Consider the following 55,880-nt stretch of genomic DNA (forward strand, 5'->3'; position numbering starts at 1 on the left):
CGCGGACTTGGCTGGGCGCTCTGCACAGGCCTCAACGCGTACACGACGTATGCGGCTGCGCACCCCCGCGTGGCCGCCCAGACCACCCGCCAGATTCGTCAGGCCCTGGCCGAGCACCACCGCTGAGTCAGGACGTTCGCTGAGCCCCCCTGAGTCAGGACGTTCGCCGAGCACCACGCTGAGTCAGGACGTTCGCTGAGCCCCCCTGAGTCAGGACGTTCGCCGAGCACCACGCTGAGTCAGGACGTTCGGGGGGCGGGGTTGCCCCCCTGTAGCCTGAGGAGACTCAGCCGTATGCGGACAGCTGATCTCCCTCGAAAATTCCCAGTCGCCGACGACTGTCGGGATTGGTTCGCCAGGACCCCCGCTTCGAAGAGATCCAGAGCGGGGGTTCCGCCGTTTTCCGTGTTCCGATGCCTGGTATCCGTGTGTTCCTCCCTCTCCGCGTTCCCGTCGGTCCGTGTTTTCGGCGGGCGGGCGGGGTACGGACAGGCGGGTGAGGAGGAGCGGCGGCAGCGGGTGTCCGCGGGCGGTGATCCACCGGGTGTGGGCATGGTTTCCGGACAGACCGATGGCCGGTGCAACGGCGCACTTGCATACGCTGGCCGCAGAGGTTGGATCGACGGCGACTCGGCGGTGAAGGGCTGAGCGCACAGAACGTCCCGGAGGCAGGAAATGGCGAAGCAGGCTCGCGCAGTCCAGACGTGGCGGTCGATCGTGGATGCCGCGGCGAGTGTCTTCGACGACTACGGCTACGAGCGTGCGGCCATCTCGGAGATTCTCCGCCGCGCCAAGGTCACCAAGGGGGCCTTGTACTTCCATTTCGCCTCCAAGGAGGCCATCGCGCAGGCGATCATGGACGAGCAGACCTCCACGGTCGAGTTCGAGCAGGACGGGTCGCCGCTTCAGTCCCTGGTGGACGGTGGCCAGCAGTTCGCCTTCGCCCTGCGCCACAACTCGATGGCCCGGGCCGGCACCAGGCTCTCCATCGAGGGCGTCTTCCTCGGCGGGCCGCATCCGTGGGGCGACTGGATCGACGCGACGGCCCGGATGCTGGAGCTGGGCCAGGAGCGCGGCGAGGTGTTCCCCCAGATCGACCCGATGGTGTCAGCCAAAATCATCGTCGCTTCGTTCACCGGTATTCAGCTGGTCTCGGAGGCCGACTCGGGCCGGGCCGACCTGCGCGAGCAGGTGGCGGAGATGTGGCGCCACATCCTGCCGTCGATCGCTCACCCCGGCGTCATCGCCCACATCAAGCCGGAGGGCCGGGTGGACCTGGCGGCCCAGGCGCGCGAGAAGGCGGAGCGTGAGGAGCAGGAGGCCAGGATCGCCGCGGAGGGCAAGGGCGCGGGCTCCGGTGCCGCGGCCGACGCGGGCTCCCGGTCGGGCGGTTCAGGTCTGCGGGGCGGTGGATCCGGCCGCGGTCCGCGGGCCGGGGGGGCCGGCGACGAGGGCGACGAGGAGCCCGCAGGTGCGGGAGTCGCGGCCGGAGGCGTCGTCGCCTGATCCGCTCGGGGCGTGCCGTGTCGCTCGGAGCGTGCTGTGTCTCTCGGTGCGTCCTGTGTCTTTCGGTGCGTGCTGTGTTTCACGTGAAACGTCCGATTGGTCATGATCATCATATGGCAGGGTCGCGGTGCTCCTGGAGCCTCCGCGGCCCTGTCGGCGTTCACCGCCTGGCTACTCACTCTTGGTGAGCAGCCAACAGTGGCCCAGTAGTCTGAGGAAATGGCGGATCACGGCGAGCAGCCCTGTCGGCGGGTCGATGGGGGGATCAGTCGCGTCTTCGCGTTGTTCGGCAAGCGCTGGACCGGTCAGATCGTCTCGGTGCTGCTCCAGCGGCCGGTGCACTTCGCCGAGCTGAGACGGGCGATTCCCGGAATCAGCGAGCGCATGCTCTCGGACCGGCTGACCGAACTCGGCGCCGCGGGCCTGGTGATCCGCGAGGTGGACGAGGGACCGCCGCTGCGCGTCGCGTACCGGCTCACCGAGGCGGGCGCCGCGATGGAGCCCGCGCTCAAGGAGCTGGGCCGGTGGGCGGACGTCCATCTGACGCGGGACGACGCGGCCGGCTCCGGGACGGGCTGCTGACCCTCGTCCGGTCGGCCCGGGGCGCACCACAGTGGCCCGCAGGGCCCGTTCCCGCGCCCGGCCACAGGGCCCGGCGGGTGCCGGACATCGGCGGTACCGTCGTGCTCGGTCGCTGGTGGACAGGGCCGCTGACCGGTTCGACGGCCGGGCAGCCGGAAGCGGTACGAGGGTGGGGGAGGCGACGCTCCATGAGCGGAACCGAGGCGGCGACGCCTGAGCGGCGGACTGCTGGAACGACGGAAACCGAGGCGACTGCGGGAGCTGCGGCGGCTGGGGGAGCTGCGGGAGCTGCGGCGGCCGGGGGCGAGGATCCGCGCATTCCGGTCGTGCCCGGGTTCGCCCGGCGAGGGGCCGCCAGTTCACCGAAGGCGGCGGGCAAGGCGCTCCGCGACCGGGTGCCGCGGTCCTCGCACGCCTCGCTGGTCCTGCCGCCGGGACGGCCCGACGCCGTGCGGGCGGTCGAGGAGTCGAACCGGGGCCGCGTGCCGGGCCTGACGCCGATACGGGTGGGCCGGATGGCGGCGACGCCGTTCGCCTTCCTGCGGGGTGCGGCCGGGCTGATGGCCCATGACCTCACCGGCAGCCCGGTCACCGGGGTGGGCGCCCAGCTCTGCGGTGACGCGCACGCGGCCAACTTCGGCCTCTACGGCGATGCCCGCGGCAGCCTGGTCATCGATCTGAACGACTTCGACGAGACCGTCTTCGGGCCGTGGGAGTGGGACCTCAAGCGGCTCGCCACCTCACTGGTGCTGGCTGGCCGGGCCGCCGGGGCCGACGAGGACACCTGCCGCCGGGGCGCGCACGACGCCGTCGGCGCCTACCGGCGCACGATGCGGCTGCTGGCCCGGCTGCCCGCCCTCGACGCCTGGAACGCGATCGCGGACGAGGAGCTCGTCTCGCACACGGACGCGCGTGACCTGGTCGGCACCCTGGAGCGGGTCTCGGAGAAGGCCCGTAACAACACCAGCGCCCGCTTCGCCGCCCGCTCCACCGAGGAGTGCCCCGACGGCGGCCGGCGCTTCGTCGACGCCCGGCCGGTACTGCGCCGGGTACCGGACGCCGAGGCGGCGGTCGTGGCCGCCGGGCTGGGCGGCTACCTCTCCACCGTCTCCGAGGACCGGGTGCCGCTGCTGGCCCGGTACACGATTCACGACGTGGCCTTCCGGGTGGTCGGCACCGGCAGTGTGGGGACCCGGTCGTACGTGGTGCTGCTGCTCGACCACCGCGGCGAGCCGCTGGTCCTCCAGGTGAAGGAGGCGCGCCCCTCGGTGCTCGCCCCCTATCTGCCCGCGGTCGGTTTCGACGTGCCGGAGGTCGCGCACGAGGGTCGCCGGGTGGTGCTCGGGCAGAAGCGGATGCAGGTCGTCAGCGACATCCTGCTCGGCTGGGCGGACGTCGACGGCAGGCAGTTCCAGGTCCGGCAGTTCCGGAACCGCAAGGGCAGCGTGGACCCCGCCGCGCTCGCAGCCGACCAGGTGGACGACTACGGGCGGATGACCGGCGCGCTGCTCGCGCGGGCGCACGCGCACAGCGCCGACCCCCGCCTGCTGGCGGGCTACTGCGGCAAGAACGACGAGCTCGACGAGGCGGTGGCAGCCTTCGCGGTGACGTACGCCGACCGTACGGAAGCGGATCATGCCGAGCTGGTGCGGGCGATCAAGGCGGGCAGGCTGGCCGCCGAGTTCGGCATATGACGGCTCCCTGAGGCGGTGGGGCGGGGTCCGCGAGGCGCCCGGGCCCTGTTCGTCGGGCGATGGCGCCCTGTTCGGGACGGGGTGGGCCCCGGGCCGGGGCCCACCGTGTGTGCCGTGCCGCCGGGCCGTGGCCATACGCTGGACGGGTGACCCACGAAGCCGCCGGGGTGCCGACCACCCGGAACGATGAAGACCGGCAGGACAACGACCGGCCGGACGCGCCCCGATCCGTCCCCGAAGCGGGGGACGCCCCGGGGGCGCAGGACGCTCCGGGGGCGCCGGATGCCTCCGGCCCCGCGGACTCCGCTGCCGGGGAGCCCACCGACCCCCAGGACGCCGCGCCGCGCCCCGAGGCACGGCTGGCCAGGGCGGTGCAGGTCGCCGAACAGGCGTTGATCGAGTTCGAGATCGCGGTGGAGACCTTCCGGGTGGAGGTCGAGAACTTCTCCCGGCTGCACCACCAGAGGCTCGGCCCGATGTACACCCGCCTCGACGAGCTGGACGCGCTGATCGCGGAGGCGCGGGCCGCCCGGACCGGGGATCCGGAGGACGAGCGCAAGGCGCGGGAGGCCCGGGCGGTCGTCATGCCGATGCCCGGGGTCGACGAGCTGTTCCACGACTGGATGGACACCGACGGGCTGTCCCCCGAGGCCGCGGCGATGCTCACCGAACAGCCGGTCCGGCCGCCGAAGCGGGTCAGGCCGAGCGAGGAGGCACGCAAGCTCTACCGGGAGCTGGCCCGCAAGGCGCACCCGGACCTCGCCCAGGACGAGTCGGAACGGCAGCGCCGGGACGAGTTCATCGCCCGGGTGAACGCCGCCTACGGGCGGGGCGACGTCGACCTCCTCAAGGAGCTCGTGGCGGAGTGGGCGGCCGGCCCGGCGCAGCCCCTGGCCCCGCTGAGCGAGAGCGAGGAGCTCTACGCCCGGCTGGAGTGGCTCAGCCGGCGCAAGGAGCTGCTGACGGTGCTTGCCAAGGAGCTGGAGGACGGTGCCATCGGCTCGATGCTCCGGATGGCCCCGGACGACCCGGACCAGCTGCTGGAGGACATCGCGGAGCAACTGCTGGGCGAGGTGTCCCGGCGCGAGGCCGAGCTCGCGCAGATGGTGCAGTAGCGTTCCTGGTGACTCTGCCGCGTAGGTGTGAGGCCTCTGTGCACGAGGCCCCATGTACGAGGCCCGCGACCGCACGAGAGAAGGCATGACCCATGAATTTCGCCCCGCTGCCCTCGGTGGACGCCGCGGCGGTGCCGTCGGACGGCTTCGTCCTGGACGTCCGTGAGAACGACGAGTGGGCGGCCGGTCATGTCGAGGGTGCGCTGCACATCCCGATGAGCGACTTCGTCGGTCGGTTCGGCGAGCTGACCGAGTCCGCCGAGGACGGTCGGCGCGTGCATGTGATGTGCCGGGTCGGCGGCCGGTCGGCCCAGGTCACCCAGTACCTGGTCCAGCAGGGCATCGACGCGGTGAACATCGACGGCGGCATGCAGGCCTGGGACGGCGCCGGGCGCCCGATGGTCACGGACAACGGGACACCCGCCTTCGTCCTCTGAGCCCTCGGCGCCACCGGGCGGGCCGGGTTCGGCGCCGCCGGCGCCGCGGTGTCGGCGGTCAGCCGAGCGGGTGGGCGGCCAGCAGGTCGCCCAGGGCCTCCTCATGGGCCGCTGCCGGGCCGAGGGAGAGCTCGATCTGCTTCGCCCAGGCGTGGAAGCGGTGCAGCGGGTAGTCGGTGTCCGCGCCGAAGCCGCCGTGCAGGTGCTGTGCTGTCTGCACGACGCGGCGGACGCCGTCGGAGGCCCAGATCTTCGCCACGGCGATATCGCCCGCCGTGGGCAGCGGTCCCCCGGCGTCGGACGAGATCCGCCAGGCGGCCTGCCAGAGCGTCGCCTCCATCGCCCGCAGATCGATGTACCGGTCGGCCGCCTGGACGGCCACCGCCTGGAACGTGGCGACCGGGAATCCGAACTGCTCACGCTTTCCGGTGTATTCGGCGGTCATCGCGAGCACCCGCTCGCCCAGCCCGAGCGCCAGCGCGCAGGTACCCGTGGTGAGCAGGGACCGCAGCCACTCCCAGCAGCCCGGCGCGTCGATCAGCTCGTGGGCCGTCACCCGCACGCCGTCGAGCCGGACCTCGGCCAGGCGTTCGCCACTGGTGGAGACCTGGTCCGCCAGGGTGACGCCGTCGCGGGTGCGGGGGACGAGGGCCAGGACCGGCCGGTCCTCGGCGGTGTGTGCGGGGACGGCGATCCAGTCGGCCGCCTGGGCCCAGGGAACCGCGGACTGCACCCCGTCGAGCACCCAGCCGGACCTCTCTGCCGACGCGCCGATCTCCCCGCTCTCCCCGTGCGGCCGTGCGGCGACGGCGAGTTCGGCGGGATCGTGACCGCTGCGCCCGTTGGCGCCGACGGTCAGGATCAGTTCGCCCCGGCCGGCCCGGGGAAGCAGCTCCGCGGCGAGGGCACTCCCGCCGTACCGCTGTACCGCCATCGCGACCGCACAGCTCTCCAGCAACGGGACCCTGGCCAGCACCTTCGCCGACTCCCGCAGGACCAGGCAGAGCGCGATCGGGTCGAGGCCCGCGCCTCCGTGGTCCGGCGACAGCGTGAGACCGAGCAGGTCCGTGCGCGCCAGCTCGTTCCACAGCTGTCGGTCGATGTCCTCCGCCACGGCGCCCGGGGTCAGGGCGGGGCTGGGCGCGCGGTCGGGTGCGACGTCCGAGAAGACCGCCCTGGCCGCCTCGACGGCTGCCCGCTGTTCCTCGCTGAAGGTGAAGTCCACTGTCCCGGCCTCCCGCTAACCGTTCACGCCCTGACGGGTCGTCAAGATAGAACAGGTTCTACAGGAAGGGAACAGCGCGGAGGCGCGGGCCTCTGCCGGTACCTCCGCGCTGTTCATGGCTGCGGCGGCCTCGGCGGCCTCTGCGGCGTCGGTGGCCGCGGCGGTCTCAGCGGTCTCAGCGGTCGAAGTCCAGCTCGACCTCCGGCGTGAGCGGATGCGACTGGCAGGCCAGCACGAAGCCCGCGCCGGTCTCCTCCGGTTCCAGCGCGAAGTTGCGGTCCATCCGGACCTCGCCCGAGACGAGGAACGCCCGGCAGGTCCCGCACACCCCTCCCTTGCAGGCGTACGGAGCGTCCGAGCGGCTTCGCAGCACCGTCTCCAGCAGGGATTCGGTGTCCTGCACGGGCCAGCTGCCCGAGCGGCCGTGGAGCGTGGCCGTCAGCACGGCGTCGGACGGGGCGGCGACCTTGACGACCGTTGCGTCGGTGGGGCCCTCGTCGACGTGGAAGATCTCCTGGTGGACCCGGGAGCGGTCGACGCCGAGCGCCTTCAAGGCCTCCTCCGTGCCCCGTACGAGGCCGAGCGGCCCGCACAGGAACCAGCCGTCCACCTCGGCCACCGGAAGCACGGCGGGCAGCAGCCCGGTGAGCCGTTCGGCGTCCAGCCGCCCGGAGGGGAGCCCGGCCGACTGCTCCTCCCGGGAGAGTGCGGTGACCAGGTGGAAGCGGTCCGGATACCGGTCCTTGAGGTCGGCCACCTCGTCGAGGAACATCGTCGAGGCCGCCGTGCGGTCACTGCGGATCAGGCAGAACCGGGCCGTCGGCTCCCGGTCGAGCAGGGTGGCCGCCATGGACAGCACCGGGGTGATGCCGCTGCCGCCGACCACCGCCGCGAACAGACCGGGACGCGGCTTCAGGACGAAGCGGCCCATCGGAGGCATGGCCTCCACCAGGTCCCCGACGGCCAGCTCCTTCAGGGCGTACGTGGAGAACGCCCCGCCGTCGACCATGCGGATGCCCACCCGCAGGAGCGGTTCGCCGGGCTGTTCGGTGGCCGGTGCGCAGATCGAGTACGAACGGCGGATCTCCTGGCCGTCCACGGTGTAGCGCACGTTCAGATGCTGGCCGGGGGTGTGGCGGAAGGTCTCGCGCAGCTCGGTCGGCACGGCGAGCGTCACGGCCACCGCGTCGTCCGTGATCCGTTCGATCGCGCTGACCCGGAGCGGATGGAACATCTACAACTCCTTGAAGTGGTCGAACGGTTCGCGGCAGGCGACGCAGCGGCGCAGGGCCTTGCACGCCGTGGAGGAGAACCGGCTGAGCAGCTCCGTGTCCGTGGAGCCGCAGTGCGGGCAGCGCACCGAGAGCGTCAGCGGCACGGGGCCGCCTTCGGCGCTGTGGGCGCGCGGCGGGGCGATACCGAACTCGGCGAGCTTGCGGCGCCCTTCGGCGCTGATGTCGTCCGTCGACCAGGCCGGCGCCAGGACCGTGACCACGGAGACCTCCGGGATGCCGTGGTCGTGCAGCACCCGCTCGATGTCGGCGGACATCGCCTCGATCGCCGGGCAGCCGGTGTAGGTCGGAGTGAGCCGCACGGTCACCCGGCCCGGCCCGTCCACCCGCACGTCCCGCAGGACGCCGAGCTCCGCCAGGGACAGCACCGGCAGTTCGGGGTCGGGCACGGAGCCGGCGAGGTCGCGCAGCTCCGCCTCCAGCCGGGTGTCGGTCACCATGACGCCCCCGGGTGGCTGCGGTGCAGGTGCTGCATCTCGGCGATCATGCGGCCGAACGGCTCGGTGTGCAGGCCCTGCCGCCCCGCGCCGGCCGCCCAGCCCCCGGACCGCGGGCCCGCCGGAAGGGCCAGCCCGGCCCGCCCGACGACATCGGTGACGGCGGCGAGCCAACCGGCCTCCAGGGCCTGCCAGTCGACACCGGAGTCCGGGGAGTCGAGCCCTTCGACCGGCTGGAACATCTCCCCGGTGAACCGCCACAGCGCGTCCAGGCCGCTCCGCATCCGGTCGCGGCTCTCCTCGGTGCCGTCGCCGAGCCTCAGGACCCACTGCTCGGCGTGGTCGCGGTGGTAGGCCACTTCCTTGACGGCCTTGGCCGCGAGGCCCGTGAACTCGCTCTCCCCGGCCGCCAGTCGTTCGTACAGCAGGTGCTGGTAGACCGAGAAGTAGAGCTGCCGGGCGATGGTGTGCGCGAAGTCCCCGTTCGGCTGCTCGACCAGCTGGAGGTTGCGGAAGGCCCGCTCCTCGCGGAGGTAGGCGAGCTCGTCCTCGTCGCCGACGAGCGAGAGCAGCACCCGGGCCTGTCCCAGCAGGTCCAGGGCGATGTTGGCGAGGGCCACCTCCTCCTCCAGGACGGGGGCGTGGCCGGCCCACTCCCCCAGCCGGTGCGAGAGCACCAGCGCGTCGTCGCCGAGGGCGAGTGCGGCGCTCACAGGTGCTTCACCCCGTCCGGGATCTCGTAGAAGGTCGGGTGGCGGTAGGGCTTGTCGCCGGCCGGCTCGAAGAAGGAGTCCTTCTCGTCGGGGGAGGAGGCGGTGATCCCGGTGGACGGGACCACCCAGATCGAGACGCCTTCCGAGCGGCGGGTGTAGAGATCACGGGCGTTGCGCAGGGCCATCTCGGCGTCCGGCGCGTGCAGGCTGCCCGCATGGGTGTGGGACAGCCCGCGGCGCGAGCGCACGAACACCTCCCACAGGGGCCAGTCGGTCGAGCTGCTCATGCCGTCTCCTCCACGTGGTGCGCCGGCGCGCTGTGCTGTGCCGGAGCCGATGCCTGTGCCTGTGCCGATGTCCGGGGCGACGGCTGCGCCGGGGCGTGCTTGGCGGCGTACGCGGCCGCCGCGTCCCGGACCCAGGCGCCCTCCTCATGGGCCCTGCGCCGCTGGGTGATCCGCTGTTCGTTGCAGGGGCCGTTGCCCTTGAGGACCGCCTGGAACTCCGCCCAGTCGATCGCGCCGAAGTCGTGCCGACCGAGCTCCTCGTTCCACCGGATGCCGGGGTCGGGGAGTTCCAGGCCCAGCGCTTCGGCCTGGGGCACGCAGATGTCCACGAAGCGCCGCCGCAGCTCGTCGTTGGAGTGCCGCTTGATCTTCCAGGCCATCGACTGCTCGGAGTGCGACGAGGCGTCGTCGGGCGGGCCGAACATCATCAAGGAGGGCCACCACCAGCGATTCACCGCGTCCTGGGCCATGGCGTGCTGGGCCTCGGTGCCGCGGCTGAGGGCGAGCAGCAGCTCGTACCCCTGGCGCTGGTGGAAGGACTCCTCCTTGCAGATGCGGACCATCGCACGGGCGTAGGGGCCGTAGGAGCAACGACAGAGGGGCACCTGGTTGGTGATCGCCGCTCCGTCCACCAGCCAGCCGATCGCGCCGACGTCGGCCCAGGTCAGCGTGGGGTAGTTGAAGATCGACGAATAGCGCTGACGGCCCGCGTGGAGCTTGTCGAGCAGCTCCTCCCGGCTGGTGCCCAGGGTCTCGGCGGCGCTGTAGAGATACAGGCCGTGGCCCGCCTCGTCCTGCACCTTGGCCATGAGGATCGCCTTGCGGCGCAACGAGGGCGCCCGGGTGATCCAGTTGGCTTCGGGCTGCATGCCGATGATCTCCGAGTGGGCGTGCTGGGCCATCTGGCGGACCAGCGTCGCCCGGTAGGCGTCGGGCATCCAGTCGCGCGGCTCGATCCGCTCGTCCGCCGCCACGGCCGCGTCGAAGGCCGCGACGCGGTTCGCGTCCGCCTCGTCCGCCGCGTTCTCCGTGCCGAGCCTCTTCTGCGTCGTCTGGTCCGCAGTCACTGCCGCCATCCCGGGCTCCCTACCGACCGATCGTTCGGTTCCTTGACTTCAATGGTGAGTCGGAGGCCCGTAGGGTGTCAACCCTGTGGATAACTGAGTGGTGATCGACGGTGAGCGGGGCGGGATGGATTCGGACCACGACAGGAGCTCTGCGGGCGGGGGGAAGGATGCTTGGCCGCAGGCGTCGTACCGGCCGTCCGCAGCGCAGGACACCCCCGAAGCCATAGCGCCGACGCCCCCGCCCCCGACACCGGAACCCTCGGTCACCGGCCGGGGCATAGCCGGGCTCTCCTTTCCCTACCAGGTGGTCGCGGCTCTGGCGCTGTCCCTGATCGGGCTGCTCGCCTGCACACAGGTGGCCATGGTGTTCCTGCACGTCGCCCCGCCCAACACGCTGTCCAAACAGCACGACAAGACGATCGACAGCTGGATCTACCCGGAGTTCGAGCAGAACTGGAAGCTCTTCGCGCCCAACCCGCTCCAGCAGAACGTCGCCGTCCATGTGCGGGCCGAAGTGGTGGGGACCGAAGGCCGCCGCACGACCAGGTGGATGAACCTGACGTACGAGGACGGCAAAGGGATACGCGGCAGCCTTTTCCCCAGCCATGTCGACCAGAACGAGCTGCGCCGGGGCTGGGACTTCTACGTCAATTCCCACGACAGCGAGAACCGCCCCGTCGGTCTGCGCGGGGACCTCTCCGAGCGCTACGTTCGGCGCATCGCGATGCTGCGGCTGAGCGAGCGCGACTACGGCGGCACGATCGAACGCATCCAGCTCCGCTCCGCCACCAGCTCCATCGCCCCGCCCCCGTGGAGCAACGAGAAGATCAACACCCGGCCCGTCCACCGCGTGCTCCCCTGGTGGACGGTGACCCCGGACGATCTTCCCGAGCATGACGCGGACCAGGACCGGGACACGGCGCACGGCGTGGAGGAGAACCAGTGACCATCCCCTCGCCCACCGGCCCACAGAAAGCAGCCCCGCGGAACGCGGGTACGCAGCCCGCGGTCCTCCGCCCGGCCGCACCCGGTTCCGGCGGTCCCGGCGGCGGCCCGGCCCGTGCTCTCCAGCGCGTCACGGCCTATGCCCTCGGCCCGTACCAGAGCGCCGTCGTCCGCATCGGTTTCGCCGCCACCTACCTCTTCTTCCTGCTGCGCGAGCTGCCGAACCGCCATGAGCTGTACGGCCCGGACGGCCCGTGGCACTGGGACCTGGCCCGCCAGCTCACGAACGGCAACGAGGCCTTCTCCGTCCTGATGTGGACGGACAGCACGGTCTGGTTCGAGGCCGTGTACGCCCTCACGCTGCTCTCCGCCGCGGCCCTGCTGCTCGGGTGGCGGACCCGGACCATGTCCGTCCTCTTCATGGTCGGCGTGCTCTCGGTGCAGAACCGCAGCATCTTCATGGGCGACGGCGGCGACAACGTCGTCCACCTCATGGCGATCTACCTGGTGCTGACGCGCTGTGCCCAGGTCTGGTCGCTGGACGCCCGGCGTGCGGCGCGCGCCGCGCAGCGTGCCGCGGTCGGCCTGCCGCCCCCGCGGGACATCGTGGGCCCGGTGCTCTGGGTGCTCCTCGGCTGCGTCCTCGTGGCGGCCACGTCGATGGGCGGACTCGGCGGCACCTGGTGGCTCCCCGCTCTGCTGTGGACGATCTGGCTCTCCGCAGCCGCCTGGTGGGTCGTGAACCGCTATCTGCCGCACGGCGAGCCCCGCACCCTGCTCGATGTGCTGGCCAACCTCGCGCACAACGCCACGCTCGTCGTGATCATGGTCGAGGTCTGTCTGATCTACGCGACCGCCGGCTGGTACAAGATCCAGGGATCGCGCTGGCAGGACGGCACCGCGCTCTACTACCCCCTCAATCTCGACTACTTCACCCCGTGGCCCGCCCTGTCGGACATCCTGGGCGCCAGCGGGCTGATGGTGATGGTGCTGACGTACGGCACGGTCATCGTGCAGGTCGCCTTTCCGTTCACGCTGTTCAACCGGCGGGTCAAGAACGTCCTGCTGGTCGTGATGATCTGCGAGCACGCGGGGATCGCCCTGCTGCTGGGGCTGCCGTTCTTCTCCATGGCGATGATCGCGGCCGACGCGGTGTTCCTGCCGACGGCCTTCCTGATGTGGCTGGGAGCCCGCACCACGATCGGCGGGCGGCGGCTGCTCTCCGGGCTGCCCGGCCGGTCGCGTACGCCGGGGAAGCCCGGAACGCCCGACGTCGCGCACGAGGCCGCGGACCCGGCGGAGGCCGGGCCGGTGGAGGCCGGCCGGGGCGGTGCGGAGGAGCCCCGGCTCCAGGGCGGCGGCGGGGGCCATACGCTCGTCGGGTGAGCAGTGAGACCGGCAGAACCCAGCAGACCCCGGCGGCGGACCGCCCCTCGGACCCCGCCCGGCCGACCGCCGCCCCGGAGGGGCCCGTCCCCACGGAGCCCCACCCGGCGGAACCCCTCCAGTACGACGACGGCTACGGCCAGCCGATCGGTGTCGGGCCGCACCCGCTGCCCTGGCCCCAGGGCGAGCGCTACGACCCCGAGCTGCTGGCCCAGGGCGACCGGCGCAACGTCGGTGACGCGTACCGCTACTGGACGCGGGAGGCGATCGTCGCCGATCTCGACCTGCGGCGGCACGACTTCCACGTGGCCGTGGAGAACTGGGGCCACGACTTCAACATCGGCTCGGTGGTGCGGACCGCCAACGCCTTCCTGGCCAAGGAGATCCACATCGTGGGCCGGCGGCGCTGGAACCGGCGCGGGGCCATGGTCACCGACCGCTACCAGCATGTGCGCCACCACCCCGACACGGCGGACCTGACCGCGTGGGCGGCGGCCGAGGGGCTGCCGATCATCGGGATCGACAACCTGCCCGGAGCCGTACCGCTGGAGCGCACCGAGCTGCCGCGCCGGTGCGTCCTGCTGTTCGGGCAGGAGGGGCCGGGCCTGACCGAGGAAGCGCGTGAGCACGCCACCATGGTGTGCTCGATCGCGCAGTTCGGTTCGACCCGGTCCATCAACGCCGGCGCCGCCGCCGCCATCGCGATGCACGCGTGGGTGCAGCGGCACGCCGATGTCCCGGACCCGCGGGAGACCCTCTAGTCACGCCTGGCGGCGCACCTCCACCACGCGGAAGCGGTTGGCGACGAAGGCTCCGTCGCAGAGCGCCGCGTTGGCGGCGGGGTTGCCTCCGGAACCGTGGAAGTCGGAGAAGGCCGCGGTCTGGTTGACGTAGACCCCACCGGTCAGATTCAGCGAGAGCTGGGCGGACTCGTCCAGGCAGACGTCCTCGATGGCGCGCTCCACCTCGGGGGACGTGGTGTAGGCGCCGACCGTCATCGCCCCCTTGTCGCGGATCGTCCGGCGGAGCAGGTCCAGGGCGGCGCTCGTCGACTCGACGGCGACGGCGAAGGACACCGGCCCGAAGCACTCCGAGAGGTAGGCCGCGCCGTCGTCGGTCTTGCTGCCGTCGAGCTTCACGACGACCGGCGTACGGACGACGGCGTCGGGGAATTCGGCGTTCGCGACCGTGCGCGAGGGAAGGGCGACCTCGCCGAGCTCCCCGGCCGCCTCCACCCGGGCCCTGACGTCCGGGTTGACCAGCGCGCCGAGCAGGGCGGACGCACGGGCGTCGTCGCCGAGCAGTCCGGTGACGGCGGCCGCGATGTCGGCGACCACGTCGTCGTAGGACTTGGCGCCGTCGTCGGTGGCGATGCCGTCCCGGGGAATCAGCAGGTTCTGCGGGGTGGTGCACATCTGGCCGCTGTACAGCGAGAGCGAGAACGCCAGGTTGGCGAGCATGCCACGGTAGTCGTCGGTGGAGTCGACGACGATCGTGTTGACGCCGGCCTTCTCCGTGTAGACCTGGGCCTGGCGGGCGTTCTCCTCCAGCCAGTCGCCGAAGGCGGTGGAGCCGGTGTAGTCGATGATCCGGATCTCGGGGCGGACCGCGAGGGTCTTGGCGATGCCCTCGCCGGGCCGCTCCGCGGCCAGCGCGACCAGATTCGGGTCGAAGCCCGCCTCGCCCAGCACCTCGCGGGCGACGGACACCGTGAGGGCCAGCGGAAGCACGGCGCGCGGGTGCGGCTTGACCAGCACCGGGTTGCCGGTGGCGAGGGAGGCGAAGAGGCCGGGATAGCTGTTCCACGTGGGGAACGTGTTGCAGCCGATGAGCAGGGCGATGCCGCGGCCGGACGTGATGAACGACTTGTGCAGCTTCAGCGGATCGCGCTTGCCCTGCGGCTTGGACCAGTCGGCGGTGTGCGGGGTGCGGACCTGCTCCCGGTAGGCGTACGCGACGGCCTCCAGGCCGCGGTCCTGGGCGTGCGGGCCGCCCGCCTGGAACGCCATCATGAAGGCCTGGCCGCTCGTGTGCATCACGGCGTGGGCCAGCTCGTGGGTGCGGGCGCCGATCCGCGACAGGATCTCGAGACAGACCAGGGCCCGGATCTCCGGTCCCGCCGCCCGCCACGCGCTCGTGCCGGCCTTCATCGCCGGCAGCAGGACGTCCAGGTCGGCGTGCGGATACTCGACGCCGAGCTCCGGGCCGTACGGCGAGACCTCGCCGCCGGTCCAGCCGTCGGTGCCGGGCTGCCCCAGGTCGAGACGGGTGTTCAGGACGGCGTCGAAAGCGGCCTTGCCCTCGGCCGCGCCGAGACTGCCCGGGGCGCCGCCCTCCCCGTACGCCTTCGGGTGCTCGGGGTGCGGCGACCAGTACGCGCGGGTACTGATCACGTCGAGGGCCTGGTCGAGCGTGGGCCGGTGGGTCTCGGACAGCTGCTGGGGGGTGAGCGCGGCGGCCATGGCGGACCAACTCCTCATCGAGCCGGGCGGGGACGTACGGACGGAGTTAGAGTAACCGAACGATCGGTCGGGACAAGGGGTCCCGGGGAACCTGTGGACGACTTCGACGGTCCCCGCCTGTGCGGGGCTGATCCCTCATGGGGGAGGATCGCGGACATGACCACGGCCAAGCGGGACACGTACACACCGGAGACCCTGCTCACCGTCGCCGTCCGTGTCTTCAACGAGCGCGGCTACGACGGCACCTCCATGGAGCACCTCTCCCGGGCGGCCGGCATCTCGAAATCCTCCATCTACCACCATGTGGCGGGCAAGGAGGAGCTGCTGCGCCGGGCCGTGAGCCGGGCGCTCGACGGGCTCTTCGCCATCCTCGACGAGCCGGGGGCGCTGCGCGGGCGCGCGGTCGAGCGGGTCGAGTACGTCACGCGCCGGACGGTCGACGTGCTGATGGCCGAGGTCCCCTACGTCACCCTGCTGCTGCGCGTGCGCGGCAACACGAAGACGGAGCGCTGGGCACTGGAGCGACGTCGCGAGTTCGACCAGCGGGTGTCGGAGCTGCTCCAGGCCGCGGTCGCCGAGGGCGACCTCCGGGCGGACGTGGACATACGTCTGGCGACCCGGCTGCTGTTCGGCATGGTGAACTCGCTGGTCGAGTGGTACCGCCCGCAGCCGGGCGGTTTTCCGGGGGAGGAGCAGCTCGCGGACACGATCGTCCGGCTGGCCTTCGAGGGCATGCGGGCGAACGGCCGCTGAGCCCGCCCGCCGCGGTCAGGCGAGCTCGGCCGGCCGGTCCGGGCGCGGGCCGAGGTCCGTCTCCTCGAACACCAGCAGGGTGCGCGTCGAGAGCACCTCGGGGATGGACTGGATCCGGGTGAGGACCAGCTCCCGCAGCGCCCGGTTGTCCGGTGTGTGCACGAGGAGCAGTACGTCGAAGTCACCGCTGACCAGGGCGATGTGTGTGGCCCCGGGCAGCGCTTGGAGCTGCTCGCGCACCGTGCGCCAGGAGTTCTGCACGATCTTGAGCGTGATGTACGCGGACGCCCCCTGGCCCGCCCGCTCGTGGTCGACCCGGGCGCCGAAGCCGCGGATCACGCCGTCCTCGACGAGCCGGTTGATCCGGGCGTAGGCGTTGGCGCGCGAGACGTGGACCCGTTCGGCCACGGACCGTATCGAGGCGCGCCCGTCCGTCTGGAGGATGCGGAGGATGTCGCGGTCGATGGCGTCCAGCGGCCGCGCGGGCGGAACCGGAGGCTCCGCCGCCGGGCCCGGGGATGCGGACGCGGGTGCGGTGGGCGACGTGACGGCGGGCGCGGTCGGTGGTGCGGCCGCGGGTGCGGCCTGGCGCGACTCCTCGCCCCTGTCGGCCATTTGTTCAGCTGCCATCTGCCCGCGCCTCCCTGTTGTGGACGACCTGTTCCTATCCCAGGCTGTGGAGAACCGTTTGTCCACAGGCTGGCGGCACCTGTAGCCAAAATGCCCCCGCGACCGAACAATCGGTAGGTGAGGCACACCACACCCGTGCCCCGCCCACCGCTCGACATCTCGCTCCCTATCGACACCCCCGATCGACCACCCCTCGATCCCCCTCGATGCCAGGAGGTGCTTCTCATGACGGTCCAAGAGCTGCCCGGCGCGGCCGCCTACCGGCCCACGCCGCCCCCGGCCTGGAAGCCGATCACCGACCCCGCCCCGCTGCTCCCGGACCCGGAGCCCTACCGGGTGCTCGGTACGGACGCGGTCGCCGACGTCGACCCGGAGCTGTTGCTCCGACTGCACGCCGAGCTGGTCCGCGGGCGCCGCTACAACGCCCAGGCGACCGCACTGACGAAGCAGGGTCGGCTGGCGGTCTACCCGTCGAGCACCGGCCAGGAGGCGTGCGAGATCGCCGCGGCCCTGGTCCTGGAGGAGCGCGACTGGCTGTTCCCCAGCTACCGCGACACGCTGGCCGCTGTCGCGCGCGGCCTGGACCCGGTGGAGGCCCTGACCCTGCTGCGCGGTGACCGGCACACCGGTTACGACCCGCGCGAGCACCGGATCGCCCCGCTGTGCACTCCCCTGGCCACTCAGCTCCCGCATGCCGTGGGGCTGGCGCACGCCGCCCGGCTCAAGGGCGACGACGTGGTGGCGCTCGCCATGGTCGGCGACGGCGGCACCAGCGAGGGCGACTTCCACGAGGCGCTGAACTTCGCGGCCGTCTGGAAGGCCCCGGTCGTCTTCTTCGTCCAGAACAACGGCTTCGCGATCTCCGTGCCGCTGGCCAAGCAGACCGCCGCCCCGTCCCTCGCCCACAAGGCCGTCGGATACGGGATGCCGGGCCGCCTCGTCGACGGCAACGACGCCGCCGCGGTGCACCAGGTGCTGAGCGAGGCCGTGGCCCGGGCCCGGCGCGGCGAGGGCCCGACCCTGGTCGAGGCGGTCACCTACCGCATGGAAGCCCACACGAACGCCGACGACGCCACCCGCTACCGGGTCGACGGCGAGGTCGAGGCGTGGAAGGCGCACGACCCGGTGCGGCTGCTGGAGCGTGAGCTGACGGGGCGCGGGCTGCTGGACGACGAGGGCATCGAGCAGGCGAAGGAGGCCGCGGAACGCATGGCCGCCGCCCTGCGCGACCGGATGAACGCCGATCCGGAGCTGGCCCCGATGGACCTGTTCACCCATGTCTACGCCGAGCAGACCAGCCAGCTCCGGGAGCAGGCGGCCGCCCTGCGGGCCGAGCTGGACGCCGAGTTGGACCACGACGAGGACAGCGCGGAGGCGGGACGATGACGACCGCGGCAGTGACGGCCGACGGACGTCGGACGAAGGCGAAACCGGCCACGATGGCGCAGGCCCTCGGGCGCGCGCTCCGCGACTCGATGGCCGAGGACCCCACCGTGCACGTGCTCGGTGAGGACGTGGGCACGCTCGGCGGGGTCTTCCGGATCACCGACGGGCTGGCGAAGGAGTTCGGCGACGACCGCTGCACCGACACCCCGCTGGCCGAGGCGGGCATCCTCGGCGCGGCCGTCGGCATGGCGATGTACGGGCTGCGGCCCGTGGTGGAGATGCAGTTCGACGCGTTCGCCTACCCGGCGTTCGAGCAGCTGATGAGCCATGTCGCCAAGATGCGCAACCGCACCGGCGGGGCCATGCCGCTGCCCATCACCGTGCGGGTGCCGTACGGCGGCGGTATCGGCGGGGTCGAGCACCACAGCGACTCCTCCGAGGCGTACTACATGGCCACCCCCGGTCTGCACGTCGTCACGCCGGCCACGGTCGACGACGCGTACGGGCTGCTGCGGGAGTCGATCGCCTCGGACGATCCGGTGATCTTCCTGGAGCCCAAGCGGCTGTACTGGTCCAAGGCCGACTGGTCGCCCGAGGCCCCCGCCCCGGTCGAGCCGATCGGCAGGGCCGTGGTGCGCCGCTCCGGACGCAGCGCCACGCTGATCACGTACGGGCCCTCCCTGCCGGTCTGCCTGGAGGCCGCCGAGGCGGCGGTCGCCGAGGGCTGGGACCTCGAAGTGGTGGACCTGCGCTCGCTGGTGCCGTTCGACGACGAGACGGTGGCCGCGTCGGTGCGGCGCACCGGGCGGGCGGTCGTCGTCCATGAGTCCCCCGGATTCGGCGGGCCCGGCGGTGAGATCGCGGCCCGGATCACCGAGCGGTGCTTCCACCACCTGGAGGCTCCGGTGCTGCGGGTGGCCGGGTTCGACATCCCCTATCCGCCGCCCATGCTGGAGCGGCACCATCTGCCGGGAGTGGACCGGGTGCTCGACGCGGTGGCCCGGTTGCAGTGGGAGGCGGACAGCTGATGCCCAGGGTGCTCGAATTCAAGCTGCCGGACCTCGGTGAGGGACTGACCGAGGCGGAGATCGTCCGCTGGCTGGTGGAGGTCGGCGAGGTCGTCGCCATCGACCAGCCCGTCGTCGAGGTCGAGACGGCCAAGGCCATGGTGGAGGTGCCCTGTCCCTACGGGGGCGTGGTGACCGCGCGGTTCGGCGAGGAGGGCACGGAACTTCCCGTCGGCGCACCGTTGCTGACGGTCGCCGTCGGGGCTCCGGAGGGGCTCGATCTCTCCGGGGCGTCCCCGTCGTCCGCCGAATCCTCCGCCTCCTCCTCCGCCTCCTCCTCCTCCTCCTCCGCCGCCTCCTCCACGGAGCCCTCGGGCGGCTCGGGGAACGTGCTCGTGGGGTACGGGACGGGCGCACCCGCCGCGAGGCGTCGGCGCATCCGGCCGGACCGGCTCGACCGGACGGTCGTCCAGGCCCCGGTGTCCGACGCCCCGGTGGCCGACGCGCTCGTGCTCGCCCCGGCGGCGTCCGTGACGGCTCCCGTGACCGCTGGCACCGCGACCGCTCCCGGCGCTCCCGCGACCGGTGCTGTGGGTGTGGTGAACGGGCAGGGGCCCGTGCCGGTGGTCTCTCCGCTGGTGCGCCGGCTGGCCCGGCAGCACGACATCGACCTGCGGCGGCTCGCGGGTTCGGGGCCGGACGGGCTGATCCTTCGCGCCGATGTCGATGGCGCGATCCGGCAGGCGGAGGAAGCCACGGCTGAGGAGACCGCGGCGGCGAGGACGCGTACGGTCCGGGCACCGGACCGGGCACCTGAGGCTCCCGACGCCTCGGCTGCCCCGGCCGCCGAGCGGATTCCGCTGCGCGGGGTGCGCGGAGCGGTCGCGGACAAGCTGTCGCGGAGCCGGACCGAGATCCCGGACGCCACTTGCTGGGTCGACGCCGACGCCACCGAGCTGATGGCGGTCAGGGCCGCGATGAACGCCGCCACGGGCCCGTCAGCCGGGCCGAAGGTGTCGGTCCTGGCCCTGCTGGCGAGGATCTGCACGGCGGCGCTGCGCCGGTTCCCCGAGCTCAACTCCACCGTGGACACGGGGGCCCGGGAGATCGTCCGGCTGCCCGGCGTGCACCTCGGGTTCGCGGCCCAGACCGAGCGGGGCCTCGTCGTTCCGGTCGTCCGGGACGCCCACACCCGTGACGTCGAGTCCATCGGGGCCGAGATCGCCCGGCTGACCGAGCTGGCGCGGACCGGGAAGCTGAGCCCGTCCCAGCTGACCGGGGGCACGTTCACGCTGAACAACTACGGGGTGTTCGGGGTCGACGGTTCGACGCCGATCATCAACCACCCGGAAGCGGCGATGCTCGGCGTCGGCCGGATCATGCCCAAGCCGTGGGTGCACCGGGGCGAACTGGCCGTACGTCAGGTCGTCCAGCTGTCCCTCACCTTCGACCACCGGGTGTGCGACGGCGGAACGGCGGGCGGCTTCCTCCGGTATGTGGCGGACTGCGTGGAGCAGCCGGCGGTGCTGCTGCGCACCCTGTAGCCGAGGAGCCGGTGTCCTGCCGGACGCGCCCCTCCGGGACCGGGTCTTCCGGCCACCCCGGCGGGGGCGTCGCTCCGGGCCGCCGCCCATACTCGACGTATGACCGCCTATGACGTGATCGTCCTTGCCGGCGGGGCCGCGAAGCGGCTCGGCGGCGCCGACAAGCCAGGGATCCGGGTGGGTGGCCGGGCGCTGCTCGACCGGGTGCTCGCGGCGTGCGACGGCGCGGCGCTCACCGTGGTGGTGGGCGGTCGTCGCGCCACCGCCAGGCCGGTGCTCTGGACCCGGGAAGTGCCCGAGGGCGGCGGTCCGTTGGCGGCGTTGGGGGCGGGGATGCGGCTGACGACGGCGGAGCGTGTTCTCGTCCTCTCCGCCGACCTTCCGTTCCTCGGCCCGGGGACGGTCGACGCGCTGCTCGCCGCCGCCGGACAGCCCGGCCGGGAAGGGGCCCTGTGCGCCGACCCCGACGGGCGTGACCAGCCGTTGGTGGCCGCCTACCGCGCCGAGCCGCTCCGCCGGGAGCTGGCCCTGATCGCCACCGAGTACGGGAGCCTCGCCGGGCTGCCGCTCCGACTCCTGACGGCGGAGCTCGATCTCGCCCGGGTCGACGCGGGCCCCGACGCCGCGTTCGACTGCGACACTTGGGACGACATCGCCGCCGCCAGAGCCCGGATCAGGGAGCATGGGGCCGTGCTGGACGAATGGATCACCTCGGTCAAGAACGAACTGGGAATCGAACTCGACGTCGATACCGGTGTCCTGCTCGATCTCGCCCGGGACGCCGCGCACGGAGTCGCCCGCCCCGCCGCACCGCTCACGACCTTCCTGGTCGGGTACGCGGCGGCCAGGGCGGGCGCGGGCGCGGGGCCCGACGAGGCCGCGGCAGCGGTCGCGGAGGCCGCTCGCAAGGCCACCGCCCTGGCTCTGCGCTGGGAAGCGGAAGCGAACGCGGGGACGAACAACGTGGAGACGAAGCCCGACGCGGGGCGCGAAGGGACCGGGGCGCCATGACCGGCTCCGACCCGGTCGGCCCCGGTCGCTCCCGCCATGACCCGGACGACCTCGCACGTGCGGAGGCGGAGCGGGCCGTCGAGCAGGCGCTCGCCCTGGTCGGCGGGGCGCGACCTGGTCCGGGCAGGGACCCCGACCGCAGGTGGGACGCCTCCGCGGGCGACCCGCGCGGCGACGCGAACGACGCCCCCAGCGACAGCCCCCACGCCACCCCGAACAGCGCCAACAGAGCCAACAGCGCTGCCCCGGGCGGCGGCACCCCGACCGGAGCCCCACACCCGCCACTTCCCCCGTACCCGTCCCCGTCCCCGTCCCCGTCCCTCTCCTGGGACCGGGCGCGGGCGGTCGCGGCGCGGGCCGGGCGGGCCGGTCCGCTCGCGACGATCCGGTTGCCGCTCGACCGCGCGCTGGGCCACGTGCTGGCCGAGGCGCTCGGAGCGCTCACCGATCTGCCGTCCTTCGACACCTCGGCCATGGACGGCTGGGCGGTCGCCGGGCCGGGGCCCTGGGCGTTCGGGGACGGGGCGGGCCTCCTCGCCGGACGTGGCCCGGCCGCCGCGCTGCCCGACGGCACCGCCGTACGGATCGCGACCGGCGCCCGCGTCCCGCCCGACACCACGGCGGTCATCCGCAGCGAGCACGCGCACGCCGACGAGGCCAAGGGGCTGCTGCACGCCAGGCGGCCGGTGGCCGCCGGGCAGGACATCAGACCCCGGGGCCAGGAGTGCCGCTCGGGCGAGCAGCTCGTCCCGGCCGGGACGGTCGTGACCCCGGCCGTGCTCGGTCTCGCCGCCGCCGCCGGGTACGACGCGCTGCCCGCCGTGCCCCGTCCGCGCGTCGACATCCTCGTCCTCGGCGACGAACTGCTCGCCTCCGGCCTGCCGCACGACGGGCTCATCCGGGACGCCCTCGGCCCCATGCTCGGCCCGTGGCTGCGGGCCCTGGGCGCCGAGGTCTCCGGGCCCCGCCGCCTAGGGGACGACGCGGGAGCCCTGCGCGACGCCCTCAGCGGCTCCGACGCCGACCTCATCGTCACCACCGGCGGCACCGCCTCCGGTCCGGTCGACCATGTGCACCCGGTCCTTGACGCTCTCGGGGCCGAACTCCTGGTGGACGGGGTCGCGGTCCGCCCCGGCCACCCCATGCTGCTGGCACGGCTGCCGGCTTCAGGACAGTCGCAGGGACAGCCGTCGGGCCCGCCGGACGGGCCGTATCTGGTCGGGCTGCCCGGCAACCCGCTCGCGGCCGTATCGGGTCTGTTGACGCTCGCGGAGCCGTTGCTCGCGGGGATCGCGGGCCGCCCCGCCCAGGACGCGTACCGGGCTCTCGTCCACGCCGAGGTCCACGGGCATCCGCACGACACCCGCCTGGTCCCCGTGGTCCACCGCGCGGGCCGTGCGGGCGCGCGGGACCATGTCGCACCGCTGCGCTTCAACGGGCCCGCGATGCTGCGGGGTATCGCCGCGGCGGACGGGCTGGCCGTAGTGCCGCCGGGCGGGGTACGGTCCGGCACCGAGGTGGAGATTCTGGATCTCCCATGGGCCCCGGCGACGCCGTGGACGGAAGGGTGTTTCACGTGAAACTTCCCGGCCACGATGCGATGGCCAGGCGAGCCGAAGAAGTGGTCGTGCCGACCCGGGTGATGCTGCCCCGCCGAGTCGTCGACGGCCCGGCCCGCCAGGTCGGAAAGCGCCTGCTGATGGCGCTGCTCGTGCTGACCGCGACCGTGCTGATCGTCTGGCTCGACCGCGGCGGCTACAACGACAACGCCGACGGCAAGGTCGATCTGCTCGACGCGGTCTACTACGCGACGGTCACCCTCTCCACCACCGGGTACGGGGACATCACCCCGTACAGCGACGGGGCCAGGCTGATCAACGTGGTGCTCGTGACACCGCTGCGCGTGCTCTTCCTGATCATCCTGGTCGGCACCACCCTCGAAGTCCTCACGGAACGGACCCGCGAGGACTTCCGGCTGAAGCGTTGGAGATCCAACTTGCGTGACCACACCGTCGTCGTCGGCTTCGGTACGAAGGGCCGCTCGGCGATCCTGACTCTCTGCACCACCGGCCTGAGGAAGGACCAGATCGTCGTCGTCGATCCGGCCTCCAAGGTGATCGAGGCCGCCAACGCCGAGGGCTTCACCGGCGTGCTCGGCGATGCCACCCGCAGCGATGTCCTGCTGCGCGCCGAGCTCCAGAAGGCGCGCCAGATCATCATCGCCACCCAGCGCGACGACACCGCCGTCCTGGTGGCCCTGACCGCGCGTCAGCTGAACCGTGGGGCGAAGATCGTGGCGGCGGTGCGCGAGGAGGAGAACGCGCCCCTGCTGCGGCAGTCCGGCGCCGACGCCGTCATCACCAGCGCCAGTGCCGCCGGCCGGCTGCTCGGCCTCTCCGTCCTCAGCCCTAGCGCGGGCACCGTGATGGAGGACCTGATCCAGCAGGGCAGCGGCCTCGACCTGGTGGAACGGCCGGTCATAAAGGCCGAGGTGGGCAAGAACGTACGGGAGACGGACGACCTCGTCGTCAGCGTCCTGCGCGGGCACCGGCTGCTCGGCTACGACGATCCGGCGGCCAGCCCGTTGCAGCTGACGGACCGGGTCATCACCATCGTGCGGAAGAGCCCCAGCTCCGCCTCCGTGCCGGGCAACTCGATGCCGCCGCGCCCCTGATCACGCGCCGTGCCGGAGTAGCCTCGCGGCCATGCATGCGATCACGATTCCCGAACCCGGCGGCCCCGAGGCGCTCGTGTGGGCCGAGGTGCCCGATCCCGTACCCGGCGACGGAGAGGTCCTCGTCGAGGTCGTCGCCAGCGCTGTGAACCGTGCGGACGTGCTCCAGCGGCAGGGCTTCTACAACCCGCCGCCCGGCGCGTCCCCCTACCCCGGCCTGGAGTGCGCGGGCCGTATCCTCGCCCTCGGTCCCGGGGTGACCGGCTGGGCGGTCGGCGACGCCGTGTGCGCGCTGCTCTCGGGCGGCGGTTACGCGGAGAAGGTCGCCGTGCCGGCGGGGCAGCTCCTCCCCGTACCGGAGGGCGTCGACCTGGTGGAGGCCGCGGCGCTCCCCGAGGTCACCGCGACGGTGTGGTCCAACGTCTTCATGGTGTCCCACCTCCGCCCCGGTGAGACCTTCCTGGTGCACGGCGGCTCCAGCGGCATCGGCACGATGGCGATCCAGCTGGCGAAGGCGGTCGGCGCCCGGGTCGCGGTCACGGCGGGCAGCCCGGAGAAGCTCGCCCGGTGCGCCGAGCTGGGGGCGGAGATCCTCATCAACTACCGCGAGCAGGACTTCGTCGAGGAGCTGCGGGAGAACACCGCCGGGTCGGGGGCCGACGTCATCCTTGACCTCGTCGGCGCCAAGTACCTGGACCGGAACGTCACGGCGCTCGCCGTCAACGGCCGCCTCGCGATCATCGGGCTCCAGGGCGGGGCCAAGGGCGAGCTGAACCTCGGCGCCCTGCTGACCAAGCGGGCCGCCGTCACCGCGACCTCCCTGCGGGGCCGCCCGCTCCACGAGAAGGCCGCCATCGTCGCCGCCGTACGCGAGCACGTGTGGCCGCTGATCGAGGGCGGGGTGGTCCGGCCGGTGGTGGACCGGGCGCTGCCGATGGCGGACGCCGCCGAGGCGCACCGGGTCCTGGAGTCCAGCGCGCACATCGGCAAGGTGCTGCTGGTCGCGCCGTCGGCCGGTGCCTGACCCGTACCCGGCCACGCGGACGACGTCCTGACGCGTACCCGTACCCCGTCGCGCGGACGACGAGGGGCCCAGCACACACCGTGGTGTGTGCCGGGCCCCACTCGGTCGGTCCTCGGACTTCAGGAGGCGGATACAGGGGGACAGGGGTGACGGGAGGGACGGGAGACGGGAGGGGCGGGAAGGTTACAGATACGGGCCCGAGCGGATCGGGCCGTGCGGGTCCGCGCCGCCTTCCTCGTCCTCGTGTCCCGTGCCGGGCGGCAGGGCGCGGCGCATCTGCTCCAGCTGGGCGCGGGCCGCCATCTGCTGAGCGAACAGCGCCGTCTGGATGCCGTGGAAGAGGCCCTCCAGCCAGCCCACGAGCTGTGCCTGGGCGATCCGCAGCTCGGCCTCGGAGGGCACCGACTCCTCGGTGAACGGCAGCGAGAGCCGCTCCAGCTCCTCGACCAGCTCGGGCGCCAGGCCGTCCTCCAGCTCCTTCACGGAGCTGGCGTGGATCTCCTTGAGCCTCACCCGGCTCGCCTCGTCGAGAGGGGCCGCCCTGACCTCCTCCAGGAGTTGCTTGATCATGCTGCCGATGCGCATGACCTTCGCGGGCTGTTCCACCATTTCCGTCACCGGGACCTCGCGCGACTCGTCGTCACTGGCACCGCCGCCGATAGCCATTCCGTCCTGGCCCACGACAAGGACCTGCGGGTGCTCCTGCGACCGGTCATTCCTCGGCATTTCCATGCCGCCATTGTCTCGCACACGTGCCGTACCCCATGTTGGTGCCCCCGAAAGCGGAAGATCCACCGCCTTCGGGGGCACCGGAAGCCTTCCGGGAGCGCCGGAAGGCCTCGTCACCCCGCGCGCCGGGCCAGGGTCAGCCGGGAGCTGGTGAGGCCGGCGGCCAGCAGTCCGGCGAGCACCGGGACGACCAGGGCCAGTAGCCCGATGGTCTCCCACGGCATCACGATCGGCGTGTAGGCCGACTCCATCGGGTCCTCCCGCATGTCCGCCAGCGCCGCGCGCAGGTCGGTCAGCCGCAGGGCCACCGCGGGCACGAGCCCCGCCGCCGTTCCCAGGAGCACCCCGGTCAGGGCGACGACCAGGCACTGGAAGCCGGACAGCGAACGCCGTACGCCCGGGGGCGCGCCCACCGCGCTGAGCGTGGTGAGGTCCGCCTCCGCGTCGGCCTTGGACAGACCGGTCGTGATGGCCGCCGCGCCCAGGGTCACCACCCCGGCGAAGAGGGCGAGGAGCAGCAGGACCGTGTCGGTGTCGTCGTGCCTGCGGAACGTCTCGTTCGCCGTCATCAGGTACGCGCGGTTCCCGGCCTGAGCGAACGCGGCGTGGGTCGCCTGGCTCTCGGCCTCCGTGGCATCGCGGTTGAGCGTGTAGAAGCTGCCGTACTCCTCGACGTGCAGGCCGAGCCGTTCCGCGGTCTTCTCCGGCATGACCATCCGGATGCCCGGCGTCGCCGCGTAGCGGTCCGGCGCGACGTAAACCTTCAGCCGGTCGGTGGTGACGCGGGCCTTGCCGGGGTGCAGGGCCCGGTTCTTCTTGTCGTGGTCGCTGTAGGCGTGGGTGGCCTTCAGGGTGACCTCGCCGTTCTTCGCGTACGCCGGGTTCAGCAGGACGGGCGTGCCCTCGGACAGGGCCTTCGCCGCCGCCGGGTCCTCCAGCTTCACGTACGAGTCGAGCACGTCCGCGCCGCCGACGACGATCTTGTCGCCGCCGGTGCCGAACGCGACCATCGTGTAGTGCTCGTCCATGCAGGCCGGGGAGTTCATCAGCCGCTTGTGCTCGTCGGCCGAGATCCGCAGGGCGAGTTCCTTCGCCCCCTTGCCCTTCAGCGGGCAGGAGTGGCCCTTGCCGGTGGGCTTGACGAGTTCGAGGGTGCCGCAGCCGTACTCGTCGTCGTAATAGATCGTGCAGTCGCTGCCGGCCCAGACCCGGCTGATGTCGGCGCGTGCGCCGCTGACCGGGAAGTTCTGCTCGACGGCGGCCCGGGAGCTGGGCAGTTCGGCGTTGTCGCCGGAGTCGGCGGCCATCAGCGCGACGGTGCCCGGGGTCAGGTTGGGCTTGTAGTCGTACGCCTGCTCGGCGGCGTTGCTGCTGGTGTACGTGGCGATGGCGACGCTGCCCGCGACGGCCGCCATCACGGCGGCGACGGCGGGCGCGGTGCGGCCCCGGTTGCGGGCCGCGTCGCGCAGGGCGATGCGGGGCGTCAAGGGGAGCCGCCGACCGAGCCGGCCGAGGAGGCCGACGATCACCGGGATGCAGCCGAGGACGCCCAGCTCGGCCAGGACGGAACCGCCGGCCACGAAGTTGGTGTCGCCGTTCACCCCGCCGTAGACGGCGACGGCGACGCCGGCCACCAGCGCGATGACGCCGACGACGGGCAGCACCCGGGAGCCGCGGCGAGTGCCGCGCCGGCCGGTGAGCGACTCCAGGACGGACTGGCGGCCCGCGACGATCGCCGGGGCGAGGGCGGCGAGGACGCCGGTGACCAGGCCGAGCGCGGCGATGCCGAGGATCTCCCAGGGGCGTACGGTCAGTTCGCCGAAGCGGCTGCCCGTGTAGTCCTCGATCATCGGGCGGAACAGGGCGGTCAGGCCGAATCCGGCACCGACCCCGGCCACCGCGCCGACCGCGCCGAGGACCGCGCCACCGGCGAGCACCACGGCCCGGACCTGGCCGCGGCTGCCGCCGCACGAGCCGACCAGGCCGAGCTGCCGGCGCGAACGACGGGCGCCCACGGCGAACGCGGGACCGGCCAGCAGCACGATCTCCAGGACCGCCATGGCGGCCACCGTGAGGACCGCCGCGCTCAGCTCCGTGTCCGTGTCGTACGCCAGGCTCGTCCCGGCCATCGGGACCTCGGAGTCCGGCGGCGGATCCAGGGCGACCTGGCGGGAGACGACCACCACGCCCCTGTCGTTGGCGGCGAGGATGTCCTGCCAGGTCACGCCCGCACCGGGCGGGCCCTGGACCAGCCAGTCCGGGTCGCTCGCCTGGGGCGGCAGGATGTTCTTGTCGCGGTCGGCGGTCTTCTGCCACGGGGCGATGACGGAGCCGGGTACCGCGTACAGGAAGTCCGCCCGCAGGTCGGCGGGGAGTTCGACCGCGCCGGTGAGCGTGTAGGACCGGTCGGGGCCGCGTACGGTGACGCGGTCGCCGATGGACAGTCCGGCCGACTCGATGAACTTCTCGGTCGCGGCGATCTCGTTCTCGGCCCGGGGGTAGGCCCCGTCGGTCAGCTCGATCCGGCCGCGCAGCATCGGGTCGGCGACGCGCAGTTCGGTGATCTGGGTGTCGGCGATGCCGTGGCGGGTGGTCACCGACGCGGGCACGGTCCGCTCGGTGAGATACCGCGAGCCCTCGGGGAAGGTCGCGGTCACGGCGACCGGCTTCTCCTGCTCCTCCGGGGTCGGGTCCGGGGCGCCCTCGGGCGTGCCCCAGTTGACGCCGTCGGGCATCTGCTGGAGCTTCACCGGTCCCATGCCCGTGGCCGAGAACCGGGCGTCGGCCGCCCCCAGTTCACCGGTCAGTTCCTCGGCCTTGGTGGGCAGGGCGCTGCGGTAGGTGAGGTCGGCGGCGGTCACGCCGAGGACCGGCAGGGCGATCATCGCGACGACCAGGGCGCTGCGGCCCTTGGCCCGTACGGCGTCGCGCCGGGCTATGCGGAAGGCGGCTCGCCAGCCGGGGAGCGGGTTCACGTGGCGGCCTCGGCGGTTCCGGCGGAGAGCAGGGAGTCGGCCCCGGTGGTCAGCGTCTGGTCGACGATCGAGCCGTCCCGGAGGAACACGACCCGGTCGGCCCAGGCCGCGTACCGGGGCTCATGGGTCACCATCACGCCGGCCGCGCCCTGGTCGCAGCGGGTGCGCAGCAGGGCGAGGACGGCCTCGCCGGTCTCGGAGTCGAGCGCTCCGGTCGGCTCGTCGGCGAGGACGAGGCGCCGGTCGCCGACGAGGGCCCGGGCGATGGCGACGCGCTGCTGCTGGCCGCCGGACATCTCGTCGGGGAAGCGGTCGGCGATCTCCTCCAGTTTCAGCTCGGCCAGCGCGGCGATGGCCTCCTTGCGTGCCTTGCGCACGGAGACGCCGTCGAGTTCGCGGGGCAGCGCGATGTTCTCGGCGGCGGTCAGGGCGGGGATGAGGTTGTAGTCCTGGAAGACGTAGCCGACGCTGCGGCGGCGCAGGGCGGCCATCCCCTTGGGGCCGAGGGCGGCGATGTCCTGGCCCTCGATGACGACCTGGCCGCTGGTGGCGGTGTCGAGCCCGCCGGCCAGGGTCAGCAGGGTGGACTTGCCGGAGCCGGAGGGGCCCATCACGGCGACCAGCTCGCCCGGGTGCACGGCGAGCTGGATCCCCCGCAGGGCGTGCACCTCGGCGATGCCGGAGCCATGGGTACGGGTCAGCGACCGCAGTTCGAGTACGGGGCTGCCGCCGGGCGTCCCGGAGGACGGCGGGGGCGGGGGTGTGGCGTACGAGGGCATGGTGGGTGGTTCCCCCCTGGGAACGACGTGCGTCGGGTAGGGCGGCGCCGCCGACGGGGATGTGGGCGGCGGTGCCGGGACGGGCGCCCGCCTGTGCGGCGGGCGTCGGCGTCAGCGCTTGGACCGTGTGCGGCCGGCCGGTGTCCGGGCCGGGCCGCGGGCGGCCGTGGGGGCGGGGTCGGCGGCGGGCTCGGTGGCGGCGGCCTCGGCGAGCCGGACGAGCCGGGACTCGCAGTGGTCGAGCCAGCGGGCCTCGGCCTCCGCCTGGAAGATCAGCTGCTCCACGACGAGCAGCCAGGCGACCTCGTCGCGGTTGGTCGGGACGTCGGCCAGCGCCTGGGCCTTGAGCCGGGTGTAGTCCTGCATGGCCTTGAGCGTGTGGTGCCGCTGGGACTGGATGACGTCGCGGATGTCGACGCCCGGCGCCCCCACGGCCATGGCGAGCTTGATGGCCAGTTCGTCGCGGGGCGGACTGGTGCGGTCCACCGGTGTCCCGAACCAGCTGCGCAGCTCGGTGCGGCCGTCGTCGGTGATCGCGTAGAGGTCGTGCCCGGCATCGTCCGAGCCTTCCTGGACGATCATGCCGTCGCGTTCCAGGCGGTTGAGCGTCGTGTAGACCTGCCCGACGTTCAGGGGCCAGGTGGAGCCGGTGCGCGACTCGAACTCGGTGCGGAGCCGGGACCCGTAACGGGGGCCCCGCTCCAGCAGGGCCAGCAGGCCGTGGCGAATGGACATACTGAGTATGTATACCGAGTATGTTCGTCCTGGCAAGTCTCGCCGACGTCTCGTCGGCGAGGTTCGGGACGGCGCGACCGGGGGCGCGGTGCTCAGTTCGCCCGGCGCATGCGGAAGGCGAGGAAGCCGATTCCCAGCCCGACCAGCGCGATGCCCGTCCCGAGCGAGAGCTGCTGCACCCGGCGTACGGACGCGGCGTCCAGGGCCTGTCCGGACCGGGTCCCCGGATCGGTGAACGCGCTGGGCGGCGGGGTGGAAACGGGCAGGTCGACGGGGTCGGCGAGGGTGGCGTCGGGCTCGTCCTCCGCGACGGGCTCCTCGGCCCGCGCCAGCTCCAGCGGCGACAGCGAACGCCCCGGACGCGCCTTGCCGGCCCCGGCCTCGCGCCCGGCCAACGGGGCGGTCGACCCGGATACGTCGGGGGAAGCGGAAGGGGAGGAGGTGGAGTCCGGCGAGTCGGCCCCGGGCCCGGCGGGGGCCTGCGCGCCCTGCCCGGTGGCTTCCGGGGAGGACGGGGCCGGGACGGCGTCCGGCGCCCCGGAGAGCGGGACGCCGGACGCCGGCGGCAGGGCGGAGGGGAGCGCCGAGGGGGACGCCGAGCCCGGCCGTACGGGGCGTGGCGCGGTCGGACGGGAGGGGGCCGCGGACGTGGTGGCGGCGGGGCTCGACGTCCCGGGGGCGGGCGACGCGGCGGCGCGGGACGGGCCGTCGGGCGCCGGTGCGCCGTGGGCGGAGCCGCCCAGCGGCCCCAGCGCCGCTCCGGCCACCGCCATCAGACAGACCGCACACCTCGACGACCATGCCGCCGGAAGTCCTGGAGCCATGAGATCAGCGTCACATGGGCCCCTTCATCCGGCATCCCGGACGCGGTATCCGGAAAGCAGGGGCCCTGATAGTGCCCTGATAGCGATCCGGGACGGAAATCCGTGGACCCGTAACGGTCATCTGTCGACAGATGACCGGCGGATCAGGAGGGCTTGCCCGTGGACACCTGAAGCTCGAAGTGGGCGCCGCGCTCGGGGATCGCCGCGCCGGAGGACGGGAACTGCCCCACGACCTGGCCGTCGGCGTAGGTGTTGCCCTTCTCCTCGATCTCCTTGATCGTCCACCCCGCGGCGTCCGCGCACGCCTTCGCGGACCGGATGTCCTTGTAGACGAAGTTCGGCGCCTGGACCTTCGCCGGGTCGTTGGAGTCCTCGGAGGCGCTCGTGCACTCCGTGTCCTTCATCGTCCGGTTGCGCTCGGGCGGGCGGTAGCCCTCCACCTCGCTGGTGCCCGGGTCGCCGCCCTTGCCCGCCTCGTCGTCCTTGCCGCCCTGGAGGGCGATCGCCGTGATCAGGCCGCCGATGGCCAGCAGCGCGACGACGATCGACCCGACGACGACCGGCATGTTCCGCTTGGAGCCACGGCCGGTGGTGCCCACGGCCGTCGAGTGCTGCGGGCCGACCGCGTACGGCGGCGGGGTCTGGTGGGCCAGCGGGCCGGGGGCCTGATAGCCCTGGCCCGCCTGCGGGTAGCCGTAGCTCGGCGTGGGCGCCGGGGTCGGCCGGCTGTACGGGCCCGGCTGGTGCTGCTGGTGCTGCTGGTGCTGCTGGTGCGGCTGGTACGGCGTCTGGACGCTCTGGGGTGCCGGGGTGCTCTGGTCGACCGGCGGGAACACCGCCGAGCCGACGCCTGAGCCGCTGTTGGCGGGCCCGCCGCCGGCCACGATCATCGGGGCGCCGGTCTGGCCGCCGGAGGCGTTCAGCACGCGGGCGATCTCGTCGCGCATCGCGGCGGCGCTGGGGAAGCGCTCGTTCGGGTTCTTCTTGAGCGCGCGGGCGACGAGGGCGTCCATCGCCGGGGTGACCGACCGGTTGATGCTGGACGGCGCGACCGGCTCCTCCTGGACATGCGCGTACGCGATGGCCAGCGGGGAGTCGGCGTCGAACGGGATCCGGCCGGTGAGCAGCTGGAAGAGCATGATCCCGACCGAATACAGGTCGGACCGGGCGTCGACGCCGCGGCCGAGGGCCTGCTCGGGGGAGAGGTACTGCGGGGTGCCGACGACCATGCCGGTCTGCGTCATCGAGGTGACACCGGACTGCATGGCTCGGGCGATGCCGAAGTCCATGACCTTGACGATGCCGCGCTTGGTCATCATCACGTTGCCGGGCTTGATGTCCCGGTGGACCAGGCCCATCTCGTGGCTGGTCTCCAGCGCGGCGAGTACGTCCGCCGTCACCTTCAGGGCCTTGTCGGCCGGCATCGCGCCGTGAGCGCGGATGTCGGCGGCCAGCACCGAGCCGAGCGGCTGCCCCTCGACGTACTCCATGACGATGTACGGCATCAGCGCACCGCCGAGCTCGTCCTCGCCGGTGTCGAAGACGGAGACGATGTTGGTGTGCTGGAGCTTGGCCACGGCCTGCGCCTCGCGCCGGAAGCGCTCGCGGAAGGACTGCTCGCGGCCGAGCTCGGTGTGCAGGGTCTTGATCGCGACCTGGCGGTCCAGGGCGGAGTCGTAGGCCAGGTAGACGGACGCCATCCCGCCCTCGCCGAGCAGGTCGCGCAGCTGGTAGCGGCCGCCCGCGACCGCTCCGCCCGCGTAGCGGCCCTGTGCGCCGTCCTGGCTCATGACTTGCATCCCCCTCGGCGGCGCGCGGTCGCACGCGGTATATCCGTCTGACGTCGTTTCTGTCTGACGTGGTTGCGTGCGACGCGGTTCCGTACAACGCGATTACGCGCCAAGTCTGCCGCAGGGGTCCGACACGTCAAGCCGGGTGCCCGTTCCGTGACCCTACGCACAAGAAGCGTCTCGGAAGCGTTACAGGAAACGCATCGAATTCATGGGGAGGACGCGCCGGGCGGTCCGATGATCCTGCCGCGGCGGAACCGTGGTGTCCGGCGGAGGCTGTAGCGTGACGCTGCAATGCAGCAAGGCACCGTGAGAACCCGCGGACGCGCGGACAGATACGACGGCGAGGACTGATGGCACCCGATTCCGAAGCAAACGGCGGCGGAGTTTCGGATGGCACCGACTCCTGGGGCGTCGGCGGCGTCGTCGGTGACGGACGTTACCGGATGACCTACCGGCTCGGCCGGGGCGGCATGGCAGAGGTCTACGCGGCGGAGGACGTCCGGCTCGGACGTACCGTCGCGGTGAAACTGCTCCGTTCCGACCTGGCCGAGGATCCGGTCTCCAAGGCGCGCTTCACCCGCGAGGCACAGTCCGTCGCGGGCCTCAACCACCACGCGATCGTCGCCGTGTACGACTCCGGCGAGGATGTCGTGGGCGGCCAGACCGTCCCCTACATCGTGATGGAGCTGGTCGAGGGCCGCACCATCCGCGATCTGCTCCTGACCGCGGAGGCCCCGCCGCCCGAGCAGGCGCTGATCATCGTCTCGGGGGTGCTCGAAGCCCTCGCGTACTCCCACCAGCACGGGATCGTGCACCGCGACATCAAGCCCGCCAACGTGATCATCACGGAATCCGGCGCGGTCAAGGTGATGGACTTCGGCATCGCCCGCGCGCTGCACGGCGCGCAGTCGACGATGACCCAGACCGGCATGGTCATGGGCACCCCGCAGTACCTCTCCCCCGAGCAGGCGCTCGGCAAGGCCGTCGACCACCGGTCCGACCTCTATGCCACCGGCTGTCTGCTCTACGAGCTGCTGGCGCTGCGGCCCCCGTTCACCGGCGAGACCCCGCTCTCGGTGGTCTACCAGCACGTCCAGGACATCCCCGTGCCGCCGTCCGAGGTCTCGGACGTGGTGCCGCCGGAGCTGGACGGGATGGCGATGCGCGCGCTGGCGAAGGACCCGGACGACCGGTTCCAGAGCGCCGAGGAGATGCGCGGGCTCGTCCAGTACAGCCTCCAGATGCTCCAGGTGCAGGGCGGCCACACGGGCACGTGGAACACCGGCCCGGTCGCGCTGCACGAGGGGGGCCAGACCCCGCCGCACGGGATGTCCGGCTCCACCCGCTCGATGGGCCACCCGATGCACGGGGACACCTCGCAGGGCCCGATCCTGCCGCCGTACAACCCGGACGACGGGGGCTACGACGGCGGCGGGCGGCGCTCCGGCGGGCGCGGCAAGATGTGGCTCTTCGTCCTGCTCGCGCTGATCGCGATCGGCGCGGGGGTCGCCTTCGCCGTCAACGCCGCGAAGGACGACGGCGGGAAGAAGGACCCGGTCACGCCGTCCACCTCGGTCAGCCAGTCCGAGAAGGAGCCCTCGGAGGAGCCGTCGGAGGACGAGGAGAGCGAGGAGCCGGAGGAGCCGGACACCTCCTCCACCGGAGGCCAGACGCAGCCGAATCCGCCGCCGTACAACCCGGACCCGACCCCGAGCGAGCCCTCCTTCACCCCGTCCCCGACCCCGACCGACACGGACGCCGGGGCATCGGACGGCAACACCAACGAGGGCAGCAGCGGCGAGCCCACCGGTGAGCCCACCGAACCGACCACCGATCCCGGCACCCCGGGCGGCGCCGGCGGCGACGACGGCGGGGCGGGCGACGACGGCGGTACGGGCACGACACCCGGCGAGACGGCGCTCGGCGCCACGACGGGGTAACGCACCACCGCCCAGCCCTGAGCCCGCCGTGCGCTCTCGTGGCGCGCGCCGGGCTCACACGGTGGTGCACCGGTTCACTCCGTGAAGGCCGCGGACACCGCCTCGTACTCCCGCGTCCACCACACCGCCAGGGCCGACACCGCGGGGAACTGCGGGTCGGCCCTGCGGTCGTCGAGGCGGTAGCGCCAGCGGAGTATCCAGAAGTCGTTGAGCCGCTCCCACCACACCCGGTGCACGGCGGCCGCGAGCTCGGCGGCGCCCGCCCCGGCGGCCCGCCGGTACGCGCGGGCGTACGCCCGTACCTTCGCGAGATCCAGCTCCCCGGCCGGGCGGACGAAGAAGATGGCCGCCGCCCGTACCGCCTCCTCGGCGCGCGGCTGTACGTCCAGCCGGTCCCAGTCCACGATCGCGACCGGGTCGGCGCCCCGGTAGAGCAGGTTCAGCGGGTGGAAGTCCCCGTGCACCCAGCCGGTCGCGGGACCGTCCGGGGTGGGAGGACGGCGGTGGGAGTGCTGTTCGAGCAGGGCGCGGCGCTCCACGAGCCGGTGCACGGCGAGTTCGTCGAAGGCGTCGCGGGGGGCGCCCCGGCCGCCCTGCCCGCGCGCGGCGGCCAGCAGGTCGTCGATCAGCGCGAAGGTGTCGGCGGCGTCCGGGCTGCGGTGGACCGGCCGGGCGGGCGGGCTCGTCGGATGCGGGCTGTCGCGCGGCGCCATCACCTGTTCCAGGCCGGTGTGCACGGTCCCCAGAAGAGCACCGAGCCGCCGCGACTGGGAGAGGGTCAGCTGGGAGCCGACCCGGTGGAGGCCGTCGACCCAGGGGTGCAGGGCGTAGCACCGTTCGCCGATCACGGTGACGGTGTCGCCCCGGGTGTCCGTCAGGGGCGGGACGACGGGCACGCCGAGCGACTGCAGGCGCTGGGTGGCGCGGTGCTGGCGCACGATCGCGGCGCGTTCGCCGCTGGGGTCGTCCAGGTGCTTCTTGTCGAGATGGTGCTTGAGGAAGTAGGACCCGCTCGTGGTGGAGACGCGGTATCCGTGGTTCAGCAGGCCTTTGGTGATCGGTTCGCAGGCGAGCGGCTCGCCCACGTTCGGGTAACGGCGCAGCACCTCGCCGACCGGGGGAACAGGTGGACGAGTGACATATGAGCGCGGCACTTACCAGATGTTAGATCACTCTGCGTGGCCGCTCGGCGGAGTTGCGGTCACGCCAGGAGGTGCGCTAAAGGCCTTCCGACGAACCCTGGAGGGCCGGGACACCTCAGAAGTTCAGCGTGTGTTCCGTGACGAAGTGCGGATCGACCCGCAGATAGGCCGGGGCGAAGGGCTCCCCGTCGACCGAGACGGGCGCGGTCCCGAACAGTCGCTCCTGCTCGGGGCAGGGGTGCACGATCTCGGCGGGCCCGGTGAACTGCACCGACCACAGGTCGCCGCCGACGCCGGAGACCGCGTCGTCGTAGTCGCCCCCGCCGTCCGCGTTGTAGTTGTCCGCGCCGTACGCGACGACGCTCCCGTCGCACGCCTCGTGGTGGCCGAAACCGCTGTGCATCCGCAACAGGATGCGGCCGTCGCACACGATGTGCCGGGCCACCGTCAGGAACGGCAGGGCCCGCATGCTGGTCGCGAGGCGGCCGTACGGGACGCGGCGGAGCAGCTCGATGGGCTCGGCCCGCCCGGTCCGCCCGGCCCGCTCGATCGTGCCGGTCGGAGCCCGCCGGATCGTCCCGGTCGCGGGGAGTTCGTCGAAGGACATGGATTCCACTGTCCCCCGGCCGTAGGGGCCGCGTAAGAGTCGCCTGCCCCGGGTGGCACGGGACCAAAGTCCCCTGCGGCATGCCGTGGCTCAGCGGCGCTCGGCCTGGAGTCGTGCGACGTACGCGGCCGCCTGCGAGCGGCGCTCCATACCGAGCTTGGACAGCAGGCTGGAGACGTAGTTCTTGATGGTCTTCTCGGCGAGGTGCAGACGCTCGCCGATGACCCGGTTGGTCAGGCCCTCGCCGATCAGGTCCAGGATCTTGCGCTCCTGTTCGGTGAGGCCGGCGAGCTTGTCGTCCTTGCCGCCGCCGCCGTCCCGCAGCCGCTCCAGCACCCGGGCGGTGGCCACCGGGTCCAGCAGGGATTTTCCGGCCGCCACGTCCCGTACGGCATTCAGCAGTTCATTGCCGCGGATCGCCTTCAGCACGTATCCCGATGCGCCCGCCATGATCGCGTCGAAAAGCGCCTCGTCGTCGGCGTACGAGGTGAGCATCAGGCATTTGATGTTCTCGTCCCGGGAACGGACCTCCCGGCACACCTCCACCCCGCTGCCGTCCGGCAGACGCACGTCGAGCACCGCCACATCGGGACGCGTCGCCGGGATCCGCACCAGGGCGTCCGCGGCCGTACCGGCCTCGCCGACCACCTCGATGTCCGCCTCGACGGAGAGCAGCTCATGGACGCCACGCCGGACGACCTCGTGATCATCGAGCAGAAATACCGTGATTTTTCCATCTTCGCGCACGATCGCAGTCTCACACACTCGCCTCTGCTCCGCTCTTCCCTGGCGCTGATCCGCGGGATAACGTGCCGTTGTTCCGGCGGCCTGCAAGGCTGTTTCCAGTGCCCTGACCAGCAGAGCTTCGCGATTTTTTCGATTTACTTGGAAATCCAAGCAAAATCGCAGGTCAGATAGGGTTTCGCAGTTCTGCGACGCACTGGGTAACGTGCCTATGACAGGGCGCTCGCCGGGGCACCTGTCACGCCTGACTCCGGCCGACCGGCACCCACCCCGTGCACGGCTCCGGATCCAGGCGAGCCGCACTGGTTCCCGGCAGACCCCGGGGGCCGGACCGACGGAGGAGCACGCACGTGACCGTGGAGAGCACTGCCGCCGCGCGTAAACCGCGACGCGCCAGTAAGCGGACCAGCGCCGCGAAGAAGCCGCAGAGTTCCGAGCCCCAGCTCGTACAGCTGCTGACGCCCGAGGGCGAGCGCGTCGAGCACCCGGACTACAGCATCGACCTGAGCGCCGACGAGCTGCGCGGCCTGTACCGGGACATGGTCCTCACCCGCCGCTTCGACGCCGAGGCGACCGCCCTCCAGCGCCAGGGCGAGCTGGGCCTGTGGGCCTCGCTGCTCGGCCAGGAGGCCGCCCAGATCGGCAGCGGCCGGGCCCTGCGCGACGACGACTACGTCTTCCCGACCTACCGGGAGCACGGGGTCGCCTGGTGTCGCGGCGTCGACCCGACCAACCTGCTCGGCATGTTCCGCGGGGTGAACCACGGCGGCTGGGACCCGAACAGCAACAACTTCCACCTGTACACGATCGTCATCGGCTCGCAGACGCTGCACGCCACCGGCTACGCCATGGGCGTCGCCAAGGACGGCGCGGACTCCGCCGTGATCGCGTACTTCGGTGACGGGGCCTCCAGCCAGGGCGACGTGGCCGAGTCGTTCACCTTCTCCGCGGTCTACAACGCCCCGGTCGTCTTCTTCTGCCAGAACAACCAGTGGGCCATCTCCGAGCCCACCGAGCGCCAGACCCGCGTGCCGCTCTACCAGCGCGCCCAGGGCTACGGCTTCCCCGGCGTCCGCGTCGACGGCAACGACGTCCTCGCCTGCCTGGCCGTCACCCGCTCCGCACTGGAGCGCGCGCGCCGGGGCGAGGGCCCGACCCTCGTCGAGGCGTTCACCTACCGAATGGGCGCCCACACCACCTCCGACGACCCGACGAAGTACCGGGCGGACGAGGAGCGTGCCGCGTGGGAGGCCAAGGACCCGATCCTGCGGCTGCGCGCCTACCTGGAGAAGGAGAAGCTCGCGGACGAGGCCTTCTTCACCGCGCTGGACGAGGAGAGCGAGACCCTCGGCAAGCGGGTACGGGAGGCGGTGCGCGCGATGCCCGACCCGGACCCGATGGCCCTGTTCGAGCACGGTTACGCCGACGGCAGCTCCCTCGTGGACGAGGAGCGGGCCCAGTTCGCCGCCTACCAGGCGTCGTTCGCCGACTCTGCCGAGGAGGGCAAGTAGCCATGGCCGTGGAAAAGATGTCCATCGCGAAAGCGCTCAACGAGTCGCTCCGCCTCGCCCTCGACAACGATCCCAAGGTCCTCATCATGGGTGAGGACGTCGGCAAGCTCGGCGGCGTCTTCCGCATCACCGACGGACTCCAGAAGGACTTCGGCGAGGACCGGGTGATCGACACCCCGCTCGCCGAGTCCGGCATCGTCGGCACGGCGATCGGCCTGGCCCTGCGCGGCTACCGCCCGATCGTCGAGATCCAGTTCGACGGCTTCGTCTTCCCCGCGTACGACCAGATCGTCACGCAGCTCGCCAAGATGCACGCCCGCGCGCTCGGCAAGATCAAGCTGCCGGTCGTCGTGCGCATCCCGTACGGCGGCGGCATCGGCGCGGTCGAGCACCACAGCGAGTCCCCCGAGGCGCTCTTCGCGCACGTCGCGGGCTTGAAGGTGGTCTCGCCGTCCAACGCGAGCGACGCCTACTGGATGATGCAGCAGGCCGTCCAGAGCGACGACCCGATCATCTTCTTCGAGCCCAAGCGGCGTTACTGGGACAAGGGCGAGGTCGACACCGAGTCCATCCCCGGCCCGCTGCACAGGGCCGTGACCGTCCGCGAGGGCGGCGACCTCACGCTCGTCGCGTACGGGCCGATGGTGAAGGTCTGCCTGGAAGCGGCCGCCGCCGCCCAGGAGGAGGGCAAGTCGATCGAGGTCCTGGACCTGCGCTCGATGTCCCCGATCGACTTCGACGCCATCCAGACGTCGGCACAGAAGACCGGCCGGGTCGTGGTCGTCCACGAGGCGCCCGTCTTCTACGGCTCCGGCGCGGAGATCGCCGCCCGGATCACCGAGCGCTGCTTCTACCACCTCGAAGCCCCCGTGCTGCGGGTCGGCGGCTACCACGTCCCCTACCCGCCGGCCCGGCTGGAGGACGAGTATCTGCCCGGCCTGGACCGGGTGCTCGACGCCGTCGACCGCTCGCTGGCGTTCTGAGGAGAGGGTTCGTGACGACGATGACCGAAACGTCTGCTCGTTTCCGTGAGTTCAAGATGCCCGACGTGGGCGAGGGACTGACCGAGGCCGAGATCCTCAAGTGGTTCGTCCAGCCCGGCGACACCGTCACCGACGGCCAGGTCGTGTGCGAGGTCGAGACGGCGAAGGCGGCCGTCGAGCTGCCTATCCCGTTCGACGGGGTGGTGCACGAGCTGCGCTTCCCCGAGGGCACGACCGTCGACGTCGGCCAGGTGATCATCGCGATCGACGTGGCCCCGGGCAGCGGCGACGCGCCCGCTCCGGCCGCCGCTCCGGCCCAGGAGCCGGTGGAGCCCGCCGATGCGGGCGACGGTGACGCGCCGAAGGGTCGTACGCCGGTCCTGGTGGGCTACGGAGTCGCCGAGTCCTCCACCAAGCGTCGCCCGCGCAAGGGGGTGTCGGCCGCTCCGGAGGCCGCCGCCGTCGCGGCGGCGGTGCAGGCCGAGCTGAACGGGCAGGCGGCGCCGGCTGCTTCTCCCGCGCCCGCTTCCGCTCCTGCGGTGCCGGCTCAGGCCGGTGCGCCGGACGGAGGCCGTCCGCTCGCCAAGCCACCGGTCCGCAAGCTCGCCAAGGACCTGGGCATCGACCTGGCGACGGTGGTGCCGACCGGCAGGGACGGCGTCATCACCCGCGAGGACGTCCACGCGGCGGCGGCCCCGGCCGCTACGGCTCCGGTGGCTGCCCCGGCCCCCTCGCAGGCGGCCCCCGAGGCCCCGGAAGCCGCCGTGGCCTCCGGCTCCGCCCGGGAGACCCGTATCCCGGTCAAGGGCGTCCGCAAGGCCATCGCGCAGGCGATGGTGGGCAGCGCGTTCACCGCGCCGCACGTCACCGAGTTCGTCACGGTCGACGTGACGCGCACGATGAAGCTCGTGGCCGAGCTCAAGGAGGACAAGGAGATGGCGGGGGTGCGGGTCAATCCGCTCCTGATCATCGCCAAGGCCCTCCTCGTCGCGATCAAGCGGAACCCCGAGGTCAACGCCGCCTGGGACGAGGCCAACCAGGAGATCGTGCAGAAGCACTACGTCAACCTGGGCATCGCGGCGGCCACCCCGCGCGGTCTGATCGTGCCGAACATCAAGGACGCGCACGACAAGACGCTGCCGCAGCTCGCGGCGGCCCTGGGCGAGCTGGTCACCACGGCCCGGGACGGCAAGACCTCCCCGGCGACGATGGCGGGCGGCACGGTGACCATCACCAACGTCGGCGTCTTCGGCGTCGACACCGGTACGCCGATCCTCAACCCGGGCGAGTCCGCGATCCTGGCGGTCGGCGCGATCAAGCTCCAGCCGTGGGTCCACAAGGGCAAGGTGAAGCCGCGTCAGGTCACCACGCTGGCCCTGTCGTTCGACCACCGCCTGGTCGACGGCGAGCTGGGCTCCAAGGTGCTGGCCGACGTGGCGGCGATCCTGGAGCAGCCGAAGCGCCTGATCACCTGGGCGTAGCTGCTTTAGTCGCTTTAGGTGCTTTTTCCGGTGGGCCCGTACGTTTCTCCGTACGGGCCCACCGGCATGTCCGGACCTCACCGCACGGCGAGCTCGGCGTACACGGTCTTCCCCACCGTGCGCGGCTCGACGCCCCAGTCGTCGGCGAGCTGCGCGACGATCAGGAGCCCTCGCCCGTAGCAGTCGTCGGCGTCGGGCCGCCGGATGCTGGGCAGCCGCTCCCCGCGTGGATCGCTCACCGCGATACGGAGTGCGCTCGCGGTGAGGGCGAGGTGGACCCGGAAGAGCCGGCCCCGGATGGCCCCGTGCAACAACGCGTTGGTGGCCAACTCACTGACCAGGAGCGCCGCGTCACCGGCGAGCGCGGGATGCCCCCACTGGAGGACGAGCCGGGCGGCGCGGTGCCGGCTGCGGACGACGCTGTGCGCGGTAGGCGTGTAGTCGACGCGGTCCTCGCGGAGGAGGGGAGTGGGGATGGGTACGGGGGTCTCCTGGGCTGCGGACATGGGTGCGTGCCTCCGGGGTGGGGTGGGCGGTGGCGATGTCGCTGCTGCGGTGCGCCGGGCCGTGGTTCTTCGGTTTCGGCGCGGGGCAGGGCGGTGCACTTCCGCCGAGTTGGCTCCGCTGTGCGAGCGGTGGAGTACCGAAAGTATTGACCTCCAGGAACTGGGGCAAGTGAAACGGAGACAATTGTCCCCAACGAGTGAAGGTGGTCGACGCCCCGCCCGGGGACGCGGGACACTGGGGCCGTGAATCCAGCGACTCCGCAGGGAAATCGGTCGTCTACTGTCCTTGGGCGCAGGCTCGGTAGCGAGCTGCTGCGCCTGCGGGACGCGTCCGGGAAGACGCAGCAGCAGGCTGCCCAGGTCATCAGCGCGACCAACTCGAAGATCGTCAAGATGGAGCGGGGCTGGGTTCCCATGAGGGATCCGGACATCCGAACCCTCTGCGAGTTCTACGGTCTGGAGGACGCGAAGTCCGTCGGGCGGCTGCTGGAAGTCGCCCGGATGGACCGTGAGCGCCGCAAGGCGAAGGGCTGGTGGAACCAGTACCCCGAGCTGCGTTCGCTGGTCGAGTACGTTGCGCTCGAAGACATCGCGACAGGCGTCCGGACCTGGCAGGGGGCTTTCGTTCCAGGGCTGCTCCAGACCCCGGACTACGCCAGGGCGCTCGCAGTCGGGAACGCGGACTGGGATGACCCCGACGAGATCGAGCGTTTCGTCGAAGCGAAGATCGCGCGGCAGGCGCGTCTCACGGAGAGCACTCCGCTGGCGTTGTGGGCGATTGTCGCCGAGGCGGCCCTACACCAACTGGTCGGTGGCCGTGAGGTGATGCGCGCTCAGCTGGCGCATCTGGCGGAAGCAGCCGCCGAGCCAAATGTCACGGTGCAGGTTGTCCCCTTTCTTGCGGGGTCACACCCGGGCATGACCAGCGCTTTCAGCATTGTCTCGTTCGCTGAACCCGGTGCGATGGACGTGGTCTACATGGACACGACGTCGTCTACGCTGTGGCTGGAGAGTGAGACGGATGCCGCCCGCCACAACGTCACATTCGGTCGCATCGCCAGATGCGGACTCGCTCCCCGCGATTCCATCGCTCTCATAGGGCGTATTCGCAAGGAGTTGTAGTTGTGCCCCATTTCGAGTTCGTCCGGTCCAGCTACAGCAGCGGCAACGGCGAGTGCGTCGAAGTGGCCCGCAACATCCCCCGCACCGTCGCCGTCCGCGACTCCAAGCACCTCGGCGGCGGCCCCGTCCTCACCCTCGCCCCCGCAGCCTGGGACGCCTTCACGGCCGACCTGCGCCGCCGGCAGCCGTAAGCCGTAGGAACGGGCGAAGGGGCCCGGCCCGCACACACCGTGCGGGCCGGGCCCCTTCGCCGTACAACGCGTGCGGGCTACTTCTTGAAGCCGTAGTCCATCAGCTTCTTCGCGTCGGCGGTGCGGTTCGCCTCGGAGGACGACGTCAGCACCGTGCCGATGACCGTCTTGCCCTTGCGGGTCGCGGCGAAGACTAGGCAGTACTTGGCGGTCGGGCCGGAGCCAGTCTTGACGCCGACGGCGCCGCTGTAGTTGCTGAGCAGCTTGTTGGTGTTGCTCCACGACATGTAGCGGTAGCCACCGCTCTTCGTGGTGACCTTCTGCTTCGTCGACTTGGTCTTGACGATCGAGCGGAACGTGGAGTTCTTCATCGCCTTGCTGGCGATCTTCGTCAGGTCACGGGGGGTCGAGTAGTTGTTGCCGCCCCCTATGCCGTCGAACGAGTCGAAGCGGGTGTTCTTCAGCTTGAGGCTCTTCGCCGTGGCGTTCATCTTGCCGATGAACGACTTCACGCGGGCCGCACGGGTCTTGCCGGAGCCGAACTTGTCGGCCAGGGCGTACGCGGCGTCGCAGCCGGAGGGGAGCATCAGGCCGTAGAGGAGCTGGCCCACAGTGGGCTTGTCGCCGACGATGAGCCGGGCGGACGAGGCGTTCTTCTTGACGATGTAGTCGCTGTACGCCTTCTGGACCGTGACCTTGGATTTCAGGTTCACGTTCTTCTGCGACAGGACCACCAGCGCCGTCATGATCTTGGTGGTGGAGCCCGTGGCACGCCGGGTGTCCGCGGACTTGGTGAAGAGGGTCTTGCCGGTGCCGTTGTTCATCACGAAGCCGCCCTTGGCGACGATCTTCGGAGTCGGCGGCGTGGCGGCGTGCGCCGTGGAGGCGAAGGCACTGCCCGCGAGCACCGCACCGGCGGTGAGCGTCACGGTGGCCGTGACGGTGACGCGATTGATGCGCTTGATGCCGATATTCAACTGAACGCTCCAAATGCCCCTGATATGCGGCCACATAAGGGTGCCGCTCGGAGGTGAGACTCCTGAGGAGGGGCAATGGATGTGTTACTGATCGGGTGAATTTGCGCAGGCTTGACCTTGGGCCTCAGGCGCTGCCGTAGGCGCTCGGTCAGGCGTAGGAGGAGAGGAGTTCGTCGAGCGTCCAGATCGTGGCCCGCACTCCGGACGTACGGGCGAGATACCGGTCCCGCTCGATGAGGATGTTGAGGTCGCCGCAGCCGAGCCTGTTGCAGGCGTGCTCGATCAGGCTGCTTCCGGTGCTGCCGCCGCCCACCAGGGCCCGGAGGTGGGCCGCGTCCCATTCGACCTCGTTGAGCGCCCAGGGTGCCGTGCCCTCGACGACGGTGGTCAGGACCGCGCTGAGCCGCTCCGCGCAGGAGCGACGCGCACGGCCATCGGGCACCTGGGCGATGTGGTTGCCCGTCTCGATGATCGCGGTCACCGGAAGCAGGAGGTCCGTATCCCGGCGATCACGTTTTCTCTTCAGCTCGTCGATCACTTGCGCGCGGTCCTGGCATTTACCGGGAACCTCCAGCAGGTTGCACAGGATCGATGTGTCGACGAACTCCACCCCCCTTGCCACGTTTCACCCGATCCCGAGGAGTCGGTCGAATTCCGCGTAGTCCTGTTTTCCGCGCTCTTCCCGCACCAGACGACCATGGGTCACCACGTCGCCCAGTGGTCCCGCGCCCATTGCCGTGGCGTAGCCGTCGAGTTCGGTGAGCCTTGTCAGGAGACTGGCTCCCGTCCTGCGGTCCCGTGAGCAGACGATGACTCCTTGGTGGTCATCGCCGTTGAGGGCGGAGAGCAGGGCGGGGCTGTGGGTGGTGATGAGGACCCGGGTCAGGTTGTCGGCAGCGGCCTGACGCACCAGGCGCAGCACCTCGGCTGCTTGGGACGGGTGGAGTCCGTTCTCCAGTTCCTCGATGACGAGCGTGAGGGAACGCTCTGCTTCGGGGCTCGGCGTCGGCCCCAGGTCGAGCCCGTCGGTGCCGGTGAGCAGCGAGGTGGTGATCGCGAGGAAACGCAGCATGCCGTCGCTCATCTCGCGGGCCGGGGTGAGGCCGAGGTCGCCTTCGTCCAGCGCGAGCATGACGTCTCCCAACTCCGACTTGGTGACGGCCAGCCGCTTGATGTCGTGGTCCGCGAGGCCGCGCAGCAGGTCCACCAGGAGCTCGAAGAGCTCGGGGGTATGCCGTTGAATGTTGCCCACCGCCGCTGACAGGTTCTCGGCGGTCCTGCGGAGTCGCGAGTCACGAGCCGGTACGTACTGGCGCATCAGATGCGGCACCGGATCAAGGTGAAACGCTCCGGTGAGCGCACTCAGGAGCGTGTCGGCCGCCCTCAGGGTGTCGAGCTCGCCGTCACTGTCGCCCGGGACACGCAGCTCCAGTTGGGAGGTCAGAAGACGCGTGCTGCGGAAGGGGGCGCCGGGGTTCCTGCCTCGCCTTCCGTTGTGCCAGGAGGCGTGGATGTCGGCGTGGTGAGGAACTGCCTCTCCGCTGATCAGGAGGGGCTTGATGCCGCTCGTCGTGGGGCCGGTGAGCCGCTCCTCGATGATCTGGACCTCGGGCTCCACCTGTACGGTCACGTCGAACGTGATCGGCCCGTGCTCAGTGCCGACCGTGCAGCCCAGCGAGAACCGGTCCGAGCCGTGCGGCACGCACCCGCTCAGCCCGCCCCGCACCGGCCCGGCCGCGCTGCGTCGGCTCTCCAGCGCCTCGGTGATGTCGTCGCCGCGCGCCAGTCGGGAGAGGACCTCCAGCCCGTCCAGCGCGTTCGACTTGCCGCTGCTGTTGCGCCCGATGAGGACGGTGAGCGGCGCCAGCGGAAGCACCGCGCCGTGGAAGCTCTTGAACGCGGTGAGACGTACCTCTTCGATGGCGTGACCTGTCACCCGCTCAACGTAACGCAAGGGGCACGACGCGGGCAGCCGCACGCCGGTCCACCATCCGGACGTCGTTCCTCATGCGTGCATGTTGTATCTATGCTGTGCGCATGCCTGCCGCGCCCTCCGCCCCCGTACAGCCGCCGACCTCCTCCCTCAAGCGCCCGCCCGCCGCCGAGCGCGTCTACACGCACATCAAGGAAGCCGTCCTGGACCGCCGCTACGAGGGCGGGACCCTGCTCACCGAAGGCGACCTCGCGGACGCGGTCGGCGTCTCCCGGACGCCGGTGCGCGAGGCGCTGCTGCGGCTGGAGGTGGAGGGGCTGATCAAGCTCTACCCGAAGAAGGGCGCGCTCGTCCTCGCCGTCTCCGCGCAGGAGATCAAGGACGTGGTGGAGACCCGGCTGCTGGTCGAGGAGTTCGCCGCGCGCAAGGCGGTGCCCGCCTCCCCGCAGCTGATCGCCCGACTGGAGCAGCTCCTGGAGGAACAGCGGCAGTTGGCGGAGGACGGTGACCTGGCGGAGGTGGCCGTCAAGGACCGCTGCTTCCACGCCGAGATCGTGAAGAACGCGGGCAACGAGATCCTCTCCCGCCTCTACGACCAGCTGCGCGACCGTCAGCTGCGGATGGGCGTCGCGGTGATGGAGGCCCACCCGGGCAGGATCGAGGCCAACATCACCGAGCACGGTGAGCTGCTGGAGGCGATCCGGGCCGGGGACGCCGAGGGGGCCGCCCTGGTCGTGCGCCGCCATGTGGGCCGCGTGCGGGTGCTGGTGCGGGGTGAGGACCGGTGAGCTCGGCGGCCGCGCCCACCCTCTCGCTGCCCGGTGACCCGCCCGGCGGCCGGAGTGCCGCCTGGGTCTGGGGCATCGGTGTCGCCGTCTACTTCGTCGCGATCATCTTCCGTACGAGCCTGGGCGTCGCGGGACTCGACGCCGCCGACCGGTTCGACGTCAACGCCTCGGCGCTGTCCACGTTCTCGATCCTCCAGCTCCTCGTCTACGCGGGCATGCAGATACCCGTCGGCCTGATGGTCGACCGCCTCGGCACCAAGAAGGTCCTCACGATCGGTGCCGTCCTCTTCACCGTCGGACAGCTCGGTTTCGCGCTCTCCCCGTCGTACGGCATGGCGCTGGCGGCCCGCGCGCTGCTCGGCTGCGGCGACGCGATGACGTTCATCAGCGTGCTGCGGCTAGGCAGCCGCTGGTTCCCGGCCCGGCGCGGACCGCTGATCGGCCAGGTCGCGGCGTTGTTCGGGATGGCGGGCAACCTCGTCTCGACGCTGTTCATCGCGCGGGCGCTGCACAGCTACGGCTGGACCGCGACCTTCGTCGGCAGCTCGCTGGCCGGTGTCGTGGTGCTGGTGCCGCTCCTGCTGTTCCTCAAGGACCACCCCGAGGGCCACGAGCCGCCGCCCGCCGAGCACGCCGGGGCCGCGTACGTCCGCCGGCAGATCGCCGCCGCCTGGAGGGAGCCGGGGACCCGGCTCGGGATGTGGGTGCACTTCACCACCCAGTTCCCGGCGATGGTGTTCCTGCTGCTGTGGGGGATGCCGTATCTGGTCGAGGCGCAGGGGCTGAGCCGGGCCACGGCGGGCACACTGCTCACCCTGGTGGTGCTGTCCAACATGGTGGTGGGGCTCGTCTACGGGCAGATCATCGCCCGCCACCACGAGGCGCGGATCCCGATCGCGCTGGGCACGGTGGCCACGACGGCCCTCCTCTGGGCGTCCGCGATCCTCTACCCGGCCGACCACACGCCGATGTGGCTGCTGGTCGTCCTGTGCGTGGTGCTCGGCACCTGCGGACCGGCCTCGATGGTCGGCTTCGACTTCGCCCGGCCGGCCAACCCGCCCGAGCGTCAGGGCACCGCATCGGGAATCGTCAACATGGGCGGGTTCATCGCCTCGATGACCACCCTGTTCGCGGTCGGGGTCCTGCTGGACGCCACGGGCGACAGCTACCGCATCGCGTTCGCCTCGGTCTTCGTCCTGGAGGCGCTCGGCGTCACCCAGATCCTGCGGCTGCGCCGCCGGGCGGCGCTCAGGGAACGTGATCACCACGTGGTGAGCCGCGTCGAGGCCGTGCACGTGCCGGCGTAGCCGTCTCCTTCGCGCTCGGCGGCGCGCCCGTCGCCCATGGTCCGGGACGGGCGCCGCCGGGGCGCTGGGGCGGTGTTACGCGGTCAAGCGGGTCACGGGGTCACGGCGAAGTTGTCCAGGATCGCGGTGGCCAGCTCCTGGTCGCCCTCGACCTTGATCCGGTCGGCGACGGCCGTGTGACGGACCCGGCCGCAGGCGAGCCGGACGTACGTCTCCCAGTCCAGCGACAGCGTCACCGCGGGGCCGAGCGAGGGCGCGCCGTCCACCGAACCGCGGCCCTCCGCGTCGACCCGTACCGTCCGCAGGAACTCCACCGGCCCGTGCACATCGAAGACGACCGCCGAATTCGCGGGGGCGCCGGCCTTCTTGGCGACCACCTTCGGCAGCCCGGCGAGCAGCATGTCACGGGTGATCAGGGCGCCGGGGGAGTCCAGGTTGCCGGGCTGTCCGAGCGTGGCGCGCAGGTCCTGCTCGTGCACCCAGACGTCGAAGGCCCGCAGATTCAGCGCTGTTTCGAGGGTCTGCTCGGTGCCCAGAGGCGCGCGGACCTTGGCCTCGGGGCTGCGCGACTCGTTGCGGATCTGGCGTGCCCGGCGGATGAGGACGTACTCCAGCTCGGAGGTGATCTCCGGGGAGGTGTGGTGCCGCCGGACGTCGACCTGCATCTCCATGTAGCGGGCGAAGTCGCTCTGTACGTGGTAGAGGTCGCGCGGCAGGGTGTGGATCGGCCGGGGATCGCCGAGCATCTCGCACTCCATGCCGATGACGTGCGACACGATGTCGCGCACCGACCATCCCGGGCAGGGCGTTCGGCGGTTCCACTCGCCCTCGGCGAGGGGCTTCACCAGCTCGGCTATCGCCTCGATGGAGTGGGTCGCGGCGTCGGTGTAGGGCTGGAGGCTGGGATGGACGGTCACGGGACCCCTCGTGCGGTTCTGCGGTGCATGGGCTGGAGAGAGCAGGGAGTGCTGGCGGGTGGGCTGGCACTGACGGCGCTGTCGGCGAGCTGCGTGGGAGGTTCGACCGCCGGACCCACCGGCGGTGGGTCCAAGTTACGCTGCGAGCAGGCACCCCGGCAGTGCTTTGGTGTGACGATCGTAGGCCCGTGTTGACGGCTTGAATGCCAGGACGGTGGTAGTGTGCGCGCCTCTCTCATCCAGATCGCAGTTGACCCGGACGAAACCGTCGATGCCCGCAGGGCGCGGGCGGCTTCGCTGGTGGTCGCCCAGCGGGGCGCTGACCTGGTGGTTCTTCCTGAGCTGTGGCCGGTCGGGGCGTTCGCCTACACCGCCTTCGAGGCGGAGGCCGAGCCGTTGGAAGGCCCCACGCACGAGGTGATGGCGAAGGCCGCGGCCGAGGCCGGGACCTGGCTGCACGCCGGCTCCTTCGTCGAACGGGCGGACGACGGCACCCTCTACAACACCAGCCTGGTCTTCTCGCCCCGGGGCGAGCGCACGGCCGTCTACCGCAAGATCCACCGCTTCGGCTTCGACAAGGGCGAGGCGGTGATGATGGGCGCGGGCGAGGAGTTGGTGACCGTCGCCCTGCCGGACACCACCCTGGGCCTCGCCACCTGTTACGACCTGCGCTTCCCCGAGCAGTTCCGGGGGCTCGTCGACGCGGGCGCCGAGACGCTGGTCGTCGCGGCGGGCTGGCCCGAGCGCCGCCGCTCCCACTGGACGCTCCTCGCACAGGCCCGTGCCGTGGAGAACCAGGCGTACGTCCTGGCCGTCGGGACGGCGGGCACCCACGGCGACATCCAGCAGGCCGGGCACAGCATCGTCGTCGACCCGTGGGGCGAGGTGCTGGCCCAGGCGGGCGCGGACGAGGAGGTCCTGACCGTCGAGCTGGACCCGGCGAAGGTGCGGGAGACCCGGGAGCAGTTCCCGGCACTGAAGGACCGCCGGCTGGGGCTCGCGCCGCCGCGCCTCTGAGGCTCTGGAGGCGTCTCGTCGTTTCACGTGAAACAACGAGACGCCCGCGCACGGCGGGGCGCTCAGTCCCCGTTCTCCTTGTCCGCCAGCACGATCACGCACATCGCCACCGCGATGAGCAGCGCGGTGTCGGCGTCGTCCCGGACGACGTCGATGCCGTACGTGTCCCGGATGGTCAGCCAGCGGCGCGAGATCTGGGCCAGCAGCTCGCCGTCGTACTCGATGGCGAACTCGCGGTCCAGGATCTTGCCGCTGACGTCCAGCTCGGTGCCGTCCACCAGCGTCACCCGGAAGTGGTTGCGGAGCAGCGACAGCCGCTTGCGCTTGACCTTGGCCAGCTCCTCGCCGCCCCGCTCGATGAGCATCGTGTCGCGCAGGCTGATCAGCTTCTGCCGCAGCTCGACCACGACCCGGCCGTCGGCGTCCTTCAGCTCGAAGGTGTCGCGCAGCCGCATCGCCTTGCCGTCGACCAGGAAGACCTTGCGGCCCCCGTCGTCCTCGATCCAGTAGTCGTCGCCGATGGAGAACAGCCGCTCACGTACGAGAAGTCTCATGCGTCACAGGTTCCCCCGGGGTCCGGCGGAATGCGTGCAGCCGGTGACGGTGTTGACTGGTGGCATGGCATCACGTGCACGCGTCCGCGCCCCCGAACTCATCGGCAAGGGCGGCTGGCTCAATACAGGCGATAAGCAGTACACCCTCGCTGACCTGCGAGGGCGCATCGTCATCCTCGACTTCTGGACGTTCTGCTGTGTGAACTGCCTGCACGTCCTGGACGAGCTGCGCGTGCTGGAGGAGAAGCACCGCGACACCGTGGTGATCATCGGCGTCCACTCGCCGAAGTTCGTCCACGAGGCCGAGCACCAGGCCGTCGTCGACGCCGTCGAGCGCTACGAGGTCCATCACCCCGTCCTCGACGACCCCGAGCTGGCCACCTGGAAGCAGTACGCCGTACGCGCCTGGCCGACGCTCGTCGTGATCGACCCCGAGGGCTACGTCGTCGCCCAGCACGCGGGCGAGGGCCACGCGCACGCCATCGAGAGGCTCGTCGAGGAGCTGGAGGCCGAGCACGGGGCCAAGGGCACGCTCCGCCGCGGCGACGGCCCCTACGTGGCGCCCGAGCCCGTCGCCACGCATCTCCGCTTCCCCGGCAAGGCGCTGCACCTGCCGGACGGCGGCTTCCTGGTCTCCGACACCACCCGGCACCGCCTCGTCGAGCTGGACGCCGACGGCGAGACCGTGCGCCGCCACTTCGGTACGGGGATACGCGGGTTGAGCGACGGCGGCCCGGACGAGGCCCGGTTCAGCGAACCGCAGGGGCTCGCCGTGCTCCCGGACGGCCGGATCGCCGTCGCGGACACCGTCAACCACGCCCTCCGCGCCCTGGACCTCACGACCGGCGTGACCAGCACCCTCGCCGGGACCGGCCGCCAGTGGTGGCAGGGGACCCCGACCAGCGGCCCGGCGCGCGAGGTGGACCTCTCCTCGCCGTGGGACATCGCCTGGTTCGGCGACCGGCTGTGGATCGCCATGGCGGGCGTGCACCAGCTGTGGACGTACGACCCGCAGAGCGCGACCGTACGCGTCGCCGCCGGGACCACCAACGAGGGACTGGTCGACGGGCCGGCCACCGAGGCCTGGTTCGCCCAGCCGTCCGGGCTCGCCGTCTCCGCCGACGGGGAGCGGCTCTGGGTCGCCGACGCGGAGACCTCCGCGCTGCGCTGGGTCGACCGCGACGAACACGTCCGCACCGCCATCGGCACCGGACTCTTCGACTTCGGCCACCGCGACGGGGCCGCCGGCCAGGCACTCCTCCAGCATCCGCTCGGCGTGACCGCGCTGCCCGACGGGTCCGTCGCGATCAGCGACACGTACAACCACGCCCTGCGCCGGTACGACCCGGACTCCGGCGAGGTCACCACCCTGGCCATCGACGTCCGCGAGCCCAGCGACGCGGTGCTGGTCGACGGCGATCTGGTCGTCGTCGAGTCGGCCCGCCACCGGCTGACCCGGCTCCGGCTGCCCGAGGAGGCGGTCCGGGTCGCCGACCGGGCGCACCGCACCCAGCGGGCCGCGACCGAGATCGCCCCGGGCACCCTCCGCCTCGACGTGGTCTTCCAGGCTCCCGCGGGTCAGAAGCTGGACACCCGCTACGGCCCCTCGACCCGGCTGCTGGTCTCCGCGACCCCGCCCGGGCTGCTGGCCGAGGGCTCCGGCGCGGGGACGGACCTCGGGCGCGACCTGGTCCTCGCGGACGGGGCCACCGAGGGCGTGTTGCACGTCTCCGCGATGGCGGCGTCCTGCGACGACGACCCGGCCAACGAGTACCCGGCCTGCCATGTGCACCAACAGGACTGGGGCGTCCCCGTCCGCGTGACCGCGGAGGGAACGCCCCGGCTGCCGCTGGTGCTGGCGGGCATGGACGAGCAGGGTTGAGGGGGTCCCGCCAGGAGGCCGACGGGCGGTCCGCCACGCCCTAGAAGTCGTCGGCGCCGTTGCGCAGCTCGGTGGTCCAGTAACCCGTGGCCCACTTCTGCGGGTTGACGGAGAGACCCTCGGCGGCGGGGGACTTCACGACCGCCATGCCGCCGCCGTTGGCCTTCAGGGTGACCGTGAACTCCTTCACCGTCTCGGTGCTCTCCTTCCGGCCGCCCTCGGACATGCGCACCGCGACATAGGCGGACTGGCCGGGCTCCAGGACCACCGGGGCCTGCGGCTTGCTCTTGGCGACGGGCGGGACGACGCCCCGCGCGTTGTCCAGGAAGTGGATGTGCGGGTACTCCTTCATCTCGCAGCCGGCACCGGAGGTGTTCTTCGCGCTCAGCGTGAGGTGGGTGTAGGGCGGGCCGTCCTGCCGCTCGGCGGTGATCGTCAGCCCCTTCGCCGTGCACAGCGGGGCGGAGTCCCCGGCGGACGTGCCGCCGGAGCCCTTGGTGGTGCCCGCTGCCTTCGCGGTACCGGTGCCACTGCCGGTGGAGCCCGTGGTGCCGGTCTCCGCCGCGTCGTCGGCGGCCTTCGGGGACTCGGCGGCGACGGTCGCGGAGTCGGTCGCCGCCGAGCCCTCCGACCGGGTGCCGGTGCCGTCGTCACCGCAGGCGGTGAGCGTGAGGGCGAGGGCGGCCGTGGTCGCGGCGGCCAGGACGGTGGTGCGGTCGCGGAAGGTGCGCATGGAGATTCCCCCGAGGTGACGGTGAGGCGGACGTCCGGTCGAGACGCTCGCCCTTGAGCGGCTGACGGGAACGACTCTGCCCGCCGCCGCTCACGTATCGCTGCTGTCCCGCTGACGTCCTGCTGACGCCGGGTCCCCCGGGGCCGGAGCTCCGCTCAGCTCTCCTCGGCGAGCCGTCGCAGCGCCTCGTCGTGCCGCCGCCGGAACCCCGTCCGCGCGGACACCCGCAGCAGCGCCGCGAGGGCCCGTACGGCGCCCTCGTCGTAGCCGGCCCGCTCCGCCTCCTGTGCGGCCCGGTCCAGCAGGCGTACGCCGTCCTCCTCGTCGCCCAGGGCCAGTCGGGCCTCGCCGCAGACGGCCAGCAGCAGGGATCGGCGCGCCGCCTCCTCGTGCTCGGGTCCCAGATCGAGCCCGGCCCGCGCGCAGGCGAGGGCCTCCGCGGGCCGGCGCGCGGTCAGGTGCATCCGGGCGAGGTGCTGGAGCGCGAGCATCTCCGTGTGCCGGTCGCCCTCCCGGCGGGCCAGCGAGACGGCGCGTGCGCAGTTCTCCAGTGCGGTGGGAAGCGCGCCCAGCTCGGCCTGGACGATCGCCAGGTTGATCAGCGCGGTTGCCTCGCCCAGCGGATCGCCTGCCTCGCGGGCGAGCGCGGCCGAGCGCTCCAGCAGGGCGACGGCCTCGGTGGTGCGGCCCTCCTCCGTCAGCACCCAGCCCAGCAGCGCGAGCACCCTCGACTCCGCGTAGGCGTCCTTCCCGGCGCGCGCCGACTCCAGGGCCAGCTCCAGCAGCGGGGACCAGCTGTCCCGCGCCCGCCACACCATTTGCGGCCACTGGAGCAGGATGATCCGCCAGGCCCGGTCGTCGAGCCCCGCCTCCCGGGCCGCGAGGGCGGCCAGCGCCAGGTCCTCGCGCTCGGTGGCCAGCCAGCGCATCGCCTCCGCACGGTCGGCGAAGTCCTGTACGGCACTGGGCCTGCGGTAGTCCTCCGGAAGCACGAAGCAGGGTTCGCCGCCGGGCTCCGCCGTGCCGGCGGCGGCCAGGGCGGTGGCGATGAAGTGGTCGAGCACCCCGATCAGGGCCTCGCGCGCGGACGCCGGGTCCAGGCTCCGGGCGTAGAGGCGCACCAGGTCGTGCAGGACCCAACGCCCGGGGGCGGTCTCGGTGACGAGGTGGGCGGCGGCCAGTCGCTCCAGCGCCGCCCTCGCGGTGACCGGATCCGTTCCCGCGAGGGCGGCCGCGGCGTACGGGTCGTAGTGGCCGCCCGGATGATGGCCGAGCCGCGCGAGCTGGTGGACGGCCCCGGGCGGCAGCTGCTGGACGGTGAGCCGCAGCGCGGCGGCGACCCCGGTGTCGTCCACGTCGAGATACGCCAGCCGGCCGCGCTCGTCGGCCAGCTCCCCGGCCAGCGCGGCCAGCGTCCAGCGGGGCCGTCCCGCCAGGCGGGCGGCGGTGACGCGCAGGGCGAGGGGCAGTCCGCCGCACAGCTCGGAGAGCCGGCGGGCCGCCGCCGGTTCGGCGAGGACCCGTTCCTCCCCCAGCACTCCGGCGAGCAGCGCCGTGCCGTCGTCGGTCTCCAGGGTGTCGAGCGGGACCGGCCGGGCGGCGTCCGAGGCGATGAGCCCCTCCAGCCGGTGGCGGCTGGTGACCAGCGTGACGCAGTCGGCGCCGCCCGGCAGCAGGGTCCTGACGGTGGCGGAGTCGCGGGCGTTGTCCAGGACCACCAGTAGCCCGCGCCGGGCGGTCAGCGAGCGGAACAGCGCGGCGGCGGCCGGTACGGACTCCGGAACGCGGCGCGGGGAGACGCCGAGCGCGAGCAGGAACTCCCGCAGGACGTCGATGAGCGCGGGCTCCCCGGCCGCGCTGAAACCGCGCAGATCGGCGAAGAGCCGCCCGTCCGGGAAGAGCGCGGGGTTGCGGTGCGCCCACTGGAGGGCCAGCGCGGTCTTGCCGACCCCGGCCGGACCGGTGACCAGGCAGACGGGCGCCTCGCCCGCCGCCGACCGGCTGAGCGCGGCCAGCTCGGCGGCGCGCCCGTGGAAGCCGCGGGGCGCGCGGGGCAGCAGGTCGACGGGGTGCGGTTCGCCGTTGTGCGACGGCGAAGTGACCGGGAGCGGCGGCCGCGGCGGGGCGGGGGCGTCTGCTCCCGGACCGTCTGCTCCCGGACCGTCTCCGGTGACACGCACCGGCACCCCGGCGGCGGGTTGGGGCGCGGCGGCCTCCGGCAGGACGGTGCCCGTGAGCGGCCCCGAGGCGCCGCGCAGGATCAACGCGTAGGCGTCGGCGAGCTCGTGCCCCGGGTCGATGCCCAACTCGTCGGCGAGGAGCCGCCTCGTCCGGTGGAAGCGGTCCAGCGCCTCCGACTGACGCCCCGCCCGGAACAGCGCCAGCATCAGCTCCGCGGCCAGCGACTCGCGCAACGGATGCGCCGCCGTCTCCGCCGTCAACAGGGCGGCGGACCGGTGGTGTTCCCCGAGCGCCCCGTAGGCGCGGGACAGCTGCTCGACCGTCGCCAGCCGCGATTCCTCCAGGGAGTGCG

52 protein-coding genes (2 of these 52 running past the window's edge) are annotated in these 55,880 nt (G+C 72.1%); 27 read left to right on the plus strand and 25 right to left on the minus strand.

Features of this window, described 5'->3' with window-relative positions:
• From ACIRJT_RS23530 to ACIRJT_RS23555, 6 genes are all read left to right on the plus strand, one after another.
• Positions 1–126, plus strand: the end of a protein-coding gene (locus ACIRJT_RS23530; protein ID WP_403912164.1) for an aminoglycoside phosphotransferase family protein. 828 nt of this gene lie to the left of the window's left edge; the window shows 126 of its 954 coding nt (coding positions 829–954); the start codon falls outside the window, past its left edge; its stop codon occupies positions 124–126.
• A gap of 549 nt (positions 127–675) precedes the next feature.
• A complete protein-coding gene (locus tag ACIRJT_RS23535) occupies positions 676–1,506 on the plus strand; it encodes a ScbR family autoregulator-binding transcription factor (protein WP_403912167.1) in 831 nt (276 codons plus the stop codon).
• A gap of 219 nt (positions 1,507–1,725) precedes the next feature.
• Positions 1,726–2,088, plus strand: coding sequence for a winged helix-turn-helix transcriptional regulator (locus tag ACIRJT_RS23540; protein ID WP_403912170.1), 363 nt, complete (start codon positions 1,726–1,728; stop codon positions 2,086–2,088).
• Between the two features lie 395 nt (positions 2,089–2,483).
• Complete coding sequence (locus ACIRJT_RS23545) at positions 2,484–3,782, plus strand: DUF2252 domain-containing protein (protein WP_073741202.1); 1,299 nt, start codon at positions 2,484–2,486, stop codon at positions 3,780–3,782.
• 146 nt (positions 3,783–3,928) lie between these two features.
• Positions 3,929–4,897: a J domain-containing protein gene (locus ACIRJT_RS23550; RefSeq protein WP_403912173.1), complete on the plus strand. Its 969-nt coding sequence runs from the start codon at positions 3,929–3,931 to the stop codon at positions 4,895–4,897.
• Between the two features lie 92 nt (positions 4,898–4,989).
• Complete coding sequence (locus ACIRJT_RS23555) at positions 4,990–5,334, plus strand: rhodanese-like domain-containing protein (RefSeq protein ID WP_215105740.1); 345 nt, start codon at positions 4,990–4,992, stop codon at positions 5,332–5,334.
• Positions 5,335–5,392: 58 nt separating this feature from the next.
• Here the strand turns inward: ACIRJT_RS23555 and ACIRJT_RS23560 are convergent, their stop codons facing one another.
• The 6 genes from ACIRJT_RS23560 to paaA all read right to left on the minus strand — a co-directional run bounded on the left by ACIRJT_RS23560 (position 5,393) and on the right by paaA (position 10,364).
• Positions 5,393–6,559: an acyl-CoA dehydrogenase family protein gene (locus ACIRJT_RS23560; protein WP_403912176.1), complete on the minus strand. Its 1,167-nt coding sequence runs from the start codon at positions 6,557–6,559 to the stop codon at positions 5,393–5,395.
• 175 nt (positions 6,560–6,734) lie between these two features.
• Entirely contained in the window at positions 6,735–7,793 is a 1,059-nt protein-coding gene (locus ACIRJT_RS23565) for a 2Fe-2S iron-sulfur cluster-binding protein (RefSeq protein WP_403912178.1), read from the minus strand.
• Positions 7,794–8,291 carry a 1,2-phenylacetyl-CoA epoxidase subunit PaaD gene (gene paaD / locus ACIRJT_RS23570; RefSeq protein ID WP_403912181.1) on the minus strand — a complete coding sequence of 166 codons (498 nt, stop codon included), beginning with the start codon at positions 8,289–8,291 and terminating at the stop codon, positions 7,794–7,796. It lies immediately after the preceding gene.
• Entirely contained in the window at positions 8,285–9,001 is a 717-nt protein-coding gene (gene paaC / locus ACIRJT_RS23575; RefSeq protein ID WP_403912184.1) for a 1,2-phenylacetyl-CoA epoxidase subunit PaaC, read from the minus strand. The genes paaD and paaC overlap by 7 nt, the downstream gene beginning before the upstream one ends.
• Positions 8,998–9,288, minus strand: a complete 291-nt coding sequence (gene paaB, locus ACIRJT_RS23580; RefSeq protein WP_007447213.1) for a 1,2-phenylacetyl-CoA epoxidase subunit PaaB — start codon at positions 9,286–9,288, stop codon at positions 8,998–9,000. The genes paaC and paaB overlap by 4 nt, the downstream gene beginning before the upstream one ends.
• Entirely contained in the window at positions 9,285–10,364 is a 1,080-nt protein-coding gene (paaA, locus tag ACIRJT_RS23585; RefSeq protein ID WP_403912187.1) for a 1,2-phenylacetyl-CoA epoxidase subunit PaaA, read from the minus strand. Before paaA ends, paaB begins: the two co-directional genes overlap by 4 nt.
• Before the next feature lie 115 nt (positions 10,365–10,479).
• On the opposite strand from paaA, the gene ACIRJT_RS23590 reads away from it, so the two are divergent.
• The 3 genes from ACIRJT_RS23590 to ACIRJT_RS23600 are packed head-to-tail and all read left to right on the plus strand — an operon-like array spanning position 10,480 to position 13,447.
• On the plus strand, positions 10,480–11,301 hold the full coding sequence (locus ACIRJT_RS23590) for a DUF5819 family protein (RefSeq protein ID WP_403912646.1): 822 nt from the start codon (positions 10,480–10,482) through the stop codon (positions 11,299–11,301).
• Positions 11,298–12,686 carry an HTTM domain-containing protein gene (locus tag ACIRJT_RS23595; protein WP_403912190.1) on the plus strand — a complete coding sequence of 463 codons (1,389 nt, stop codon included), beginning with the start codon at positions 11,298–11,300 and terminating at the stop codon, positions 12,684–12,686. The genes ACIRJT_RS23590 and ACIRJT_RS23595 overlap by 4 nt, the downstream gene beginning before the upstream one ends.
• Positions 12,683–13,447, plus strand: a complete 765-nt coding sequence (locus ACIRJT_RS23600) for a TrmH family RNA methyltransferase (protein ID WP_403912192.1) — start codon at positions 12,683–12,685, stop codon at positions 13,445–13,447. Before ACIRJT_RS23595 ends, ACIRJT_RS23600 begins: the two co-directional genes overlap by 4 nt.
• On the opposite strand, the gene paaN is transcribed toward ACIRJT_RS23600, so the two are convergent.
• Entirely contained in the window at positions 13,448–15,148 is a 1,701-nt protein-coding gene (gene paaN / locus ACIRJT_RS23605; protein WP_403912195.1) for a phenylacetic acid degradation protein PaaN, read from the minus strand.
• Positions 15,149–15,304: 156 nt separating this feature from the next.
• Between paaN and ACIRJT_RS23610 the strand changes: the two genes are divergently transcribed.
• Complete coding sequence (locus ACIRJT_RS23610; protein ID WP_371624589.1) at positions 15,305–15,901, plus strand: TetR/AcrR family transcriptional regulator; 597 nt, start codon at positions 15,305–15,307, stop codon at positions 15,899–15,901.
• Positions 15,902–15,916: 15 nt separating this feature from the next.
• Here the strand turns inward: ACIRJT_RS23610 and ACIRJT_RS23615 are convergent, their stop codons facing one another.
• Positions 15,917–16,516 carry an Lrp/AsnC family transcriptional regulator gene (locus tag ACIRJT_RS23615; protein ID WP_403912649.1) on the minus strand — a complete coding sequence of 200 codons (600 nt, stop codon included), beginning with the start codon at positions 16,514–16,516 and terminating at the stop codon, positions 15,917–15,919.
• Positions 16,517–16,756: 240 nt separating this feature from the next.
• Here ACIRJT_RS23615 and pdhA (ACIRJT_RS23620) point away from each other — a divergent pair, with 240 nt between their 5' ends.
• The 7 genes from pdhA (ACIRJT_RS23620) to ACIRJT_RS23650 all read left to right on the plus strand — a co-directional run bounded on the left by pdhA (ACIRJT_RS23620) (position 16,757) and on the right by ACIRJT_RS23650 (position 25,177).
• Positions 16,757–17,917 carry a pyruvate dehydrogenase (acetyl-transferring) E1 component subunit alpha gene (gene pdhA, locus ACIRJT_RS23620; RefSeq protein WP_403912198.1) on the plus strand — a complete coding sequence of 387 codons (1,161 nt, stop codon included), beginning with the start codon at positions 16,757–16,759 and terminating at the stop codon, positions 17,915–17,917.
• A complete protein-coding gene (locus ACIRJT_RS23625) occupies positions 17,914–18,945 on the plus strand; it encodes an alpha-ketoacid dehydrogenase subunit beta (protein WP_403912201.1) in 1,032 nt (343 codons plus the stop codon). Before pdhA (ACIRJT_RS23620) ends, ACIRJT_RS23625 begins: the two co-directional genes overlap by 4 nt.
• Complete coding sequence (locus ACIRJT_RS23630; protein WP_403912204.1) at positions 18,945–20,468, plus strand: dihydrolipoamide acetyltransferase family protein; 1,524 nt, start codon at positions 18,945–18,947, stop codon at positions 20,466–20,468. Before ACIRJT_RS23625 ends, ACIRJT_RS23630 begins: the two co-directional genes overlap by 1 nt.
• 99 nt (positions 20,469–20,567) lie before the next feature.
• Positions 20,568–21,479, plus strand: coding sequence for a DUF6457 domain-containing protein (locus ACIRJT_RS23635; protein WP_403912207.1), 912 nt, complete (start codon positions 20,568–20,570; stop codon positions 21,477–21,479).
• Positions 21,476–23,059, plus strand: coding sequence for a molybdopterin molybdotransferase MoeA (locus tag ACIRJT_RS23640; RefSeq protein WP_403912210.1), 1,584 nt, complete (start codon positions 21,476–21,478; stop codon positions 23,057–23,059). The genes ACIRJT_RS23635 and ACIRJT_RS23640 overlap by 4 nt, the downstream gene beginning before the upstream one ends.
• Complete coding sequence (locus ACIRJT_RS23645) at positions 23,017–24,153, plus strand: potassium channel family protein (protein WP_403912213.1); 1,137 nt, start codon at positions 23,017–23,019, stop codon at positions 24,151–24,153. Before ACIRJT_RS23640 ends, ACIRJT_RS23645 begins: the two co-directional genes overlap by 43 nt.
• Positions 24,154–24,184: 31 nt before the next feature.
• Positions 24,185–25,177, plus strand: a complete 993-nt coding sequence (locus tag ACIRJT_RS23650) for an NAD(P)H-quinone oxidoreductase (protein WP_403912214.1) — start codon at positions 24,185–24,187, stop codon at positions 25,175–25,177.
• Between the two features lie 183 nt (positions 25,178–25,360).
• On the opposite strand, the gene ACIRJT_RS23655 is transcribed toward ACIRJT_RS23650, so the two are convergent.
• The 6 genes from ACIRJT_RS23655 to ACIRJT_RS23680 all read right to left on the minus strand — a co-directional run bounded on the left by ACIRJT_RS23655 (position 25,361) and on the right by ACIRJT_RS23680 (position 33,009).
• Positions 25,361–25,909 (minus strand): bacterial proteasome activator family protein, encoded by a 549-nt coding sequence (locus ACIRJT_RS23655; RefSeq protein ID WP_026290403.1) that lies wholly within the window; start codon positions 25,907–25,909, stop codon positions 25,361–25,363.
• Positions 25,910–26,019: 110 nt separating this feature from the next.
• Positions 26,020–28,881, minus strand: a complete 2,862-nt coding sequence (locus ACIRJT_RS23660) for an FtsX-like permease family protein (protein WP_403912217.1) — start codon at positions 28,879–28,881, stop codon at positions 26,020–26,022.
• Entirely contained in the window at positions 28,878–29,660 is a 783-nt protein-coding gene (locus tag ACIRJT_RS23665; RefSeq protein ID WP_403912220.1) for an ABC transporter ATP-binding protein, read from the minus strand. Before ACIRJT_RS23665 ends, ACIRJT_RS23660 begins: the two co-directional genes overlap by 4 nt.
• A 111-nt stretch (positions 29,661–29,771) precedes the next feature.
• Entirely contained in the window at positions 29,772–30,395 is a 624-nt protein-coding gene (locus tag ACIRJT_RS23670) for a PadR family transcriptional regulator (protein ID WP_403912222.1), read from the minus strand.
• Between the two features lie 92 nt (positions 30,396–30,487).
• Entirely contained in the window at positions 30,488–31,219 is a 732-nt protein-coding gene (locus tag ACIRJT_RS23675; protein WP_403912225.1) for a hypothetical protein, read from the minus strand.
• Positions 31,220–31,362: 143 nt separating this feature from the next.
• Complete coding sequence (locus ACIRJT_RS23680; RefSeq protein WP_403912228.1) at positions 31,363–33,009, minus strand: protein kinase; 1,647 nt, start codon at positions 33,007–33,009, stop codon at positions 31,363–31,365.
• A gap of 353 nt (positions 33,010–33,362) precedes the next feature.
• Between ACIRJT_RS23680 and ACIRJT_RS23685 the strand changes: the two genes are divergently transcribed.
• On the plus strand, positions 33,363–34,952 hold the full coding sequence (locus tag ACIRJT_RS23685; RefSeq protein ID WP_403912231.1) for a protein kinase: 1,590 nt from the start codon (positions 33,363–33,365) through the stop codon (positions 34,950–34,952).
• Positions 34,953–35,026: 74 nt separating this feature from the next.
• Here the strand turns inward: ACIRJT_RS23685 and ACIRJT_RS23690 are convergent, their stop codons facing one another.
• The 3 genes from ACIRJT_RS23690 to ACIRJT_RS23700 form a co-directional block, all read right to left on the minus strand.
• A complete protein-coding gene (locus ACIRJT_RS23690) occupies positions 35,027–36,058 on the minus strand; it encodes a phosphotransferase (RefSeq protein ID WP_403912652.1) in 1,032 nt (343 codons plus the stop codon).
• A 151-nt stretch (positions 36,059–36,209) separates the two neighbouring features.
• Positions 36,210–36,701, minus strand: coding sequence for a pyridoxamine 5'-phosphate oxidase family protein (locus tag ACIRJT_RS23695; RefSeq protein WP_403912234.1), 492 nt, complete (start codon positions 36,699–36,701; stop codon positions 36,210–36,212).
• Positions 36,702–36,791: 90 nt separating this feature from the next.
• Positions 36,792–37,448 carry a response regulator gene (locus ACIRJT_RS23700; RefSeq protein ID WP_403912236.1) on the minus strand — a complete coding sequence of 219 codons (657 nt, stop codon included), beginning with the start codon at positions 37,446–37,448 and terminating at the stop codon, positions 36,792–36,794.
• A 347-nt stretch (positions 37,449–37,795) separates the two neighbouring features.
• Here ACIRJT_RS23700 and pdhA (ACIRJT_RS23705) point away from each other — a divergent pair, with 347 nt between their 5' ends.
• From pdhA (ACIRJT_RS23705) to ACIRJT_RS23715, 3 genes are read left to right on the plus strand one after another with little or no spacing between them, the layout of a single operon-like run.
• Positions 37,796–38,956 carry a pyruvate dehydrogenase (acetyl-transferring) E1 component subunit alpha gene (gene pdhA, locus ACIRJT_RS23705; RefSeq protein ID WP_384339495.1) on the plus strand — a complete coding sequence of 387 codons (1,161 nt, stop codon included), beginning with the start codon at positions 37,796–37,798 and terminating at the stop codon, positions 38,954–38,956.
• A gap of 2 nt (positions 38,957–38,958) precedes the next feature.
• Complete coding sequence (locus ACIRJT_RS23710; RefSeq protein WP_403249761.1) at positions 38,959–39,939, plus strand: alpha-ketoacid dehydrogenase subunit beta; 981 nt, start codon at positions 38,959–38,961, stop codon at positions 39,937–39,939.
• 11 nt (positions 39,940–39,950) lie between these two features.
• Positions 39,951–41,420, plus strand: coding sequence for a dihydrolipoamide acetyltransferase family protein (locus ACIRJT_RS23715; protein ID WP_403912241.1), 1,470 nt, complete (start codon positions 39,951–39,953; stop codon positions 41,418–41,420).
• A 77-nt stretch (positions 41,421–41,497) separates the two neighbouring features.
• Here ACIRJT_RS23715 and ACIRJT_RS23720 read toward each other — a convergent pair whose 3' ends face one another.
• Positions 41,498–41,926: an ATP-binding protein gene (locus ACIRJT_RS23720; RefSeq protein WP_403912244.1), complete on the minus strand. Its 429-nt coding sequence runs from the start codon at positions 41,924–41,926 to the stop codon at positions 41,498–41,500.
• Positions 41,927–42,169: 243 nt separating this feature from the next.
• On the opposite strand from ACIRJT_RS23720, the gene ACIRJT_RS23725 reads away from it, so the two are divergent.
• Both ACIRJT_RS23725 and ACIRJT_RS23730 read left to right on the plus strand, forming a co-directional pair.
• Positions 42,170–43,048 (plus strand): helix-turn-helix domain-containing protein, encoded by an 879-nt coding sequence (locus ACIRJT_RS23725; RefSeq protein WP_397918935.1) that lies wholly within the window; start codon positions 42,170–42,172, stop codon positions 43,046–43,048.
• A 2-nt stretch (positions 43,049–43,050) separates the two neighbouring features.
• Positions 43,051–43,239 (plus strand): DUF397 domain-containing protein, encoded by a 189-nt coding sequence (locus tag ACIRJT_RS23730; RefSeq protein ID WP_403912248.1) that lies wholly within the window; start codon positions 43,051–43,053, stop codon positions 43,237–43,239.
• 77 nt (positions 43,240–43,316) lie between these two features.
• On the opposite strand, the gene ACIRJT_RS23735 is transcribed toward ACIRJT_RS23730, so the two are convergent.
• The 3 genes from ACIRJT_RS23735 to ACIRJT_RS23745 form a co-directional block, all read right to left on the minus strand.
• Positions 43,317–44,216, minus strand: coding sequence for a D-alanyl-D-alanine carboxypeptidase family protein (locus tag ACIRJT_RS23735; protein WP_403912251.1), 900 nt, complete (start codon positions 44,214–44,216; stop codon positions 43,317–43,319).
• Positions 44,217–44,364: 148 nt separating this feature from the next.
• The gene (locus ACIRJT_RS23740; protein ID WP_403912254.1) at positions 44,365–44,838 is read right to left on the minus strand and encodes a hypothetical protein; all 474 of its coding nucleotides are present in this window, start codon (positions 44,836–44,838) and stop codon (positions 44,365–44,367) included.
• Positions 44,839–44,841: 3 nt separating this feature from the next.
• Positions 44,842–46,152 (minus strand): AAA family ATPase, encoded by a 1,311-nt coding sequence (locus ACIRJT_RS23745; protein ID WP_403912256.1) that lies wholly within the window; start codon positions 46,150–46,152, stop codon positions 44,842–44,844.
• A gap of 101 nt (positions 46,153–46,253) precedes the next feature.
• Between ACIRJT_RS23745 and ACIRJT_RS23750 the strand changes: the two genes are divergently transcribed.
• A complete protein-coding gene (locus tag ACIRJT_RS23750; protein WP_403912258.1) occupies positions 46,254–46,937 on the plus strand; it encodes a GntR family transcriptional regulator in 684 nt (227 codons plus the stop codon).
• On the plus strand, positions 46,934–48,244 hold the full coding sequence (locus ACIRJT_RS23755; RefSeq protein ID WP_403912260.1) for a nitrate/nitrite transporter: 1,311 nt from the start codon (positions 46,934–46,936) through the stop codon (positions 48,242–48,244). The genes ACIRJT_RS23750 and ACIRJT_RS23755 overlap by 4 nt, the downstream gene beginning before the upstream one ends.
• A 92-nt stretch (positions 48,245–48,336) precedes the next feature.
• Here ACIRJT_RS23755 and ACIRJT_RS23760 read toward each other — a convergent pair whose 3' ends face one another.
• Positions 48,337–49,161: a maleylpyruvate isomerase family mycothiol-dependent enzyme gene (locus tag ACIRJT_RS23760; RefSeq protein ID WP_403912263.1), complete on the minus strand. Its 825-nt coding sequence runs from the start codon at positions 49,159–49,161 to the stop codon at positions 48,337–48,339.
• 222 nt (positions 49,162–49,383) lie between these two features.
• On the opposite strand from ACIRJT_RS23760, the gene ACIRJT_RS23765 reads away from it, so the two are divergent.
• The gene (locus ACIRJT_RS23765) at positions 49,384–50,178 is read left to right on the plus strand and encodes a carbon-nitrogen family hydrolase (protein ID WP_403912266.1); all 795 of its coding nucleotides are present in this window, start codon (positions 49,384–49,386) and stop codon (positions 50,176–50,178) included.
• Between the two features lie 62 nt (positions 50,179–50,240).
• On the opposite strand, the gene ACIRJT_RS23770 is transcribed toward ACIRJT_RS23765, so the two are convergent.
• Entirely contained in the window at positions 50,241–50,732 is a 492-nt protein-coding gene (locus tag ACIRJT_RS23770; protein WP_403912268.1) for an LURP-one-related/scramblase family protein, read from the minus strand.
• Between the two features lie 64 nt (positions 50,733–50,796).
• Here ACIRJT_RS23770 and ACIRJT_RS23775 point away from each other — a divergent pair, with 64 nt between their 5' ends.
• Positions 50,797–52,614 carry a thioredoxin-like domain-containing protein gene (locus tag ACIRJT_RS23775; protein ID WP_403912270.1) on the plus strand — a complete coding sequence of 606 codons (1,818 nt, stop codon included), beginning with the start codon at positions 50,797–50,799 and terminating at the stop codon, positions 52,612–52,614.
• Positions 52,615–52,654: 40 nt separating this feature from the next.
• Here ACIRJT_RS23775 and ACIRJT_RS23780 read toward each other — a convergent pair whose 3' ends face one another.
• A complete protein-coding gene (locus tag ACIRJT_RS23780; RefSeq protein WP_403912273.1) occupies positions 52,655–53,347 on the minus strand; it encodes a DUF4232 domain-containing protein in 693 nt (230 codons plus the stop codon).
• 155 nt (positions 53,348–53,502) lie between these two features.
• Positions 53,503–55,880: the 3' portion of a BTAD domain-containing putative transcriptional regulator gene (locus ACIRJT_RS23785; RefSeq protein ID WP_403912276.1), read on the minus strand. It continues 451 nt past the right edge of the window; the window shows 2,378 of its 2,829 coding nt (coding positions 452–2,829); its start codon lies beyond the right edge, outside the window — the gene reads right to left on this strand; it ends in the stop codon at positions 53,503–53,505.

The organism is Streptomyces sp. NPDC102283, from assembly GCF_044766265.1.
Taxonomy (GTDB): Bacteria; Actinomycetota; Actinomycetes; order Streptomycetales; family Streptomycetaceae; genus Streptomyces.

Coding starts and splice junctions, on each gene's coding strand:
- ACIRJT_RS23535 (WP_403912167.1), top strand. CDS start 676: ATGGCGAAGCAGGCTCGCGCAGTCCAGACGTGGCGGTCGATCGTGGAT.
- ACIRJT_RS23555 (WP_215105740.1), top strand. CDS start 4,990: ATGAATTTCGCCCCGCTGCCCTCGGTGGACGCCGCGGCGGTGCCGTCG.
- ACIRJT_RS23610 (WP_371624589.1), top strand. CDS start 15,305: ATGACCACGGCCAAGCGGGACACGTACACACCGGAGACCCTGCTCACC.
- ACIRJT_RS23720 (WP_403912244.1), bottom strand. CDS start 41,926: ATGTCCGCAGCCCAGGAGACCCCCGTACCCATCCCCACTCCCCTCCTC.
- ACIRJT_RS23695 (WP_403912234.1), bottom strand. CDS start 36,701: ATGTCCTTCGACGAACTCCCCGCGACCGGGACGATCCGGCGGGCTCCG.
- paaD (WP_403912181.1), bottom strand. CDS start 8,291: ATGGTGACCGACACCCGGCTGGAGGCGGAGCTGCGCGACCTCGCCGGC.
- ACIRJT_RS23780 (WP_403912273.1), bottom strand. CDS start 53,347: ATGCGCACCTTCCGCGACCGCACCACCGTCCTGGCCGCCGCGACCACG.
- ACIRJT_RS23625 (WP_403912201.1), top strand. CDS start 17,914: ATGACGACCGCGGCAGTGACGGCCGACGGACGTCGGACGAAGGCGAAA.
- paaN (WP_403912195.1), bottom strand. CDS start 15,148: ATGGCCGCCGCGCTCACCCCCCAGCAGCTGTCCGAGACCCACCGGCCC.
- ACIRJT_RS23645 (WP_403912213.1), top strand. CDS start 23,017: ATGGGCCCCGGCGACGCCGTGGACGGAAGGGTGTTTCACGTGAAACTT.
- paaB (WP_007447213.1), bottom strand. CDS start 9,288: ATGAGCAGCTCGACCGACTGGCCCCTGTGGGAGGTGTTCGTGCGCTCG.
- ACIRJT_RS23615 (WP_403912649.1), bottom strand. CDS start 16,516: ATGGCCGACAGGGGCGAGGAGTCGCGCCAGGCCGCACCCGCGGCCGCA.
- ACIRJT_RS23770 (WP_403912268.1), bottom strand. CDS start 50,732: ATGAGACTTCTCGTACGTGAGCGGCTGTTCTCCATCGGCGACGACTAC.
- ACIRJT_RS23565 (WP_403912178.1), bottom strand. CDS start 7,793: ATGTTCCATCCGCTCCGGGTCAGCGCGATCGAACGGATCACGGACGAC.
- ACIRJT_RS23710 (WP_403249761.1), top strand. CDS start 38,959: ATGGCCGTGGAAAAGATGTCCATCGCGAAAGCGCTCAACGAGTCGCTC.
- ACIRJT_RS23675 (WP_403912225.1), bottom strand. CDS start 31,219: ATGGCTCCAGGACTTCCGGCGGCATGGTCGTCGAGGTGTGCGGTCTGT.
- ACIRJT_RS23775 (WP_403912270.1), top strand. CDS start 50,797: ATGGCATCACGTGCACGCGTCCGCGCCCCCGAACTCATCGGCAAGGGC.
- ACIRJT_RS23670 (WP_403912222.1), bottom strand. CDS start 30,395: ATGTCCATTCGCCACGGCCTGCTGGCCCTGCTGGAGCGGGGCCCCCGT.
- ACIRJT_RS23540 (WP_403912170.1), top strand. CDS start 1,726: ATGGCGGATCACGGCGAGCAGCCCTGTCGGCGGGTCGATGGGGGGATC.
- pdhA (WP_403912198.1), top strand. CDS start 16,757: ATGACGGTCCAAGAGCTGCCCGGCGCGGCCGCCTACCGGCCCACGCCG.
- ACIRJT_RS23650 (WP_403912214.1), top strand. CDS start 24,185: ATGCATGCGATCACGATTCCCGAACCCGGCGGCCCCGAGGCGCTCGTG.
- ACIRJT_RS23655 (WP_026290403.1), bottom strand. CDS start 25,909: ATGGAAATGCCGAGGAATGACCGGTCGCAGGAGCACCCGCAGGTCCTT.
- ACIRJT_RS23665 (WP_403912220.1), bottom strand. CDS start 29,660: ATGCCCTCGTACGCCACACCCCCGCCCCCGCCGTCCTCCGGGACGCCC.
- ACIRJT_RS23590 (WP_403912646.1), top strand. CDS start 10,480: ATGGATTCGGACCACGACAGGAGCTCTGCGGGCGGGGGGAAGGATGCT.
- ACIRJT_RS23630 (WP_403912204.1), top strand. CDS start 18,945: ATGCCCAGGGTGCTCGAATTCAAGCTGCCGGACCTCGGTGAGGGACTG.
- paaA (WP_403912187.1), bottom strand. CDS start 10,364: ATGGCGGCAGTGACTGCGGACCAGACGACGCAGAAGAGGCTCGGCACG.
- ACIRJT_RS23685 (WP_403912231.1), top strand. CDS start 33,363: ATGGCACCCGATTCCGAAGCAAACGGCGGCGGAGTTTCGGATGGCACC.
- ACIRJT_RS23680 (WP_403912228.1), bottom strand. CDS start 33,009: ATGAGCCAGGACGGCGCACAGGGCCGCTACGCGGGCGGAGCGGTCGCG.
- ACIRJT_RS23750 (WP_403912258.1), top strand. CDS start 46,254: ATGCCTGCCGCGCCCTCCGCCCCCGTACAGCCGCCGACCTCCTCCCTC.
- ACIRJT_RS23635 (WP_403912207.1), top strand. CDS start 20,568: ATGACCGCCTATGACGTGATCGTCCTTGCCGGCGGGGCCGCGAAGCGG.
- ACIRJT_RS23640 (WP_403912210.1), top strand. CDS start 21,476: ATGACCGGCTCCGACCCGGTCGGCCCCGGTCGCTCCCGCCATGACCCG.